This is a genomic window from Nocardioides sp. JCM 18999 (assembly GCF_055391175.1).
This window is the reverse complement of the sequence record NZ_AP043887.1, coordinates 2693914-2751245: the sequence shown is the minus strand read 5'-3', so window position 1 is coordinate 2751245 and position 57332 is coordinate 2693914. Positions and strand designations below refer to the sequence as shown.

53 protein-coding genes (2 of these 53 only partly in view) are annotated in these 57332 nt (G+C 70.1%); 44 read left to right on the top strand and 9 right to left on the bottom strand.

The genetic code is table 11. The annotated features are described in order from the left end of the window. The 3 genes in view from secY to map are tightly spaced (each overlapping or abutting the next) and all read left to right on the top strand, a layout consistent with a single transcriptional unit that may run on beyond the window. Positions 1-1146 carry the 3' portion of a preprotein translocase subunit SecY gene (secY, locus tag ACZ5J1_RS13530; RefSeq protein WP_464559630.1) on the top strand. The gene continues 162 nt to the left of window position 1, outside the view, so the window shows 1146 of its 1308 coding nt (coding positions 163-1308); its start codon lies beyond the left edge, outside the window; its stop codon occupies positions 1144-1146. Next, positions 1146-1718 carry an adenylate kinase gene (locus ACZ5J1_RS13525; RefSeq protein WP_464559629.1) on the top strand — a complete coding sequence of 191 codons (573 nt, stop codon included), beginning with the start codon at positions 1146-1148 and terminating at the stop codon, positions 1716-1718. Before secY ends, ACZ5J1_RS13525 begins: the two co-directional genes overlap by 1 nt. Beyond that, positions 1718-2551, top strand: a complete 834-nt coding sequence (gene map / locus ACZ5J1_RS13520) for a type I methionyl aminopeptidase (RefSeq protein ID WP_464559627.1) — start codon at positions 1718-1720, stop codon at positions 2549-2551. The genes ACZ5J1_RS13525 and map overlap by 1 nt, the downstream gene beginning before the upstream one ends. Positions 2552-2561: 10 nt before the next feature. Here the strand turns inward: map and ACZ5J1_RS13515 are convergent, their stop codons facing one another. Continuing rightward, positions 2562-3371, bottom strand: a complete 810-nt coding sequence (locus ACZ5J1_RS13515) for a siderophore-interacting protein (RefSeq protein ID WP_464559625.1) — start codon at positions 3369-3371, stop codon at positions 2562-2564. A gap of 93 nt (positions 3372-3464) precedes the next feature. Between ACZ5J1_RS13515 and ACZ5J1_RS13510 the strand changes: the two genes are divergently transcribed. The 13 genes from ACZ5J1_RS13510 (at position 3465) to ACZ5J1_RS13450 (ending at position 12113) form a co-directional block, all read left to right on the top strand. Further along, positions 3465-4034: a 4'-phosphopantetheinyl transferase family protein gene (locus ACZ5J1_RS13510; RefSeq protein ID WP_464559623.1), complete on the top strand. Its 570-nt coding sequence runs from the start codon at positions 3465-3467 to the stop codon at positions 4032-4034. Positions 4035-4079: 45 nt separating this feature from the next. After that, positions 4080-5111 (top strand): LLM class flavin-dependent oxidoreductase, encoded by a 1032-nt coding sequence (locus ACZ5J1_RS13505; protein ID WP_464559621.1) that lies wholly within the window; start codon positions 4080-4082, stop codon positions 5109-5111. A 189-nt stretch (positions 5112-5300) separates the two neighbouring features. Further along, positions 5301-5522 (top strand): translation initiation factor IF-1, encoded by a 222-nt coding sequence (gene infA, locus ACZ5J1_RS13500; protein WP_026145687.1) that lies wholly within the window; start codon positions 5301-5303, stop codon positions 5520-5522. Between the two features lie 27 nt (positions 5523-5549). Continuing rightward, the gene (gene rpmJ / locus ACZ5J1_RS13495) at positions 5550-5663 is read left to right on the top strand and encodes a 50S ribosomal protein L36 (RefSeq protein ID WP_004008316.1); all 114 of its coding nucleotides are present in this window, start codon (positions 5550-5552) and stop codon (positions 5661-5663) included. A 153-nt stretch (positions 5664-5816) separates the two neighbouring features. Next, positions 5817-6194 carry a 30S ribosomal protein S13 gene (gene rpsM, locus ACZ5J1_RS13490; RefSeq protein ID WP_464559619.1) on the top strand — a complete coding sequence of 126 codons (378 nt, stop codon included), beginning with the start codon at positions 5817-5819 and terminating at the stop codon, positions 6192-6194. A gap of 70 nt (positions 6195-6264) precedes the next feature. Continuing rightward, on the top strand, positions 6265-6672 hold the full coding sequence (rpsK, locus tag ACZ5J1_RS13485) for a 30S ribosomal protein S11 (protein WP_017932823.1): 408 nt from the start codon (positions 6265-6267) through the stop codon (positions 6670-6672). 32 nt (positions 6673-6704) lie between these two features. After that, on the top strand, positions 6705-7313 hold the full coding sequence (gene rpsD / locus ACZ5J1_RS13480; RefSeq protein WP_464559616.1) for a 30S ribosomal protein S4: 609 nt from the start codon (positions 6705-6707) through the stop codon (positions 7311-7313). Between the two features lie 143 nt (positions 7314-7456). Next, on the top strand, positions 7457-8473 hold the full coding sequence (locus ACZ5J1_RS13475; RefSeq protein WP_464559614.1) for a DNA-directed RNA polymerase subunit alpha: 1017 nt from the start codon (positions 7457-7459) through the stop codon (positions 8471-8473). A 108-nt stretch (positions 8474-8581) separates the two neighbouring features. Further along, entirely contained in the window at positions 8582-9106 is a 525-nt protein-coding gene (rplQ, locus tag ACZ5J1_RS13470; RefSeq protein WP_464559613.1) for a 50S ribosomal protein L17, read from the top strand. A 75-nt stretch (positions 9107-9181) separates the two neighbouring features. Continuing rightward, positions 9182-9550: a GntR family transcriptional regulator gene (locus tag ACZ5J1_RS13465; RefSeq protein ID WP_464559611.1), complete on the top strand. Its 369-nt coding sequence runs from the start codon at positions 9182-9184 to the stop codon at positions 9548-9550. Positions 9551-9557: 7 nt separating this feature from the next. Beyond that, a complete protein-coding gene (truA, locus tag ACZ5J1_RS13460) occupies positions 9558-10427 on the top strand; it encodes a tRNA pseudouridine(38-40) synthase TruA (protein ID WP_464559609.1) in 870 nt (289 codons plus the stop codon). Then, complete coding sequence (locus ACZ5J1_RS13455; RefSeq protein ID WP_464559607.1) at positions 10424-11023, top strand: class I SAM-dependent methyltransferase; 600 nt, start codon at positions 10424-10426, stop codon at positions 11021-11023. Before truA ends, ACZ5J1_RS13455 begins: the two co-directional genes overlap by 4 nt. Before the next feature lie 118 nt (positions 11024-11141). Beyond that, positions 11142-12113, top strand: coding sequence for a DUF6159 family protein (locus ACZ5J1_RS13450; protein ID WP_464559605.1), 972 nt, complete (start codon positions 11142-11144; stop codon positions 12111-12113). Between the two features lie 84 nt (positions 12114-12197). Here the strand turns inward: ACZ5J1_RS13450 and ACZ5J1_RS13445 are convergent, their stop codons facing one another. The 3 genes from ACZ5J1_RS13445 to ACZ5J1_RS13435 form a co-directional block, all read right to left on the bottom strand. Further along, on the bottom strand, positions 12198-13514 hold the full coding sequence (locus tag ACZ5J1_RS13445) for a cytochrome P450 (protein WP_464559603.1): 1317 nt from the start codon (positions 13512-13514) through the stop codon (positions 12198-12200). A 66-nt stretch (positions 13515-13580) separates the two neighbouring features. After that, positions 13581-15107 (bottom strand): hypothetical protein, encoded by a 1527-nt coding sequence (locus tag ACZ5J1_RS13440; protein ID WP_464559601.1) that lies wholly within the window; start codon positions 15105-15107, stop codon positions 13581-13583. A 137-nt stretch (positions 15108-15244) separates the two neighbouring features. Continuing rightward, the gene (locus tag ACZ5J1_RS13435; protein ID WP_464559599.1) at positions 15245-16567 is read right to left on the bottom strand and encodes a S1C family serine protease; all 1323 of its coding nucleotides are present in this window, start codon (positions 16565-16567) and stop codon (positions 15245-15247) included. Between the two features lie 77 nt (positions 16568-16644). Here ACZ5J1_RS13435 and ACZ5J1_RS13430 point away from each other — a divergent pair, with 77 nt between their 5' ends. The 6 genes from ACZ5J1_RS13430 (at position 16645) to glmM (ending at position 25670) form a co-directional block, all read left to right on the top strand. Further along, entirely contained in the window at positions 16645-20502 is a 3858-nt protein-coding gene (locus ACZ5J1_RS13430) for a Pls/PosA family non-ribosomal peptide synthetase (RefSeq protein ID WP_464559597.1), read from the top strand. Positions 20503-20512: 10 nt separating this feature from the next. Then, on the top strand, positions 20513-21826 hold the full coding sequence (locus tag ACZ5J1_RS13425; protein ID WP_464559595.1) for a M1 family metallopeptidase: 1314 nt from the start codon (positions 20513-20515) through the stop codon (positions 21824-21826). A 20-nt stretch (positions 21827-21846) separates the two neighbouring features. After that, positions 21847-23136: a citrate synthase gene (locus ACZ5J1_RS13420; protein ID WP_464559593.1), complete on the top strand. Its 1290-nt coding sequence runs from the start codon at positions 21847-21849 to the stop codon at positions 23134-23136. A gap of 201 nt (positions 23137-23337) precedes the next feature. After that, entirely contained in the window at positions 23338-23781 is a 444-nt protein-coding gene (rplM, locus tag ACZ5J1_RS13415) for a 50S ribosomal protein L13 (RefSeq protein ID WP_464559591.1), read from the top strand. Positions 23782-23795: 14 nt separating this feature from the next. After that, positions 23796-24305: a 30S ribosomal protein S9 gene (gene rpsI / locus ACZ5J1_RS13410; protein WP_464559589.1), complete on the top strand. Its 510-nt coding sequence runs from the start codon at positions 23796-23798 to the stop codon at positions 24303-24305. Positions 24306-24323: 18 nt separating this feature from the next. Continuing rightward, on the top strand, positions 24324-25670 hold the full coding sequence (gene glmM / locus ACZ5J1_RS13405) for a phosphoglucosamine mutase (protein WP_464559587.1): 1347 nt from the start codon (positions 24324-24326) through the stop codon (positions 25668-25670). Here glmM and coaA read toward each other — a convergent pair. Then, positions 25667-26641: a type I pantothenate kinase gene (coaA, locus tag ACZ5J1_RS13400; RefSeq protein ID WP_464559585.1), complete on the bottom strand. Its 975-nt coding sequence runs from the start codon at positions 26639-26641 to the stop codon at positions 25667-25669. The genes glmM and coaA overlap by 4 nt on opposite strands. 78 nt (positions 26642-26719) lie before the next feature. Here coaA and glmS point away from each other — a divergent pair, with 78 nt between their 5' ends. Then, a complete protein-coding gene (gene glmS, locus ACZ5J1_RS13395; RefSeq protein ID WP_464559583.1) occupies positions 26720-28567 on the top strand; it encodes a glutamine--fructose-6-phosphate transaminase (isomerizing) in 1848 nt (615 codons plus the stop codon). A 3-nt stretch (positions 28568-28570) separates the two neighbouring features. On the opposite strand, the gene ACZ5J1_RS13390 is transcribed toward glmS, so the two are convergent. Together ACZ5J1_RS13390 and ACZ5J1_RS13385 are read right to left on the bottom strand one after the other, a co-directional pair. Beyond that, positions 28571-29914: a flavin-containing monooxygenase gene (locus ACZ5J1_RS13390; RefSeq protein WP_464559581.1), complete on the bottom strand. Its 1344-nt coding sequence runs from the start codon at positions 29912-29914 to the stop codon at positions 28571-28573. Continuing rightward, positions 29911-31041: a serine hydrolase domain-containing protein gene (locus ACZ5J1_RS13385; protein WP_464559579.1), complete on the bottom strand. Its 1131-nt coding sequence runs from the start codon at positions 31039-31041 to the stop codon at positions 29911-29913. Before ACZ5J1_RS13385 ends, ACZ5J1_RS13390 begins: the two co-directional genes overlap by 4 nt. Positions 31042-31090: 49 nt before the next feature. Here ACZ5J1_RS13385 and ACZ5J1_RS13380 point away from each other — a divergent pair, with 49 nt between their 5' ends. The 13 genes from ACZ5J1_RS13380 to tsaD all read left to right on the top strand — a co-directional run bounded on the left by ACZ5J1_RS13380 (position 31091) and on the right by tsaD (position 45957). Then, entirely contained in the window at positions 31091-32692 is a 1602-nt protein-coding gene (locus ACZ5J1_RS13380; RefSeq protein ID WP_464559577.1) for a class I adenylate-forming enzyme family protein, read from the top strand. Between the two features lie 56 nt (positions 32693-32748). Further along, positions 32749-33609: a nitrilase-related carbon-nitrogen hydrolase gene (locus tag ACZ5J1_RS13375; protein WP_464559575.1), complete on the top strand. Its 861-nt coding sequence runs from the start codon at positions 32749-32751 to the stop codon at positions 33607-33609. Next, positions 33606-35039 carry a dihydropyrimidinase gene (hydA, locus tag ACZ5J1_RS13370; protein ID WP_464559573.1) on the top strand — a complete coding sequence of 478 codons (1434 nt, stop codon included), beginning with the start codon at positions 33606-33608 and terminating at the stop codon, positions 35037-35039. The genes ACZ5J1_RS13375 and hydA overlap by 4 nt, the downstream gene beginning before the upstream one ends. A gap of 9 nt (positions 35040-35048) precedes the next feature. Beyond that, a complete protein-coding gene (locus ACZ5J1_RS13365; protein WP_464559571.1) occupies positions 35049-36077 on the top strand; it encodes a TIGR03842 family LLM class F420-dependent oxidoreductase in 1029 nt (342 codons plus the stop codon). An 82-nt stretch (positions 36078-36159) separates the two neighbouring features. Next, on the top strand, positions 36160-37467 hold the full coding sequence (locus ACZ5J1_RS13360) for an aminotransferase class III-fold pyridoxal phosphate-dependent enzyme (protein ID WP_464559569.1): 1308 nt from the start codon (positions 36160-36162) through the stop codon (positions 37465-37467). A gap of 53 nt (positions 37468-37520) precedes the next feature. Further along, positions 37521-39017: a CoA-acylating methylmalonate-semialdehyde dehydrogenase gene (locus tag ACZ5J1_RS13355; protein ID WP_464559567.1), complete on the top strand. Its 1497-nt coding sequence runs from the start codon at positions 37521-37523 to the stop codon at positions 39015-39017. Positions 39018-39152: 135 nt separating this feature from the next. Next, positions 39153-40616, top strand: a complete 1464-nt coding sequence (locus ACZ5J1_RS13350; protein ID WP_464559565.1) for an NAD(P)H-hydrate dehydratase — start codon at positions 39153-39155, stop codon at positions 40614-40616. Further along, entirely contained in the window at positions 40613-41755 is a 1143-nt protein-coding gene (gene alr, locus ACZ5J1_RS13345) for an alanine racemase (RefSeq protein WP_464559563.1), read from the top strand. Before ACZ5J1_RS13350 ends, alr begins: the two co-directional genes overlap by 4 nt. Further along, a complete protein-coding gene (locus ACZ5J1_RS13340) occupies positions 41755-42810 on the top strand; it encodes an alpha/beta fold hydrolase (RefSeq protein ID WP_464559561.1) in 1056 nt (351 codons plus the stop codon). The genes alr and ACZ5J1_RS13340 overlap by 1 nt, the downstream gene beginning before the upstream one ends. Next, on the top strand, positions 42807-43784 hold the full coding sequence (tsaE, locus tag ACZ5J1_RS13335) for a tRNA (adenosine(37)-N6)-threonylcarbamoyltransferase complex ATPase subunit type 1 TsaE (protein WP_464559559.1): 978 nt from the start codon (positions 42807-42809) through the stop codon (positions 43782-43784). Before ACZ5J1_RS13340 ends, tsaE begins: the two co-directional genes overlap by 4 nt. Further along, entirely contained in the window at positions 43781-44416 is a 636-nt protein-coding gene (gene tsaB / locus ACZ5J1_RS13330; protein WP_464559557.1) for a tRNA (adenosine(37)-N6)-threonylcarbamoyltransferase complex dimerization subunit type 1 TsaB, read from the top strand. The genes tsaE and tsaB overlap by 4 nt, the downstream gene beginning before the upstream one ends. Beyond that, positions 44409-44921, top strand: coding sequence for a ribosomal protein S18-alanine N-acetyltransferase (rimI, locus tag ACZ5J1_RS13325; protein ID WP_464559555.1), 513 nt, complete (start codon positions 44409-44411; stop codon positions 44919-44921). The genes tsaB and rimI overlap by 8 nt, the downstream gene beginning before the upstream one ends. After that, on the top strand, positions 44914-45957 hold the full coding sequence (gene tsaD, locus ACZ5J1_RS13320; RefSeq protein WP_464559553.1) for a tRNA (adenosine(37)-N6)-threonylcarbamoyltransferase complex transferase subunit TsaD: 1044 nt from the start codon (positions 44914-44916) through the stop codon (positions 45955-45957). The genes rimI and tsaD overlap by 8 nt, the downstream gene beginning before the upstream one ends. Before the next feature lie 85 nt (positions 45958-46042). Here tsaD and ACZ5J1_RS13315 read toward each other — a convergent pair whose 3' ends face one another. Beyond that, a complete protein-coding gene (locus tag ACZ5J1_RS13315) occupies positions 46043-48367 on the bottom strand; it encodes an MMPL family transporter (protein WP_464559551.1) in 2325 nt (774 codons plus the stop codon). Between the two features lie 92 nt (positions 48368-48459). Beyond that, positions 48460-49632, bottom strand: a complete 1173-nt coding sequence (locus ACZ5J1_RS13310; RefSeq protein ID WP_464559549.1) for a class I SAM-dependent methyltransferase — start codon at positions 49630-49632, stop codon at positions 48460-48462. 134 nt (positions 49633-49766) lie between these two features. On the opposite strand from ACZ5J1_RS13310, the gene groES reads away from it, so the two are divergent. The 8 genes from groES to ACZ5J1_RS13270 form a co-directional block, all read left to right on the top strand. Beyond that, entirely contained in the window at positions 49767-50063 is a 297-nt protein-coding gene (gene groES / locus ACZ5J1_RS13305) for a co-chaperone GroES (protein ID WP_464564797.1), read from the top strand. Between the two features lie 8 nt (positions 50064-50071). Then, entirely contained in the window at positions 50072-51694 is a 1623-nt protein-coding gene (gene groL, locus ACZ5J1_RS13300; protein WP_464559547.1) for a chaperonin GroEL, read from the top strand. A 92-nt stretch (positions 51695-51786) separates the two neighbouring features. Then, positions 51787-52680, top strand: coding sequence for a GNAT family N-acetyltransferase (locus ACZ5J1_RS13295; RefSeq protein WP_464559545.1), 894 nt, complete (start codon positions 51787-51789; stop codon positions 52678-52680). A gap of 11 nt (positions 52681-52691) precedes the next feature. Next, entirely contained in the window at positions 52692-54080 is a 1389-nt protein-coding gene (locus ACZ5J1_RS13290; RefSeq protein ID WP_464559543.1) for a S8 family serine peptidase, read from the top strand. A 41-nt stretch (positions 54081-54121) separates the two neighbouring features. Beyond that, a complete protein-coding gene (gene guaB / locus ACZ5J1_RS13285) occupies positions 54122-55630 on the top strand; it encodes an IMP dehydrogenase (RefSeq protein ID WP_464559541.1) in 1509 nt (502 codons plus the stop codon). 18 nt (positions 55631-55648) lie between these two features. Continuing rightward, complete coding sequence (locus tag ACZ5J1_RS13280) at positions 55649-56044, top strand: RNA-binding S4 domain-containing protein (RefSeq protein WP_464559539.1); 396 nt, start codon at positions 55649-55651, stop codon at positions 56042-56044. 21 nt (positions 56045-56065) lie between these two features. Next, positions 56066-56890: a maleylpyruvate isomerase family mycothiol-dependent enzyme gene (locus tag ACZ5J1_RS13275; RefSeq protein ID WP_464559537.1), complete on the top strand. Its 825-nt coding sequence runs from the start codon at positions 56066-56068 to the stop codon at positions 56888-56890. A 171-nt stretch (positions 56891-57061) separates the two neighbouring features. Continuing rightward, positions 57062-57332, top strand: the 5' end (the start) of a protein-coding gene (locus ACZ5J1_RS13270) for a GuaB3 family IMP dehydrogenase-related protein (RefSeq protein ID WP_464559535.1). Its footprint extends 842 nt past the window's final position; the window shows 271 of its 1113 coding nt (coding positions 1-271); it begins with the start codon at positions 57062-57064; its stop codon lies beyond the right edge, outside the window.

Below are 57332 nucleotides of genomic sequence, written 5' to 3'. Positions count from 1 at the left end.
TCGGGTGCCGGGCTCTACAACCTGGTCAACCTGTTCTCCGGTGGAGCCCTGCTCCAGCTGACCGTGTTCGCGCTGGGCATCATGCCCTACATCACCGCGAGCATCATCCTGCAGCTGCTCGTCGTGGTGATCCCGCGGCTCGAGCGGCTGAAGGAGGAGGGCCAGTCCGGTCAGACCAAGATCACCCAGTACACCCGGTACCTGACGCTCGGCCTCGCGCTGCTGCAGGCCACCGGCATCGTGGCGCTGGCTCGGTCGGGCAACCTGCTGCAGTGTGACAAGAACCTGCTCTACAGCGACTCCACCGCCACGTTCCTGGTCATGGTGATCACCCTGACCGCCGGCACCGCCGTGATCATGTGGCTCGGTGAGCAGATCACGGAGCGCGGCGTCGGCAACGGCATGTCGATCCTCATCTTCACCCAGGTGATCGCGACCTTCCCGGCCACCATGTGGGCCGTGAAGCAGCAGCAGGGCTGGTGGGTCTTCGGCATGGTCCTCGTGATCGGCCTCGCGCTGATGGCGGCGGTCATCTTCATCGAGCAGGCCCAGCGTCGGATCCCGGTCCAGTACGCCCGCCGCATGGTCGGCCGGAAGATGTTCGGCGGCTCGTCGACGTACATCCCGCTCAAGGTCAACCAGGCCGGCGTCATCCCGGTCATCTTCGCCTCGTCGCTGCTCTACCTGCCGGCGATGGCGGCGCAGTTCCAGGCCAACCAGGCCAACCCGCCCGCCTGGGTCGACTGGGTCAACACCTACTTCGTCAAGGGTGACCACCCGCTCTACATGGCGTCGTTCTTCCTGCTCATCGTCTTCTTCACCTACTTCTACGTCTCCATCACCTTCAACCCGAAGGAAGTGGCGGACAACATGAAGAAGTACGGCGGCTTCATTCCCGGTATCCGTGCGGGCAAGCCGACCGAGGACTACCTGTCCTACGTCCTGTCCCGCATCACGCTGCCGGGCTCGCTCTACCTCGGTCTGATCGCACTGATCCCGTTGATCGCGCTCGCGCTGATCGACGCCAACAGCAACTTCCCGTTCGGCGGTACCTCGATCCTGATCATGGTCGGTGTCGCCCTGGACACGGTGAAGCAGATCGAGAGCCAGCTGCAGCAGCGCAACTACGAAGGGTTCCTCCGCTGATGAGGCTGATCATCATGGGCCCGCCGGGCGCCGGCAAGGGCACGCAGGCGCGGTTCATCGCCGAGCACTACGGGATCCCCGCGATCTCGACCGGCGACATATTCCGCGCGAACGTCTCCGAGGGGACACCGCTGGGTCTCGAGGCCAAGTCCTACATGGACCGTGGCGCCTACGTGCCCGACGAGGTCACCAACAAGATGGTGGCCGACCGGCTGAGCCAGGCTGACGCGCTCGACGGCTTCCTGCTCGACGGCTACCCGCGCACCCTGGCGCAGGTCGACACGCTCGACGGGATCCTTTCCGACCTGGACGAGAGCCTCGACGGGGTGCTGGTCCTGACCGCCGATCGCGATGCTGTCGTGGCTCGACTGCTCAAGCGGGCCGAGATCGAGGGTCGTGCCGACGACACCGAGGACGTGATCCGTCACCGCCAGGAGGTGTACTCCCTGGAGACCTCACCGCTGATCGCGCTCTACACCGAGCGCGGTCTGGTCGCGAACGTCGACGGGCTCGGCGAGATCAACGAGGTCACCGAGCGGATCTTCACCGCTCTGAAGGCGTTCTCGGCCTGATGGGCCTCCTGGACAGGATCCAGCTCAAGACTCCGGACCAGCTCGCCGTCATGCGGCGAGCTGGTCTCGTTGTGGGGCAGACGCTGGAGACGCTGCGTGCCGCGGTCGCACCCGGTGTGACTCCGCGCGAGCTCGACGCCATCGCCGAGGACTCCATCCGGACGGCGGGTGCCACTCCGTCGTTCCTGGGCTACCACGGCTTTCCGGCCACGATCTGTGCCTCGGTCAACGACGCGGTGGTGCACGGCATCCCGAACGACGTGCCGCTGGCCGAGGGCGACCTGATCTCGATCGACTGCGGCGCGATCATCGCCGACGCGGCCGGCAAGGGCTGGCACGGCGACGCGGCCATCTCCGTGGCCGTCGGCACGGTGAGCGACGAGGTCGCCGAGCTCAACCGGGTGACCGAGGAGTCCATGTGGGCCGGCATCTCGGCGGCGCGGATCGGCGGTCGGGTGAGCGACATCGGGCACGCGGTGGAGAGCTTCATCCGCGCCCAGCCCGGCGGGGAGCGCTACGGCATCCTCGAGGAGTACTTCGGCCACGGCATCGGCACCGAGATGCACATGGACCCGGACGTGCCGAACTACGGGCGGGCCGGCCGCGGCGCGAAGCTGCAGCGCGGGATCGCGCTGTGCTGCGAGCCGATGGTGACGCTCGGCTCCCGGCACAACCACGAGCTCGACGACGACTGGACGGTCAAGACCGACGACGGCTCCTGGGCGGCGCACTGGGAGAACACCTTCGCCTTGACCGACCGTGGCATCTGGGTGCTCACGGCGCTCGATGGCGGTCGTGAGCGGCTCGGCGACCTCTATGGCGGTCTCGACTGAGCCTGTCGGCTCAGTCGATCTGCCCGATCGGCTCGCGCTTCTCCGCCTGGAAGGCGTCCTCGGTGCGTCCGCGGGCCCAGTAGGCGGAGATCGACAGGTTCTCCCGCGGGACCTCGCGTTCGCGCAGCACCCGCCGCAGCGCCTTCATCGCGCCCCGCTCGCCGTGCGCGAACACCTGGGCCGTGCTCGGCCAGGCCGCGTCCGCGAGCTCGGAGGCGAGGAACTCCTCGCTCGGGTCGGTGTTGAGCAGCCAGCGCACCTCGACCGCTGCCGGCGCGTCCAGGGCGACGATGTCGCCCTCCGCCTCGACCTCCAGCAGCACGAGGCCGGTGGCGTCCTGGGGGAGTGCGTCGACGGCTGCGGCGATCGCGGGCAGTGCCGACAGGTCACCGACCAGCAGGTGGAACGCCGCCGCCGGGTCAGGGACGTAGGCGCCGCCCGGTCCCTGGGCCACCGCCACGTCGCCCACGGTGGCCCGCTGCGCCCACGGACCGGCCACGCCGACGTCCCCGTGGGTGACGAAGTCGACCGCCAGCCGTGAGCTCGCCCGGTCGATCCAGCGGATGGTGTAGGTCCGCACCACCGGTTGCTGCTCCACCGGCAGGTTCGCGCGCAGGTCGCGGACGTCGTACGGCGGCGTGAGACCGAGGGCCGGATCGACGAAGACGAACTTCAGGTAGGCGTCGGTGTGCCCGGTCTCGGGGAAGGCGGCCACGCTCGGACCGCTGAAGGTGATCCGGACCAGGTGCGGGGAGATCCGGGCGGTCTCCTCGACGGTGAGGACGTGCTGGGTGGGGGCGGGGCGATCAGGACGTGCCACGGGTCTCCTCGGGCGCTGGGGGAGAGGGAACTCAGCCAGCATGGCAGGCCCCTGGCTGCTGGGACGGATGGGGAGGACTGGCACGATGGATCCGTGCCCCTCCCGGTCGTCCGATTCGAGCGTGTCGGACACGAGCCTGACCTCAGCCGCCTCACCGAGTGGGAGCTGGCGCGACACGACCGTATCCGCGTCCCGTCGGCCCGTCGGGCCTACGTCGCTGCGCATCTGCTGGTGCGTGACGTGCTGCACGCAGCGGCCGGGCCCGGGCTCGAGATCGGGCAGAGATGTACGGGGTGCGGTGAGACCGGTCACGGGGCGCCGTACGTCGTCGGTCATCCCGAGCTCTTCGTGAGCCTGAGTCATAGCCACCGCGGAGGCGAGGCCTGGGTCGCGGCGGTCGCCGCCGAGGCGCCGTGCGGGATCGACGTCCAGGTGGTCGGCCGAGTGCCCGACCGGGCTCTGACGGCGCGCGAACGCGAGGCGGTGGGCGGCAGCGACCACTTGCGCAGTCAGTTGTGGGCACGCAAGGAGGCGTGGATCAAAGCCGGGGCGGCCACCCTCGACGACCTCGGCCAGCTGGAGGTCGGGGAACTGTTGCCGGGGATGGAGGACTGGAAGTCCTCAGCCCCCACCGTGGTCGGCGCCTGGGTCGTGTCGACCTGAACGGAGAGCGGGAATCGACAGGTACGTCGAGCGCGTTGTGCCGAGGTGCGACTCTCCGTCCTTGATCTCGTCCCGGTCCGATCCGACCAGTCCAGCGCCGACGCGATCGCCGCGACCCTGGGCCTGGCCCGCCTCGCCGACGAGCTCGGCTACCACCGCTACTGGGTGGCGGAGCACCACAACATGGCGGCGGTGGCCGCGACCAACCCCGCCGTCCTGATCGCCCTCGTCGCCGGCGCGACCGAGCGGCTCCGGGTCGGCTCGGGCGGGGTGATGCTGCCCAACCACGCGCCACTCGTCGTCGCCGAGCAGTTCGCCCTGCTCGAGGCCGCCTTCCCCGGTCGGATCGACCTGGGGGTCGGTCGGGCACCCGGCACCGACCCGGTCACCGCCTGGGCGCTGCGCCACGCCGGGCCGGCCGACGCCGACGACACGGTCAGCCGGTTCCCCGAGATCCTCGACGACCTGGCCGCGATGATGGACCCGGCCGGCGTCTCGGTCTCGGTCGCGGGCCGGACCCACCCGCTGCGCGCGACCCCGGCCGCGGCCAGCGCCCCGGAGCTGTGGCTGCTCGGCTCGAGCCAGTACGCCGCCGCCCTGGCCGCCCAGAAGGGACTGCCCTACGTCTTCGCGCACCACTTCGCCGGCACCGGCACCGCCGAGGCCCTCCATCTCTACCGCCGCACGTACGTGCCGAGCGAGGCACACCCGGAGCCGCGGACGTTCCTCACCGTGAACGTGGTGGCCGCCGAGACGGCCGCCGAGGCCGAGCGGATGGCCCTGCCCCAGCTGCTCGCCATGCTGCGGCTGCGCACCGGGGCGCCGCTGGGTCCCCAGCAGGTGATCGAGGACGCCGAGGACACCCCGATCGCGGAGGGGCAGGCGGGGATGCTGGACACGATGCGTCGATCGTGGATCATTGACGACGCCGCCGGCGCTCGACGTCGGCTGGCCGAGACCGCGGCCGAGTTCGGGGTCGACGAGGTGATGGTGAACCCGATCGGTGGGGCCCTGCGGGGGACCGACCCGCGGACGGCGCCCGGCCGTGAGCAGACGCTCCGGCTGCTCGTGAATTAGCGAATCGTTCGACGCCGGTCCTAGACTGGTGCGTCGGCCCAACGTGGGGTCTGTCTGGCATGCCTAGCGGCGATCCGTGCGAAGCGCGGGGATCCGGCGGGTCGGACGGCTTCACGAGGTCCACCTCCTCAACCGAGGAGGAGGTTCCCGGGTCGAACGGTAGATGACCGACGAACAGTTAGTGAGGACATGCCGAAGAAAGAAGGCGTGATCGAGCTCGAGGGCACGATCACTGAAGCCCTGCCCAATGCGATGTTCCGCGTGGAGCTGAGCAACGGTCACAAGGTGCTCGCCCACATCAGCGGCAAGATGCGCCAGCACTACATCCGCATCCTCCCTGAGGACCGCGTGGTGGTGGAGCTGTCGCCGTACGACCTGACTCGTGGTCGCATCGTCTACCGGTACAAGTAGCCGCTACGACATAGAAAGGGGCCGGCCATGAAGGTCAACCCCAGCGTCAAGCCGATCTGTGACAAGTGCAAGGTGATCCGTCGCCACGGCCGCGTCATGGTGATCTGCGAGAACCCGCGCCACAAGCAGCGCCAGGGCTGATCGCACACCGGTTCGCCGGTGGCTACAACTGAATACACATATCGATGTTGCTAGGTCTCACGACCGAAGCACCCCCGGAGCAGAGGCCGGGGCTCAGGCGCCACCTGGGACGCACATCGACAGACACCCCTGCTGAAACACGAAGGAATCAACATGGCACGCCTCGTTGGTGTTGACCTCCCGCGCGACAAGCGCGTCGAGATCGCTCTCACCTACATCTACGGCATTGGCCGTACCACCTCGCAGCAGCTGCTGGCCGCCACCGGTGTTGACCCCAACACCCGCGTCCACGCTCTCTCCGAGGACGAGCTGGTCGCCCTGGCGAAGGAGATCGAAGCCCGGAACCTGACGATCGAGGGTGACCTCCGTCGTGAAGTTCAGGCCGACATCCGTCGCAAGATCGAGATCGGCAGCTACCAGGGTCGCCGTCACCGCATGGGCCTTCCGGTCCGCGGACAGCGCACCAAGACGAACGCTCGTACCCGCAAGGGCCCGAAGCGCACCGTTGCCGGCAAGAAGAAGGCCAAGTGATCTGACGCGCTCGCGCGTTTGATCCCGGCTTTCACTCGATACATACACCAGCCACTCACAGGAGAACTGCATGCCTCCCAAGAGCCGTCAGGCTGCGGCGAAGACCAAGGTCCGCCGCAAGGAGAAGAAGAACATCGCTCAGGGCGAAGCCCACATCAAGAGCACGTTCAACAACACGATCGTCACGATCACCGACCCCACCGGGGCTGTGATCTCGTGGGCCAGCGCCGGCACCGTCGGCTTCAAGGGCTCGCGCAAGTCCACCCCGTTCGCCGCTCAGATGGCCGCCGAGGCCGCTGGTCGTCGTGCCATGGACCACGGCATGAAGAAGATCGACGTCTTCGTCAAGGGTCCGGGTTCGGGCCGCGAGACCGCGATCCGTTCGCTCGGTGCCATCGGCCTTGAGGTCGGCACCATCCAGGACGTCACGCCGACCCCGCACAACGGCTGCCGCCCGCCCAAGCGCCGTCGCGTTTGATCCCTTCTGAGACGTAGAAAGAGAGACTTGAAATGGCCCGTTACACCGGCCCCATGACCCGCAAGTCCCGCCGTCTCGGCGTGGACCTCGTCGGTGGCGACTCGTCGTTCGAGCGCCGTCCCTACCCGCCCGGCCAGCACGGTCGCGCGCGGATCAAGGAGAGCGAGTACCGCTCGCAGCTGCAGGAGAAGCAGAAGGCTCGCTTCGCCTACGGCGTCCTTGAGAAGCAGTTCGCCAACTACTACGCCGAGGCGCACCGTCGCTCCGGCAAGACCGGCGAGAACCTGCTCCAGCTCCTCGAGACCCGTCTCGACAACGTGGTGTACCGCGCGGGCTTCGCCCGCACCCGCCGTCACGCTCGCCAGCTCGTGGTCCACGGCCACTTCCTGGTCAACGGCAAGAAGGTCAACATCCCGTCGTACCAGGTCTCCGCTCACGACGTCATCGACGTCCGTGAGAAGAGCTGGGGGATGACCCCGTTCATCGTGGCTCGCGAGACCCACGGCGAGCGCGTCGTTCCGGCGTGGCTCGAGGCGTTCCCGAACCGCATGCGCGTTCTGGTCCACCAGCTCCCGACCCGGGCTCAGATCGACACCCAGGTCACCGAGCAGCTCATCGTCGAGTACTACTCGAAGCTCTGATCTTCACCCGTCATCGGCGCCCCACTCCGCGTGGGGCGCCGTTGGCACCACTTCCTCGCGGAAGCGTGGAAGAGTCGGTTCTGTCGCCAATCAGTTAGTTCGGGCCTGTCATATAGAGGGTAGGTCCGGGAAGGAAACCCACAGTGCTGATCGCACAGCGTCCCACCCTGTCGGAAGAGACCGTCGACGAGTTCCGCTCGCGGTTCATCATCGAGCCCCTCGAGCCGGGCTTCGGTTACACCCTGGGCAACAGCCTTCGTCGCACGCTGCTCTCCTCGATCCCGGGTGCCTCGGTCACGAGCATCAAGATCGACGGCGTTCTCCACGAGTTCTCGACCATCGAGGGCGTCAAGGAGGATGTCACCGAGATCATCCTGAACCTCAAGGGCCTCGTCGTCTCCTCCGAGCACGACGAGCCGGTCACCATGTACCTGCGCAAGTCGGGTGCTGGTGACGTCACCGCCGCTGACATCGCGCCCCCGGCCGGTGTCGAGGTGCACAACACCGACCTGAAGATCGCGACCCTCTCGGACAAGGGCAAGCTCGAGCTCGAGCTCGTCGTCGAGCGTGGCCGTGGCTACGTCTCCGCCGTCCAGAACAAGGGCGCGGACAACGAGATCGGCCGCATCCCGGTCGACTCGATCTACTCGCCGGTGCTCAAGGTCAGCTACAAGGTCGAGGCGACTCGTGTCGAGCAGCGCACCGACTTCGACAAGCTGATCATCGACGTCGAGTCGAAGCCGTCCATCGCGCCGCGTGACGCGCTCGCGTCGGCCGGCAAGACCCTGGTCGAGCTCTTCGGGCTCGCCCGGGAGCTCAACGTCGAGGCCGAGGGCATCGACATCGGTCCGAGCCCGGTCGACGAGCAGCTCGCTGCCGACCTGGCCCTGCCGGTCGAGGACCTCAACCTCACCGTCCGCTCCTACAACTGCCTCAAGCGCGAGGGCATCCACACCGTGGGTGAGCTCATCGGTCGCTCGGAGCAGGACCTGCTCGACATCCGCAACTTCGGTGCCAAGTCGATCGACGAGGTCAAGCTGAAGCTGCACGAGATGGGCCTCTCGCTCAAGGACAGCGCCCCGGGCTTCGACCCGACCGCTGCCCTCGCCGCCTACGGCGACGACGACGACGACGCGTTCGTCGAGGACGAGCAGTACTGATGAACCCCGCCGGGGCGGCGACCGTCGCCCCGGCTCATCAAATCCCCACTCACACCTGAGCGGGGTCGACCCGGTACCTCACACGGCCGGATTTGAAAGGAACAGGCCATGCCTACTCCCAAGAAGGGTGCCCGCCTCGGCGGTTCGCCCGCGCACCAGCGGCTCATCCTCTCGAACCTCGCCACGGCGCTGTTCGAGCACGGCCGGATCACCACCACCGAGGCCAAGGCGCGCACCCTGCGTCCGGTCGCGGAGAAGCTGATCACCAAGGCCAAGAAGGGCGACCTGCACAACCGCCGCGAGGTCCTCAAGACCATCCGCGACAAGTCGGTCGTGCACGTTCTCTTCACCGAGATCGCTCCGACGTTCGCCGAGCGTCCCGGTGGCTACACCCGCATCACCAAGGTCGGTCCGCGCAAGGGCGACAACGCCCCCATGGCGGTCATCGAGCTGGTGACCGAGGCGTACGCCCCGAAGCCGGCCAAGGCCAAGGCCGCCAAGGCCGAGGCCCCCGCGGCCGCTCCGGTCGAGGAGACCCCGGTCGAGGAGACCGAGGTCGTCGAGGCTGCTGCCGAGGAGACCACCGAGACTGTTGCAGTCGAGGAAGCCACCGAGGAGACCACGGAGGCCTGAGCCTCTGACGTCTCGTCACCGAACGCCCGCCATCCCTCGTGGATGGCGGGCGTTCGTGCTTCTACGATGCCGTCCATGGACGCCAGCCCGGTCGAACCGCTCGATCCCTTCTCCTCGGTCCCCCCGTTCGAGCAGCTGCGCACCCAGATCGCGACGCGTGCGACCTCCGGTGACCTGCCGGCCGGCACCCGGCTCCCCACGGTGCGGGCCCTGGCCGAGCAGCTCGGCCTGGCGACCAACACGGTGGCCAAGGCGTACCGAGCGCTCGAGTCCGACGGGGTGATCGCGACCGAGGGTCGCCGCGGCACCTTCATCGCCCGCACCGCCGCGGCCGGCGACTCCGACGTGACCCGCGGCGCGCAGGCGTACGTCGCCCAAGCGCGTGCTGCCGGTCTGACCCTGGCCGAGGCGCAGCTCCTCGTCGCCGAGGCCTGGTCACGATGACCGGACGATGAGCGATCTCTGGGAGAATCGCGCGGTGCGGATCCGGATCGACTTCGCCTACGACGGCACTGACTTCCACGGCTGGGCGCTCCAGCCGGACCTGCGCACCGTGCAGGGCGAGCTCCAGGCCGCCCTCGCCCGCGCGTTCCGTCTCCCCGACGTCTGGGTGACCGTCGCCGGCCGCACCGACACCGGTGTCCACGCGCGCGGTCAGGTCTGCCACGTCGACGTCGATGAGTCGGTGCTCGTGGAGTCCGCGGGACGGTCGCCGCAGGCCCCCGTGGACGCCCTGGTGCGGCGGCTCAACGGGATCCTCCCGCCCGACATCCGGATCCACGGTGCCGTCGTCGCGCCGCCCCACTTCGACGCCCGGTTCTCAGCCACGTGGAGGCGCTACGCCTACCGGGTCGCGGACGCCACGACGTCGTACGACCCGCTGCGGCGCAGCCACGTGCTGCACTGGCCGCGGCCGCTGGACCTCGACGCGATGAACCGCGCCGCCGCCGACCTGGTCGGGCTGCGCGACTTCACCACGTTCTGCAAGGCGCGCGAGGGCTCCACCGCGATCCGTGAGCTGCGCGAGCTGCGCTGGGAACGGGAGCCCGACGGGACGGCGTGCGCCACCGTGCTCGCCGACGCCTTCTGCCACTCGATGGTGCGCTCGCTGGTGGGCTGCCTGCTCGCGATCGGGGAGGGTCGCAAGGACGTCGCCTGGGCGCGCGAGCAGCTCGAGGCGCAGACCCGCTCCAGCTCCATCCACATCGCCTCCCCGCGCGGCCTCACGCTCGAGGAGGTCGGCTACCCGCTCGACACCGAGCTCGAGGGGCGGCTGCTGATCACCAAGAACCGCCGCACCGTGGAGGAGGTCGCGCAGTGAGCGAGGAGCACTACTTCACCGCCGACCCGTCGGTGCCGTTCGAGCGGATCCCGCTGACCGCCGAGGTCTGGGACCGCTCCTACGACCTGGTCTCGGGCTCAGGCGTGTTCGCCCGCGGCCGGCTCGACATCGGCACCTCGGTGCTCTTCAAGGAGACCGAGCCGCCCGTGCTGCCCGCCGGGGCGCGGATCCTGGACCTCGGCTGCGGGTACGGCGTCATCGGGCTCGTCCTCGCCACCCTGCTGCCCGAGGTCGAGGTCGTCGGGGTCGACGTCAACGAGCGGGCTCTCCTGCTGGCCAACGAGAACGCTTCTCGGCTGGGCCTCAAGAACTACCGCGCCGTCGTGCCCGATCAGGCCACGGGGGAGTGGGACGAGATCTGGTCGAACCCGCCGATACGGATCGGCAAGGACGCCCTGCACGAGCTGCTCCTGACCTGGCTCCCGCACCTCACCCCGGACGGCCGCGCGGTGATGGTGGTCGGCAAGAACCTCGGCGCCGACTCCCTCCAGACCTGGATCACGAACCAGGGCTTCCCGACCTCCCGCACCGGCAGCGCCAAGGGCTTCCGGGTCCTGGAGACCACCCGCCCTTAGCCCCCTTCGCCCTCCGCCCTTCGCCGACTTGAGGGTTCCTGCAGCCGACTTGAGGGTTGTGGTCGCCGAGTTGAGGGTTCGTCGCTAGCATCAGGCGACCGATCTCGAAGGAGCTGTGATGCCCGTCCACGCACCCGGTTGGTATCCCGACTACCAGGACCGTTCGCAGCTCCGGTACTGGGACGGGGACGAATGGACCCAGTACGTGCACGCTCCTGACGGTCCGGACAAGCGCTGGCGTTTTCGGAAGATGAAGCGGACGACCTTCAAGCCGTCGGCCCAGCTGGCTGAGGCCACCTACCGGATGGTCTTCGCCGACCGCTGGATGATCGTGTTCCTCTTCCTCGGCGGGGTCGTCTCGGCGCTCGCGAGTGCAGCGATTCTGATCCCTGCCGCCACCATCGGACACACCTTGCCTGCCTGGCAGGGTGACGGGCTGCGCGGCGTGCTCGTCGCGGCGGCGGCGTTCGGCGCCTCGACCTTCATCATGCAGTTCGTGATGGGAGCGGTGATCGGCGCGGCGATGCAGCGCGCCGAGGGTCAGCCCGTGACAGTGCGGGAAGCCTGCCGGATCGCGTGGGGACGCCGCCGCCAGCTGCTCGCCTGGGCGCTGGTCTCGACGTTCGTGGGCGCTGGGGTCCGAATGCTCGAAAGGACGGGGATGGGTGGTCTCGTCGCTGCCCTCACCCTCAACCTCGGGTGGGCGGTGGCCACGGTCTTCGCCACGCCGGTGATCATGGTCGAGGGCACCATGCCGCTCGAGACCCTGAAGCGTTCGGCCGGGGTGCTTCGACGCCACTTCGGAGTGACCGTGATCGGCAACGTCACGCTCGCCCTGCCCTGGGCTGTGTTGTCGTTCAGCTCGATCGGTGTCGCCGTTGTCGGCGGCATCGTGCTGATCAGCACGTCCGGCGTGAGCGCTGTGATCGGCGCACTCGTGCTGGTTGCCGGCCTGATCGGGGTCTGCTTCTGCTACGCGATCTCATCGGCGCTGTCGGCGTACCTCCAGGCGAACATTTACCGCTACGCGGCCGGGCTCCAGACTCCGGGCGTGGACCAGCGCTGGTTCCCGCCCCAGCTTCCTGCCTGAAACCTCAAGTCGGCGGTCACAACCCTCAAGTCGGCGGTCACAACCCTCAACTCGGCGGCCGGAACCCTCAAGTCGGCGAAGGGCTCAGGCGGGGACCGAGGCTCCGTGGGGGTGGACGGGGAGGCGGTCGAGGCCGTAGACGATCGAGAGGTCGCGGAAGCCGAGGCTGGCGATGTCGTCGGTCGCCATCGCGAGGTTGGGGAAGCGCTTGGACAGGCCGGTGAGGGCGGCGCGCAGCTCCATCCGGGCGAGCTCGGCACCGACGCAGCGGTGCATGCCGTGGCCGAAGGCGAAGTTCATCGTCTCGGCGTTGCGCAGGTCGAACTGCTCCGGGTTGGGCATCACGCGGGGGTCGCGGTTGGCTCCGGAGAGGGAGACGATGACGACGTCGCCCTTGCGCACCTGGTGGCCGAACAGGTCGAGGTCCTCGCGGGCGAACCGGGGGAACGCGATCTGCACCGGGCAGAGGTAGCGCAACAGCTCGTCGACGATCGTGTTGACCTCCTCGGGCGTGCCCTCGCGCAGGAGCCGGTAGGCCTCGGGGTTCTGGGTCAGCACGTAGGCGCCCATCGACAGCATCGCGGCCGACGTCTCGTAGCCGCCGAGGAAGAGTCCGTCGGCCAGGCCGCCGAGCTCGATGTCGTCGAACTCGTCGCCGCGGGTCCGGATGATCTCACCGATCAGGCCCTCGCCCGGGTTCTCCCGCTGCGCCTTGACGGTGTTGATCAGGAAGGTGCGGGTCTCGGTCGCGGCACCGAACGCGCCGGCACCGGCGCCGGCCTCGTCGCTGATGTCGAACCGGGCGATGCCGAGGGTGTGGAACTCGTCGCGGACGTCCTCCGGCATGCCGAGCAGGTCGCAGATCACCCGGAACGGGATCTCGAACCCGAAGGCGTCGACCAGGTCGACCACGCCGTCGGCGGCCGCCGCGGTGGCCTCCATCCGGTCGAGGGTGGAGCTCACGATCTCGTCGATGCCCTCCTCGAGCCGGCGCAGCCGGCGCATGGTGAACTCGGGCGTCAGCACGCCGCGCAGCCGGGTGTGGTCGGGGGCGTCGGTGAACCCGAGCCCGCCCACGCCCTCGGCGCTGTCCTGCTTGCGGTTGCCGAGCAGGTGCCGGATGTCGTTGGAGTACGACGTCATGTCGGCCAGGACGACCTTGGACTCCTCGTGCCCGGAGACCAGCCAGATCTTGATCCCGAGGATGTCGCCGAGCGCGTGGATCGGGGCGACGGCCCGCTGGGCGGCGAGCTCGGGCACCGGGTCGACGGCGTCGCGACGCAAGGGGTACGTCAGGTGCTCCGGCACCCGCTTCAGCGTGGTGATGTCGGGGAACCCCGAGGAGTTCTTTCGCATCGCCCAGCGCAGCGCGAACTGGCGGGCAGCCGTGATCAGACCCATGTCCTCATTGTGACTGACGGTGCTGCCCGATGTGCATCAGGGCAGAACCTGAGTCGCCCCCGAGATTCACCCTGCCGTCGCCGGCCGTACGGCGACCAGGCCGGTGATGGTGCCCTGGAGCAGCGTCCGGTCGGGAAGGATCGTGCCCACCATCTGCAGCGTGTCGGAGGTCGGCCCGAGTCCGATCAGCGTCTTCGACAGCACCTCGCCGGTCGCCGGTGAGATCCGGTCGAGGTACCAGGTGAGTCCGCTGGCGCCTCGCTCGGTCGTGTAGACCACCCCTTCTGTGCGCGACAGTCGCGGCACCGCGGCCGAGGGGATCCGGTTCTTCCAGGTGGGCCGGCAGCTGGCGTCGATGCTGGTGACCACCCGGGCGCCGGTGCGGCGCCGCAGCTCGGCCACGTCCCGCTTGAGCGCGCGGATCCGGGCCCTCGGCCGGTGCGCCGCCCGCGCGGCGGCCAGACGCCGGGACGCGTGCAGGTACCGCTGGCGCAGCCGCTGGCTGCCGCGACTGAACGTGGTCCGGCGTACCGTCCGCTCGCTCAGGTCGAAGCGCTGCATCCCGCCCGCGAACTCGGCCGAGGTCGGCTCGGCCGCCGGAGCCGAGGCCGTCGCCTGCGCCGGGTACGGGTAGCCGTAGGTGCTGCCGAGGTAGATCGCGCTGCCCCAGGCCAACGGCGAGTTCTCGGTGCCGCTGTTGTCGAGGTCGAACGTCGGTGTCGCGCAGACCTGCTCCCCGGTGCTGGTCCGGTAGACCAGCAGGCGCTCGCGGGGGCGGGCGTTGTCGGTGATGACGACGTAGTCGTGGTTCGTGCGCGGCCCGAAGAAGGTCGGCGTCGACCCGCTGCCGTGGCTGAGCTGTCCGGGCTTGCGCGCCGGCCCTCGGTCATAAGGTCGTCGCCACACCACCTGGACCCCGGTCCGGCTCCCACGGACCAGGTACGTCGCGTGGTCGGTGGTGATCGCCACGCCGGCCGCCGAGGTCGCGATCGAGTTGGCGACCACCTCGTTGCCGCCGCCGAGGGTCCGGAACCGGACGGCGCCGGCCGGGGTGATGTAGCCCGCCCGGCCCTGGGCGGTGGCGAACCAGACGGCGCGGTCGAACCCGGGGGCCACCGTGGTGATCGCGTCTCCGCCGGGGAGCCGGACCGGGACGGCGCGGTCCTGGGTGATCTCCCACCCGATCGCGGTCCGACGGTGCCCCAGCCACAGCACCGAGCCACTCCCGTCCACGGTCACCAGACGGTCGTGGTCGTCGACGTAGGCGTAGACGCCGCCGAGCAGGGCCCCGGCGCTCAGGTGCCGCCGTGCCACCGGAAGCAACGTGGTCGGGTCGAGCAGGTAGAGGCTCGGCGCCCGGTCGACGTACTCCGTGCAGAGCGCCTGCACCACGCCGTCGGCGCCGGCCAGGATCGTCGGGCACACCGCGGGCAGCGGGATCTGCTGGGCCGGCTGCGGGTCCGCCCCCGGTCCGGCGTACGGCGTCGTGTCGGAGGCGCCGGCGTCGCCGTGCATCGACGACGTGCCGTCCGGGCCCGCGCCGGGGGAGGAGGCGAGGGCGACGGTGAGCAGTGCGGCGGCGAGCTTGATCACAAACGATGTCAACTAACAAAATGGACAAATGTCATGACCGGTCCGGCGTGATCGCGCTCACAAAGAACGAGACCCGGTCACCGAGCGAGTCGGTGGCCGGGTCTCGTCCTCCAAGGAGATGGAACCGTGGGGCGAGGTCAGCTCGTGGTGACCTCGGCGTCGGAGTCGAGGACCAGCTTCACCGAGTCCTCCTTGCCGTTGCGCGTGTAGGTGATCGTGACCTCGTCGCCGGGGCGGTAGGCCCGGATCGTGGCGACCAGCGAGTCGGCGCCGAAGATCAGGGTGTCGTCGACCTTCAGGATGACGTCGCCCTTCTTCAGGCCGGCCTTCTCCGCGGTCGAGCCCTTGTTCACGCCCGTGATGAGCGCGCCGGGGCTGCTGAACGGAGAGACCTCCTGGCCGTCCGGGCTGGGCGTGCTGCCCTCGCCCCCACTGCCGGAGGCGGAACCGCCGACGTCGGAGACCGTGATCCCGAGCCGGGCGTGGGTGGGCGTCTCGCCCTTGACCATCTGGTCGATGATCGGCTTGATCTCGTCGACCGGGATCGCGAAGCCCAGACCGATCGAGCCCGACTCGCCGACCCCGTCGGTGCGGATCGAGGCGTTGATCCCGACGACCTGGCCGGCCAGGTTGACCAGCGCGCCGCCCGAGTTGCCCGGGTTGATCGCGGCGTCGGTCTGGATGGCCGGGTAGACGGTGGAGTTGCCCTCCTTGTCCGAGCCGACGTTGACCGGTCGGTCCAGCGCGCTGACGATGCCCGAGGTGACGGTGGAGTCCAGCCCGAACGGCGAACCGATCGCCACCACGCCCTGACCGACCGAGAGTGCGTCGGAGGAGCCGATCGCGGCGGGCTTGAGGCCGGCCTTGTCGACCTTGATCACCGCGGTGTCGGTGAGCGGGTCGGTGCCGAGCACCTTGGCCGGCGCCGAGGAGCCGTCGTTGAAGTCGACCCGGATCTGACCGTTGTCGCCGACGATCTCGACCACGTGGTTGTTGGTCACGATCTCGCCGTTGGCCGAGAGGATGATGCCCGAGCCCGAACCGGAGGAGTCCGAGCCGGCGACCTCGATCTTGACCACGCTCGGCAGCACCTCCTCGGCCACGGCCTGGACGCTGCCCGCCGGCGCGGGCGTCTTGGAGGGCGAGGCCGACGGGCCGGAGAAGAGTCCGGTCGTCGGGTTGCCGTCGTTGCGGTTCTCGTACACCGCGGATCCGGCGTACCCCGCCGCGCCGCCGACCACCAGCGCACCGACCAGGAGACCGGTCGCGCCGAGACCCTTGCGGGAACGCTTCTTCTCGTGCGCCGGTGTCGGAGCAGACAGGTGCGGCGGCGGGGGAGGCGGAGCGAGCGGCTGCGTCGGGGGAGCGCTCGGCGGTGCGCTGAGCGGCAGGGTGTGCTCGTGGGTGGACTCTGGAGCCGGTTCCGCGGGGGAGCCGCCCATGGACTCGTGGTCACTCATGGGCACAACAATGCACTGAAATGCTGTGATCCGGCTGAAAGCATCTGCTGTTTACCTGGGTCGGCCATGCTGCACCCGTGCCCCCACGCGATCCGCTCCGCCGCAGCGATGCAGCCCCGGCGCCCCGGACCCTGGTCGACATCTTCCGCACCACCGCCGCCCTCGCCCCCGACGACCCGGCACTCGAGGCGGGCAACGCCGTCCTGACCTACGCGGAGCTGGAGGAGGCCGCCGACGACCTCGCCGCCGAGCTCGGCGCGGCCGGCATCGGGGCCGGGGACAAGGTCGGCATCCGGATCAACTCGGGCACGCTCGACCTGTACGTCGCCATCCTCGGCGTCCTGATGGCCGGCGCCGCCTACGTCCCCGTCGACGCCGACGACCCGGAGGAGCGGGCCCGGCTGGTCTTCGGTGAGGCTGGGGTGGCGGCCGTGATCGAGAACGACCTGGCGATCGACGTACGTCGCCCGGGCGATCCGCTCGAGGCCACCGACCCGGCCCCGGAGGACGACTGCTGGGTGATCTTCACCTCCGGCTCGACCGGCAAGCCGAAGGGCGTGGCCGTCACCCACCGCAGCGGCGCGGCGTTCGTCGACGCCGAGGCCCGGATGTTCCTCACCGACGCCCCCATCGGGGTCGGCGACCGGGTGATGGCCGGACTGTCGGTCGCCTTCGACGCCAGCTGCGAGGAGATCTGGCTCGCCTGGCGGTACGGCGCCTGCCTGGTGCCGGCGCCGCGCGCCCTGGTCCGCTCCGGGGTCGACGTGGGGCCGTGGCTGGTGGCCAACCGGATCACGATCGTCTCGACGGTGCCCACCCTGGTGGCCCTGTGGCCGGCGGAGGCGCTGGCGAAGGTCCGACTGCTGATCACCGGCGGCGAGGCGATGCCGCTCGAGCTCGCCGCGCGGCTGCAGGCGCCGGGTCGGGAGGTGTGGAACACGTACGGACCGACCGAGGCCACCGTGGTCGCCTGCGGCGCGATCGTGGACGGAGAGGCGCCGATCCGGATCGGGCTGCCGCTCGACGGGTGGGACCTCGCGGTCGTCGACCCGACCACGGGGGTTCCGGTGGCCGAGGGTGAGCAGGGCGAGCTGATCATCGGAGGCGTCGGTCTGGCCCGCTACCTCGACCCGGTCAAGGACGCGGAGAAGTACGCACCGATGCCGACCCTCGGCTGGGACCGCGCCTACCGCTCGGGCGACATCGTGGTCAACGACCCCGCGGGGCTGCTCTTCGGGGGACGCGCCGACGACCAGATCAAGCTCGGCGGCCGCCGGATCGAGCTGGGCGAGATCGACAACGCCCTGCTCAACCTGGGCGGAGTGGTCAGTGCCGCCGCTGCCGTCCGCACCACCGCCGCCGGCAACAAGGTGCTGGTCGGCTACCTCACCGTCGACGACGACTTCGACCGGGCCGCGTCGATGGCGCGGCTGCGCCAGGAGATGCCCGCTGCCCTGGTGCCACGTCTGGCCGTCGTGGCCGAGCTGCCCACCCGCACCTCCGGCAAGGTCGATCGTGACGCCCTGCCCTGGCCGCTGCCGCGGCAGCGCGACGACGGCGAGGCGGGCCTGGAAGGCACCGCCGCCTGGATCGCGGCGTTGTGGTCGGAGATCCTCGGCGCCGATCCGGGCAGCCTCACCGACGACTTCTTCGACCTGGGTGGTGGCTCGTTGACCGCAGCGCAGGTCGTCGGCCGGTTGCGGGAGCGGTTCCCCGAGGTCGCGATGGGCGACATCTACGAACGGACCACGGTGGGGGGTCTCGCCGAGTTCCTCGACCACCTCGGGGGCCTGGAGGCTTCCGGCACCACCCTCGACCGGGAGGTGCCTGCGGTCCCGACCAAGACCCAGGCCGGCCAGGTCCTCGCCACCGTCGCCCTCCGCGCGCTCGCGGCGCCGCGGTGGCTGACCTGGGTGGCGCTCGCCTCCACGGTCGCCCACCACGCCTGGTCGCCCACCTTCCCGGCGGTGCCGGCCTGGCTGCTGGTCGAGGCCACCCTGCTCTTCCTCACGCCGCCCGGACGGATGCTGCTGGCCGCCGCGTTGGCCCGGACCGTGCTCGCCGGGATCGAGCCGGGCACCTACCCCCGCGGCGGCAAGGTGCACCTGCGGCTCTGGTTCGTCCAGCACGCCGTCGACGAGCTCGGCGCCACCGGTCTCGCCGGTGCTCCGTTCGTCACCTGGTACGCCCGGATGCTCGGCTGCCGGATCGGCTCCGACGTCGACCTGCACTCGATGCCCCCGGTGACCGGCCTGCTCACCGTCTCCCGCGGTGCCTCGATCGAACCCGAGGTGGACCTCTCGGGCTCCTGGATCGACGGCGACACCCTGCACATCGGGCGGATCCGGGTCGGGTCAGGGGCACGGGTGGGGGCCCGGTCGATGCTCGTGCCCGGCGCCCGGGTCGGCGCCGGTGCCGAGATCCAGTCAGGCTCGGCCGTCTTCGGTGACGTCCCGGACGAGGAGTACTGGGGCGGCTCGCCCGCCACCCGGCTCGGCGGCCAGGCCCGCGGTCCGTGGCGCGAGCGGGTCCCACGCAGCCGGCTCTGGCTGGCGGCGTACGCCGGCACGGCGATCCTCCTCGCCGGGCTGCCCGTCCTCGCCGTCGTCGCCGCCGCCAGCGGGGTGCTCGCCCTGGCCGGGACGCCGCAGGACCTGGGAGAGGCCTGGGGCCTGCTGCTCTGGTCGCTGCCCGGCGTCCTCCTCGGGTACGTCGTCCTCGCCCTGTCCATCCTCGTGGTGGTGCGTCTGCTCGGCCTCGTCATCGCCACCGGGGTCCATCCGGTCCGGTCCCTGTCCGGCCTCGCGGTCTGGGCGACGATGCGGGTGCTCGACGACGCCCGGACCTGGCTCTTCGTGCTCTACGCCTCGAGCCTCACCCCGACCTGGCTGCGCCTGCTGGGCGCCAAGGTGGGCAAGGACGTCGAGGCCTCCACCGTGGTGATGATCCCGAGCCTCACCCAGGTCAACGACCAGGCGTTCCTCGCCGACGACACCCTGCTCGGCGGCTACGAGCTCGGCGGTGGCTGGGTCCGGGTCGAGCGGGTCAAGATCGGGAAGCGCGCCTTCGTCGGCAACTCGGGGATGGCGGCACCGGGGCGCAAGGTGCCGAAGGCCTCCTTGGTGGCCGTCCTCTCGGCCGCCCCGAACCGCAAGCGGGTCGCCAAGGGCGGCAGCTACCTCGGCTCTCCGCCGGTGCAGCTGCGGCGCACCACCGAGGAGCAGGACGCGGGCCGCACCTACGCGCCGCCGTTCGGCCTGCGGTTCGCCCGCAGCCTGATCGAGCTGTGCCGGCTCGTCCCGGCGGCGATCGCGATCGGCCTGTTCGGCGTCGTCGTGCTCACCCTGCTGGAGCTGTGGGTCAGGCTCGGACCGGTCGCCGTGGTCGTGCTCTGCGGCCCCCTGCTCTGGGTCGCCGGCCTGGTCGCTGCCGTGATCACCGTCGCCGCCAAGTGGACCCTGGTCGGTCGGTTGGTCCCGGGCGGGCATCCGCTGTGGAGCTCGTTCGTCTGGCGCAACGAGCTGGCCGACACCTTCGTCGAGGTGATCGCCGCGCCGTGGTTCGCCAACCACGTCACCGGCTCCCCGCTCCTGACGACCTGGTTCAAGCTGCTCGGTGCCGACATCGGCCGAGGCGTGTGGATCGAGACCTACTGGTTGCCCGAGACCGACCTGGTCACCCTCGGGGACGGGGCCACGGTCAACGCGGGCAGCGTGGTGCAGACCCACCTCTTCCACGACCGGCTGCTCGCCCTGGACACGGTCACCCTCAAGCGCGGCGCCACCCTGGGGCCGAATAGTGTGATCCTCCCGGCCGCGACCGTGGGCAGACATGCCACCGTCGGACCGGTGTCACTGGTGATGAGAGGGGAGAGCGTGCCGGACAAGACCGCCTGGATCGGCAACCCGATCGGCCCCTGGAACCTGCAGGACTGATGACCGCCGCATGACCAGCGCAGCGCACGGCCTGCCGACGGCCGACCCCTACCTGCCCGGACACGGTGACCCGGGCTGGGGGGCCCAGCACTACGACCTCGACCTGGAGTACTCCCTGGTCGAGAACCGGCTGCGCGGCGAGGCCCGGATCACGGGCGTGGCACGGGAGCGGCTGAGCCGGATCGTGCTCGACCTCGCCGGGCTCGAGGTCCGCAAGCTGACCCTCGACGGCAAGGCCGCCAAGTACGCGGTCCGCGGCGAGCGGATCGTGGTCGCACCCCGCGCGGCGCTCGCGCCGGGCGAGGAGTTCACCCTGGTGCTCAAGTACGCCGGCGTGCCCCGCCCCACGGTGCTCGAGCCGCACGGAGACGCGGGCTGGGAGGAGCTGACCGACGGCGTGATCGTGGCCGGCCAGCCGCACGGCGCCCCCACCTGGTTCCCGTGCAACGACCGGCAGGACGACAAGGCGTCGTACCGGATCGCGATCACCGTCCCGACCGGGTACGTCGCGATCAGCAACGGGGTCGTGGAGCAGCGGATCCGTCGGGGGAGCGGAGAGACCTGGGTCTACCGGGCCGACCAACCGATGTCGACCTACCTGGCGACGATGCAGATCGGCCGCTACGAGCTGACCGAGCTCGACCCGGGAGCGGCGGGCGTGCCGATCCTGGTCGCGGCTCCGCCGCGCTCGGACTGGCGTCCGGCGTTCGCGCACCAGCCGCAGATGATGGCCGCGTTCGTCGAGATGTTCGGCCCCTACCCGTTCCCGACCTACACCAGCGTGATCACCGACGACGAGCTCGAGATCCCGCTGGAGTCGCAGACGCTGTCCACGTTCGGCCGGGCATTTCTCGATCCGGAGTGGCGACACAACCGTTTGGTCGCACACGAAATGGCTCATCAGTGGTTCGGTAACACCGTGACGGCCACGACGATGTCGGACATCTGGTTGCACGAGGGTTTCGCCTGCTACGCCGAGTGGCTCTGGTCGGAGGCCTCCGGCCGGGAGACGGCCGACACCTGGGCACGGGAGTACCACCGCAAGCTCTCCGAGCTGCCGGCCGACCTGGTGCTGGTCGACCCGGGGCCCGAGGACATGTTCGACGACCGGGTCTACAAGCGCGGAGCGCTGACCCTGCACGCCCTGCGGACCCGGATCGGGGACGACTCCTTCTTCGTGCTGCTGCGCAGCTGGGTCGACCGCTACCGCGGTGCGTCGGCCACGACGAAGGATTTCATCGCCCTCGCGGAGGAAATCTCCGGCGCCGCCCTGGGAAGCCTCTTCGATGCCTGGTTGAGGGGTCGCTCGCTCCCGAAAATATAGGCCGGGCTACCCTGAGCGTCGTGACTGAATCTCTTACCGTCCGCGACAACCGCACCGGACACGAGTACGAGGTCCCGATCGTCGACGGCACCATCCGCGCCGCCGACATCGGTCAGATCAAGGCCGGCGAGGATCAGCCCGGCTTGGCGGTCTACGACCCCGGCTTCGTCAACACGGCGTCCTGCCGTTCGTCCATCACGTACATCGATGGTGACCAAGGCATCCTCGAGTACCGCGGCTACCCGATCGAAGAGCTGGCCGCCAAGTCCAACTTCCTCGAGGTCTCGTACCTCCTCGTGCACGGCGAGCTGCCGACGCGGGAGCAGTACGACGAGTGGGTGCACAACATCACCTACCACACGTTCGTGCACGAGAACGTCAAGGACTTCATGCAGGGCTTCCGGTACGACGCCCACCCGATGGGGATGCTGATGGCCTCCGTCGGCGCGCTGTCGACCTTCTACCCGGAGTCGCGCAACATCTCCGACGCCGACAACCGCGACATCCAGATCATCCGGATGATCGCGAAGATGCCGACGCTCGGTGCCTGGTCGTTCCGGCACGCGCAGGGCAAGCCCTACGTCTACCCGGACAACGACCTCTCCTACACCGCCAACTTCCTCTCGATGCTCTTCAAGATGAGCGAGACGAAGTACGAGCCCGACGAGCGCCTGGTCAAGGCCCTCGACACCCTGCTCATCCTGCACGCCGACCACGAGCAGAACGCGTCCACCAACGCGGTTCGCAGCGTCGGCTCGACCCAGGTCGACCCGTACTCCGCGGTCGCCGCCGGTGTCGGTGCGCTCTTCGGTCCGCTGCACGGCGGCGCCAACGAGGCCGTGCTCCGGATGCTCAAGCGGATCGGCAACGTCTCCGAGATCCCCGCGTTCATCGAGGGCGTCAAGGCCGGCAACGAGCGCCTGATGGGCTTCGGTCACCGGGTCTACAAGAACTACGACCCGCGCGCGAAGCTGATCAAGAAGGCCGCCGAGGACGTCTTCGAGGTCACGGGCACCAACCCGCTCCTCGACGTCGCCGTCGAGCTGGAGAAGATCGCGCTCAACGACGAGTACTTCGTCAAGCGCAAGCTGTACCCGAACGTCGACTTCTACTCGGGTCTGATCTACGAGGCGCTGCAGTTCCCGCCGGAGTTCTTCACGGTGCTGTTCGCGATCGGCCGGACCCCCGGCTGGCTCGCGCAGTGGCTCGAGCTGACCACGGACAAGGAGCAGAAGATCGCTCGTCCGAAGCAGATCTACACCGGTGCTCGGGGGCTGGAGTTCACCCCCCGCGAGGAGCGCTGGGCCTGAGGTTCGATCGGGGCCGTCGTACGCCGTTTTGACCGGTGTACGGCGGCCCCGTAGCCTATTTCAGTCGTGACCCCTGCCGCCTGGTTCGCCAGGTAGCTCCGGGGAGGATTCGACTCGCCAGCGTGCTGGAGGAGTGGGACGCCCCGGACTGTGTTCGTCAGAGGTCACGAGTCTTATTACTACGAACAAGTGAGGCACATCGTGGGCACCTACGCTCCGAAGCCCGGCGACATTGAGCGCGCCTGGCACGTGATCGACGCGACCGACGTCCGTCTGGGCCGCCTGTCCGTGCAGGTTGCGAACCTGCTCCGTGGCAAGCACAAGGCGATCTTCGCCCCCAACGCTGACACCGGCGACTTCGTCATCGTCATCAACGCCGAGAAGGTCTCCCTCTCCGGCAAGAAGCGCACCGACAAGCTGATCTACCGTCACTCGGGCTTCCCGGGCGGTCTGACGGCCACCCCGATCGGTGAGATCGTCGACAAGGACGCCCGCAAGGCCGTCGAGCACGCCGTGTGGGGCATGCTGCCGAAGAACAAGCTCGGCCGCCAGATGATCACCAAGCTGAAGGTCTACTCGGGCCCGACGCACCCGCACACCGCTCAGAAGGCTCAGCCCTTCGAGATCACCCAGATCGCCCAGTGACTGAGGACTTTGACGTGACTGAGAACATTGACACGGCCGTCGAGGCCGACGAGACCTTCGAGGTCGACGCTGACGGCGTGGCCTACACCAGCGAGTCCGCTGCGTCGGTCGACACCCCGGCCCGTCCGGCCACCATCGCCCCCGGCGCGGCCACTGGCCGTCGCAAGGAGGCCGTCGCTCGCGTTCGCCTCGTTCCGGGCACCGGCGTCTGGACCCTCAACGGTCGCACCATCGACGACTACTTCCCGAACAAGCTGCACCAGCAGATCGTGAACGAGCCCTTCACGGCTCTCGGTCTCGAGGGTCGCTTCGACGTCATCGCCCGTATCCACGGTGGTGGCATGGCTGGCCAGGCCGGCGCTCTGCGTCTCGGCGTGGCTCGCTCGCTCAACGCGATCGACCTGGACCTGTACCGGGCGACGCTGAAGAAGGCCGGTCTGCTCACGCGTGACGCCCGCGCCGTCGAGCGCAAGAAGGCCGGTCTCAAGAAGGCCCGCAAGGCTTCGCAGTTCTCGAAGCGCTGATCGCGGCCCAACCGCAGCATGCGCCTTTTTGGCACGGACGGGGTCCGGGGCCTGGCGAACGGTGACACGCTCACCGCTTCGCTGGCCCTGGACCTCGCTGTTTCTGCCGCCCAGGTCCTGGCCGACGCCGGCCAGTTCGAGGGCCACCGCCCCGTCGCGGTCGTCGGCCGGGACCCGCGGGTCTCGGGCCAGTTCCTCGAGGCCGCCGTCTGTGCGGGCCTGGCCTCGGCCGGCGTCGACGTCTTCGAGCTCGGAGTCGTCCCGACGCCCGGGATCGCCTACCTGACCGGCTCCCTCTCGGCCGACCTCGGTGTCGTCATCACCGCCTCGCACAACCCCATGCCGGACAACGGCATCAAGTTCCTCGCCCGCGGTGGGGTCAAGCTCGACGACGCCCTCGAAGAGGCGATCGAGGAGCGTCTGGGTCAGCCCTGGACCCACCCGACCGGTGCCGGTGTGGGCCGGATCGGCTACTACCACGGCGCGATCGACGACTACGTCGACCACCTGCTCGCCTCCCTGCCGCACCGCTTGGACGGCCTGACCGTCGTGCTCGACTGCGCCAACGGCGCGGCCCACGAGTCGGCGCCGATCGCCTTCGAGCGCGCCGGTGCCCGGGTGATCCCGCTGCACCACCAGCCCAACGGGCTCAACATCAACGACGGCGTCGGCTCGACCCACATGGACAGCCTGCGCAAGGCGGTGCTCGAGCACGGTGCCGACGTCGGCTTCGCCTTCGACGGCGACGCCGACCGCTGCCTGGCCGTGGACGCCGCCGGCGAGCTCGTCGACGGCGACCAGATCATGGGTGTCCTCGCCCTGGCGATGGACGCCTCCGGCCACCTGCACGAGCGCACCCTGGTCACCACCGTGATGAGCAACATCGGCCTGCACCAGGCGATGAAGGCCGCCGGGATCACCGTGCGCAGCACCGGCGTCGGTGACCGCTACGTACTCGAGGACATGAACGCCGGCGGCTACTCCCTCGGCGGAGAGCAGTCCGGCCACATCATCATGAGCGAGTACGCCACCACCGGCGACGGCACCCTGACCGCGCTGCACCTGGCCGCCCGGATGGCCGCGACCGGATCGACGATGGCGACGCTCGCAGCCTGCGTGACCCGCTCGCCCCAGGTGCTGGTCAACGTCGGCGGCGTCGACCGCTCACGCTGCGCCACCGATGCCGCGGTCGCCGACGCCGTACGGACGGCCGAGGCGGAGCTGGGCGAGGCCGGACGGGTGCTGCTGCGCCCGAGCGGCACCGAACCGCTGGTCCGGGTGATGGTCGAGGCCCCCACCGAGGACGACGCCCGCGAGGTCGCGGACCGGCTCGCCGCGGTCGTGGCCCAGCACCTGGCTCTCTAGAGCTTCTTCACCCGCACGTAGGCGACGGAGTGGTCGCTGGCCTTGCGCAGCACCAGGTTCGCCCGGGAGCGGGTGAGCAGCACGTTCTGCTCCAGGTTCGGGCCGTTGATGCTGTCCCAGATCCGGCCGGCCTCGGCGACGGCCTCGTCGAGGGTGAGCGAGGCGTACTTGCGGAAGTAGGAGTCGGGGTTGCGGAACGCGGTCTCGCGCAACCGCAGGAAGCGGTCGACGTACCACTCCTTGATGTCCTTGGTGGCGGCGTCGACGTAGATCGAGAAGTCGAAGAAGTCCGAGATCGCCAGCCCGATCCGACCGTCCTCGCGGACCCGGCCGGGCTGGAGGACGTTGAGCCCCTCGACGATCACGATGTCGGGACGCTTGACCACGACCGGCTCCTCGGGCAGCACGTCGTAGACGAGGTGGGAGTACGTCGGCGCCAGCACCTCGTCGCGTCCCGACTTGATGTCGACCACGAAGCGGAGCAGCGCGCGCCGGTCGTAGGACTCGGGGAACCCCTTGCGCTGCATCAGGCCGCGGCGCTCGAGCTCCGCGTTGGGGTAGAGGAACCCGTCGGTCGTCACCAGTGCGACGTTGGGGTGCTCGGGCCAGTGCGCCAGCATCTGCTGCAGCACGCGGGCCACGGTCGACTTCCCGACGGCCACCGACCCGGCCACCCCGATCACGAACGGGGTGCGCGGCGGGATCTTGCCGTGCAGGAACTCCTCCTGGTCGCGGTGCAGCTTCGCGTTGGCCGAGACGTACAGGGAGAGCAGCCGCGAGAGCGGCAGGTAGACCTGGGCGACCTCGTCGATGTCGATCTTGTCCGAGACGCCGCGCAGCCGCTCGATCTCCTCGGCCGACAGCGGGATCGGGGTCTCGGGGGCCAGCTCGGCCCACGCTTCCCGGCTCAGCTCGACCCAGGGGGAGGACTCACCCGGGTCGATGATGCCGCCCGCGGTCTCGCTGCCCATGGCACGGATTCTTCCCTACCGCCTCCGCGGGGGTGACGATGACCTGGGTTTCGGCGACGGCCCGATAGACTCGGGCCCATGTGCGGCATCGTTGGGTACGTCGGAACGAAGCCCGCTCAGGGGGCGATCATCGAAGGTCTGCGGCGGATGGAGTACCGCGGATACGACTCCGCGGGGATCGCGGTGGTCCGACCCGACGAGACCCTCGAGGTCCGCAAGAAGGCGGGCAAGCTGGCCAACCTGGACGCGCTGCTCGAAGCCGATCCGCTGCCCGAGTCCTTCACCGGCGTCGGCCACACCCGCTGGGCCACCCACGGTGGCCCGACCGACGCGAACGCTCACCCCCACCTCGGCCGGACCGGCCGGGTCGCGGTCGTGCACAACGGCATCATCGAGAACTTCGCCGAGCTGCGCGCCGAGCTCGAGGCGGCGGGACACCACCTGCTCTCGGAGACCGACACCGAGATCGCCGCCCACCTGCTCGAGTGCGAGGTGGTGGCGGGGGCCAGCCTGACCGTCGCGATGGAGCGGGTCTGCAGCCGGCTCGAGGGCGCCTTCACCTTCGTCGCGGTCGACGCCGCCGACCCGGACCGGATCGTCGGTGCGCGGCGCAACTCCCCGCTCGTGGTCGGGTTGGGCGAGGGGGAGAACTTCCTCGGCTCCGACGTGGCCGCGTTCATCGAGCACACCCGCTCCGCCCTCGAGATCGACCAGGACAAGGTCGTCACGATCACCGCCGACGGCGTGCAGGTCTCCAACTTCGACGGGACGCCGGCCGAGGGCCGCCCGTTCCACGTCGACTGGGACCTCTCCGCGGCGCAGAAGGACGGCTACGACTGGTTCATGCGCAAGGAGATCTTCGAGCAGCCGCGCGCCGTCGCCGACGCCCTGCTGGGCCGCCGCGGCCTGGACGCGAAGCTGCAGCTCGACGAGATGCGGCTCTCCGACGACGAGCTGCGCCAGATCGACAAGATCATCATCATCGCCGCCGGGACCTCGTTCTACGCCGGCATGGTGGCGAAGTACGCGATCGAGCACTGGTGCCGGATCCCGGTCGAGGTCGAGCTCTCCAGCGAGTTCCGCTACCGCGACCCGATCGTCGACCACGGAACCCTGGTGGTGGCGATCAGCCAGTCCGGCGAGACCGCCGACACCCTGCAGGCGATCCGGCACGCTCGGGTGCAGCGGGCCAGGGTGCTGGCGATCTGCAACACCAACGGATCCACCATCCCGCGCGAGTCCGACGCAGTGATCTACACCCATGCGGGTCCCGAGATCGGGGTCGCCTCGACCAAGGGTTACGTCACCCAGCTGGTCGCCTGCTACCTGCTCGCGCTCTACCTCGCCCAGGTCAAGGGCACCCGCTTCGGTGACGAGATCAACCGCACCCTCGCCGAGCTGGACGCCATCCCCGAGGCGATCGAGACGGTCCTGGCGGGGGCCGAGGAGATCTACACCCTGGCCCGCGAGCACGTGGACTCGCGCACCTTCCTCTTCCTCGGCCGTCACGCCGGCTACCCGGTCGCGCTCGAGGGCGCGCTGAAGCTCAAGGAGCTGGCCTACCGGCACGCCGAGGGCTTCGCCGCCGGCGAGCTCAAGCACGGCCCGATCGCGCTGGTCGAGGACGGGCTTCCGGTGCTGTGCATCGTCCCGCCGCAGGGGCGCGACCAGCTGCACGACAAGATGCTCTCCGGCATCCAGGAGGTGCGCGCCCGCGGCGCCCGCACCATCGTGCTGGCCGAGGAGGGCGACGACCGCGTCGCGCCGTACGCCGACACCCTGATCCGGTTGCCCCGCGTCCCCGTCCTGCTGCAGCCGCTGGTGGCGGTCGTGCCGCTGCAGCTGTTCGCCTGCGAGCTCGCGACGGCGATGGGCCACGACGTGGATCAGCCGCGGAACCTGGCGAAGTCGGTCACGGTCGAATAAGCGTCAACCGGCGCGTTCGGCCAGCGACCTGGCGCGCTCGCGACCCTCGGTGAGCTCGGCGTTGAGGTCCAGGCAGTAGCGACCGAAGTCGATCTGGATCGTGTGCCGTGGTGCGTCGTAGTACTGCTCCAGGTGGGCCGCCTCGTCGGCGCGCATGATCCGCTCCTGCTCGCCCGGCTCCGGCAGGGCGTAGCTGCCCTCGATCACCCCGGCGATCAGCTTCGACTGCTGCTCGGCGAGGTTGACGATCGTCGGTGAGGACTGGGCCAGACCGGCGAAGAACAGGTGGTCCAGGCCCGGCTTCACGATCCGCTTGAACAGCGGGAAGCGGTGCTCGGCGTCGGGGTGCAGCTCGGTGTCGTCGGCGTCGAAGAACGGGAACGAGATCTCGTAGCCGGTCGCGCACACGATCACGTCGGCCTCCACGCTGGTGCCGTCGACCAGGTGGACCGTGGAGCCGTCGAGGCGAGCGATCTCGGGCAGCATGTGGATGTCGCCCGACCCGGCCTTGGTCAGGAAGTCCGCGCTGACCGTGGGGTGGGCCGAGAGCGGCTCGTGGTCGGGCTCGGGCAGCCCGTAGCTGCTCATCGAGCCGACCAGCTCACGGATCAGGGTCCGGGAGGCGGCCAACGCCTGCGCCTTGGGGATGTCCGGTGGGGCCATCACCTTGTCGGCCGGCTGGCCGTTGCGGTACTTCGGGAGCACCCAGACGCCGCGCCGGGCCGAGACGGAGAGTCGGTCGGCCATCCACGGGAAGGCCAGCTCGCTGGCGATGTCGACGGCGGAGTTGCCCAGGCCGACCACGATCACGCGCTGGCCGCGCATCTCGACCGGATCGAAGGGGGAGCGGTAGGCGTGGCTGTGCAGGATCGTGCCGTCGAAGCGGCTGTCCGGGTCGGTCGCCCAGTTCGGGAGCCGCGGCTTCCAGTGGTGCCCGTTGGCCACCACCAGGTCGGTGTAGCTCCGGGTCTCGCCGGTGGTCAGGGTGACCTCCCAGCTGCCGTCGGCCTGCCGGGTCGCCCGGGTGACGCCGGTGTTGAACGTGATCGCCTCGCGCAGGCCGAAGTGGTCGACGTAGTCGCGGAAGTAGGAGTGGATCAGGGTGTGGTGCGGGAAGTGCGGGAAGTCGGCCGGCGCCGGGAACTCCTCGAACTCCAGCCGGGTGGTGGAGGTGTCGATGTGCAGCGACTCGTAGACCGAGGAGCGGCCGTTGGGGTTGTCGAAGTACCAGTTGCCGCCGACGTCGTCGGAGAGCTCGAACTGGTCGTAGGCGATGCCGTGGTCGGCCAGCCGCTTGGCGGTGGTGAAGCCGGAGCAGCCGGCCCCGATGATGCAGACCTTCGTCATGACGCCTCCAGGCAGCGGTAGGTGGTGCGGACGTAGTCGTCGGTGCGGGGCGACGAGACCAGGTGGGGGACCAGCCGGTTCATCGCGTAGGCGAGAGTGAGTCGGCGGTCGAGGTCGTGGACCACGATCGCGCCGCCGTACCCCGTCCACCAGACGCGCCGGTCGGCGGCGGGCAGGTCGGTCACCGGCGGGGAGAGGGCGAAGCCGAGACCCCACGTGAGCGACACCGGGAGCACCAGGTCGGGCCCGTCGGCCTGGACCTCGACGAGGCGGTCGAGGGTCTCGGGCGACAGCAGCCGCTGCCCGTTCCAGACCCCGCCGTGGGAGATCGCGGCCTGGGCGAGCGCGATCCCGCGGGCGTTGGCGTGACCGTTGGCGCCGGCCACCGAGACCCGGCGCCAGTCGTCGCTGTTGCACAGGTCGATGTCGAGGATCGGGTTGGTCAGGGTGCGGATCAGCTGACTGCCCTCGGGCAGCGCGCTCAGGTCGAGCCGTTCGGTCGGGCCGATCAGGTCCGCACAGCGCGCCAGCACGGCCTCGGGCACGCCGAGGTGGACGTCGGCCCCCAGCGGTTCGGCGATCTCGGTCGCGAAGACGTCCGCCAACGGGCGGCCCACGGCGGCGCGGACCAGCCCGTCGAGCAGGTGCCCGTAGCTGACCATGTGGTAGCCCGACGCCGTGCCCGGGGTCCACCACGGCTCCTGGTCGGCGAGCATCGCCTCCGAGCGCTTCAGGTCGAGCAGGGTCTCGGCGTCGCACGGCTCGGACCAGCCGGCGAACCCCGAGGTGTGGCTGAGCAGGTGCCGGACCAGCACGTCGGGGTGGTCGAACTCGGGCCAGTACGTCGCCACCGACTCGTCCAGGTCGAGCACGCCGCGGTCGACGAGGACCAGCACGGTCAACGCCGCCATCGTCTTGGTGATCGACCAGACCTGGGTCACGGTGTCGGCGGTCCAGGGCTGCCCCGGCCGTGCCTCCCCGCCCCACAGGTCGACCACCAGCTCGCCGTCGTGGACGACCGCGAGCGAGGCTCCGGCCTCCGATCCGTCGGAGATCCGGGCCGCGAGGAGCTCCCGCAGCGGTGCGAAGTCGGGATGGACGAAGCCGTCGACGGCTGCTGCGGTCACGGGCCCGAGAATAGGAACACGTTCTAGTCTTGGCAACTAGTCTGACCCGGTGACCGTGAGTCGAGACGAGATCATCGCCCGCCTGACCGCCCCCGGCGAACCCTTCGAGATCACCCGGGAGACGGTCCGCGGCCAGCAGCTCGACGTGTTCGCCGGCCGCCATCGCAGCCTGGGTGAGCTGCTCGAGGCGTCGCTCGCCTTCGGCGACGGGGAGTACCTGGTCAGCGCGACCGAGCGGATCACCTTCGCCGAGCACCAGGCGATGGTCGCCGCCCTGGCCGAGGCACTCCGCTCGGAGCACGGCGTCGGGCCCGGCGACCGGGTCGCGATCTGCGCGGCGAACTGTCCGCGCTGGGTGGTCGCGTTCTGGGCGGCCGTCTCGCTCGGTGCCGTCGCGGTCGGGATGAACTCGCAGTGGGCGGCCGGCGAGATGGCCCACGGACTCGCGCTCACCGAGCCCACCGTGGTCCTGACCGACGCCCCGCGGCGTGCCCTGCTGGAGGCCGACGGGCCGCTCCGGGTGCCGGTGATCGACCTCGACGCCGACCTGCCGGACCTGGTCGCCCGGCATGCCGGCGCCCCGCTGCGCCTGGCCGAGGTGGGCGAGGACGACCCCGCGGTGGTGCTCTTCACCAGCGGCACCTCGGGACGGGCCAAGGGGGCGACCCACTCGCACCGCAACGTGATCGCGGCGCTCTGGTTCCACCTGCTCAACGACGCCGTCGCCGCGGCGATGGGATTCCCGCAGGCGGATCGGCGGTTCCTGCTCGCCACCCCGCTGTTCCACATCGCCGCGCTGCACAACCTCGCCGTGGTCCGGCTGGCGGTCGGTGACACCGCCGTCGTGCACCTGGGCCGCTTCGAGATCGCCGACGTCCTGCGCCTGATCGAAGCCGAACGGGTGACTAACTGGGGGGCCGTTCCTACCATGCTCAACCGACTTGTTGACCACGCCGAGGAGCATGGCCTGGACGACGTCGACCTGAGCTCGTTGCGCACCGTCTCGGTCAACAGCGCCCCGTCCTCGGTCGACCTCGCCCGCCGGCTCCGGGACGCGATCCCGGCCGCCGCGCGCAGTCTCGGGACGTCGTACGGACTGACGGAGTCCTCGACCGCGGCCACGCTCGCCTCCGCCGCCGACCTTGAAGCCGACCCGGCCACCGTCGGTCGGGCGGTCCCGACGATGCAGGTCGAGGTCCGCGACGGGGAGATCTGGCTGCGCGGCGCGCAGATGATGCTGGGCTACTGGGGCGACCCGGTCGCGACCGTCGAGGCCTTCGACGCCGGCGGATGGTTCGCGACCGGCGACCTCGGATCATTGGTCGACGGCGGTCACCTGCACATCGACACCCGGCGCTCCGACCTCATCCTGCGCGGCGGCGAGAACGTCTACCCCGCCGAGGTCGAGGCCCAGCTCGCCAGCCACCCGGACGTGCGCGAGTGCGCCGTGATCGGGGTCGACGACGCCGACCTCGGGCAGGCGGTGGCCGCGATCGTGGTGCTGCGCCCCGGACGCACGATCGGAGAGCACGACCTGGTCGAGCACCTGCGTCCCCGGCTGGCGCGCTACAAGATCCCGACGGCTTGGACGCTGACCGAATCGGCGCTGCCGCGCAACGCCACCGGGAAGGTGAGCCGACGCGACCTTTGACGTTCATGTCACGCAGACCCTGGACATTCGAAACACCAGGCTCGAAGAATCAGTTCATGACGATCGTTCGGGCGGCTATCTCGCAGACCACGTGGACCGGTGACAAGGAGTCGATGCTCGATCGCCACGAGCGGTTCGCTCGCGACGCCGCGGCGGACGGGGCCCAGGTGATGTGCTTCCAGGAGCTCTTCTACGGGCCGTACTTCGGCATCACGCAGGACAAGAAGTACTACTGCTACGCCGAGCCGGCCGACGGTCCGATCGTGCAGCGCTTCGCCGCCCTGGCGAAGGAGCTCGGCCAGGTGATGGTGCTCCCGATCTACGAGGAGGCCGAGACCGGGATCTACTTCAACACCTCCGTGCTCGTGGACGCCGACGGCACGATCCTCGGCAAGTACCGCAAGGTGCACATCCCGCACGTGGAGAAGTTCTGGGAGAAGTTCTACTTCAAGCCCGGCAACCTCGGCTTCCCCGTCTTCGAGACCGCGGTCGGCAAGATCGGGATGTACATCTGCTACGACCGGCATTTCCCCGAGGGCTGGCGCGAGCTCGGCCTCAACGGGGCCCACATCGTGTTCAACCCCAACGCCACCAAGCCCGGACTGTCGAACCGGCTCTGGGAGGTCGAGGGGCCGGCCGCAGCGGTGGCCAACGGCTACTTCGTGCTCCAGCCCAACCGGGTCGGCCTCGAGGACAACGAGTACGGCGACGAGGCGGTCAACTTCTACGGCACCTCCAACGTGATCGACCCCCGAGGCAACTTCGTCGGGGAGCGTGGCTCGGGGACGACCGAGGAGCTGCTGGTCCGTGACCTCGATCTCGCCATGGTGCAGGAGATGCGCGACGACTGGCAGTTCTACCGCGACCGCCGACCCGAGACCTACACCCACATCGCGACGCCCGGAGCGACGTCATGAGCACGCTGCTGATCCGGGGCGGGACGGTGGTCAACGCCACCGGCACGGTCCTCGCCGACGTACTCGTCGACGGGGAGCAGATCGTCGCCGTCCTCGCACCCGACTCGAACGCACTCGGGACGATCGACGCCGACACCGTGATCGACGCGACCGGGAAGTACGTCATCCCCGGCGGCATCGACGCGCACACGCACTTCTCGCTGCCCTTCGGTGGCACTGAGGCGGCCGACAACTTCGACACCGGCACCCGGGCCGCGGCCTGGGGCGGCACCACCACGGTGATTGACTTCGCCGTCCAGCGCTACGGCGAGCGGGTCGAGGACGGCCTGGCGACCTGGCACGCGATGGCGCTCGGCGAGGCCCACATCGACTACGGCTTCCACCAGATCGTCGGCGGCGTCGACGAGGAGTCGCTCAAGGCGATGCACCGCCTGGTCGACGAGGGCATCACCTCGTACAAGCTCTTCATGGCCTACCCGGGTGTCTTTTACTCCGACGACGCCCAGATCCTGCGCGCCATGCAGGTCGCCCGGGAGTCCGGGCTGCTGACGATGATGCACGCCGAGAACGGGCCCGCGATCGACGTGCTCGCCGCCCAGCTGGTGGAGTCGGGCGAGACGTCGCCGTACTTCCACGGGATCGCCCGGGCCTGGCAGATGGAGGAGGAGGCCACTCACCGCGCGATCATGCTGGCCGACGTCACCGACGCGCCGCTCTACGTCGTGCACGTCTCGGCCAAGCAGGCCGTCGCCCAACTCGCGGCGGCGCGTGACCGGGGCAAGAACGTCTTCGCCGAGACCTGTCCGCAGTACCTCTACCTCTCCCTGGAGCAGCAGCTCGGCGCGACGAGCGAGGAGTGGGGCGACTTCGAGGGTGCCAAGTGGGTCTGCTCGACCCCGCTGCGCAGCGAGACCGAGGGGCACCTCGAGGCGATGTGGCGCGGCCTGCGGACCAACGACCTGCAGATGGTCTCGACCGACCACTGCCCGTTCTGCATGAAGGACCAGAAGACGCTGGGGCGCGACGACTTCAGGGCGATCCCCAACGGGATCGGCACGATCGAGCACCGGGTCGACCTGATGTACCAGGGCGTCGTCACCGGCCGGATCTCCCTGCCGCGGTGGGTCGAGATCATCGCGACCACGCCGGCGCGGATGTTCGGGCTCTACGGTCGCAAGGGGGTGATCCAGCCCGGCGCGGACGCCGACATCGTCGTCTACGACCCGAACGGGCACACCTCGATCGGGATCGGGGAGGGTCGCAAGCACCACATGAACATGGACCACTCCGCCTGGGAGGGGTTCGAGATCGACGGGCACGTCGACGTCACGATCTCCCGCGGGAGCGTGCTCCTGGCCGACGGCACCTACCGCGGCACCAAGGGACACGGCCGGTTCCTGAAGCGCGACCTGACGCAGTACCTGACCTGAGGGGGAGCGATGGACTTCGGTGTCGTGCTGCAGACCAATCCGCCCGTGTGGCGCACCGTCTCGCTGTCCAAGCAGGCCGAGGAGCTCGGCTTCGACATGGTGTGGACCTTCGACTCGCACCTGCTGTGGATGGAGCCCTACGTCATCCACAGCGCGATCCTGGCCGAGACCCACACGATCAAGGTCGGCCCGTTCGTGACCAACCCGGCGACCCGGGACTGGACCGTGACGGCGTCGGTGTTCGCGACGTTGAACGAGATGTACGGCAACCGGACGGTCTGCGGGATCGGCCGCGGCGACTCGGCGGTGCGGGTGCTCAACGGACGCCCCTCGACGATCACGGAGATGCGCGAGGCCACCCACGTCATCCGGGAGCTCGCCAACTGCCGCTCGGTCGAGGTCAACGGGTCGACGCTGCAGTTCCCGTGGGCGACCCGCTCCGAGCTCGAGGTCTGGATCGCGGCCTACGGTCCGTTGGCGCTCAAGGCCGCCGGCGAGGTGGGCGACGGCTTCATCCTGCAGCTGGCCGACCTCGACATCGCGCGCTGGATGATCGGGGCGGTCCGTGCTGCCGCGTCCGCGGCCGGGCGTGATCCTGACGCGATCACGTTCTGCGTCGCCGCGCCGGCGTACGTCACCGACGGGTCACCCGGGGCACGTGCCCACGCGATCGAGCAGTGCCGCTGGTTCGGCGGGATGGTCGGCAACCACGTCGCCGACATCGTCGCGAAGTACGGCACCGGGTCCGGTGTCCCGCAGGCGCTGACCGACTACATCGCGGGCCGGGAGGGCTACGACTACAACCAGCACGGCCGCGCCGGGAACACCCACGCCGCGTTCGTGCCCGACGAGATCGTCGAGCGGTTCTGCCTGATCGGCCCGGTCGAGGAGCAGGTCGCCAAGCTCGAGGCGCTCCGCGAGCTCGGGGTCGACCAGTTCGCGGTCTACCTCCAGCACGACGACCAGGACGCCACGCTCAGTGCCTACGGCACCCAGGTCATTCCCCGGGTGCGCTCGGGGGGAGTAGCGAGGTTATGATCGCTGAAGGGCGGGATTGGCGACGAAATCCGAAGCGAATACGCTCATCGACTATCGAATTCGAACGGTGAGGGCTAGATCGATGTCACACGAGGTATCCAACGACGAGGCGCTCGCGCTCGACCCGGCCTTCGTCTTCCACTCCTGGTCCGCCCAGGGCTCGCTCGCGCCTCTGCCCATCGCCGGCGGATCCGGCTGCCAGGTCTGGGACCACGACGGCCGCACCTACCTGGACTTCTCCTCGCAGCTGGTCAACGTCAACATCGGGTTCGGCCACCCGACGGTGGTGGCGGCGATCCAGGAGCAGGCCGCCCGGCTGGCCACCGTCGCCCCCGCCGCGGCGAACTACGAGCGTGGTCGGGCCGCACGGATGATCCTCGACCGCGCCCCCGCCGGTTTCGCCAAGGTCTTCTTCACCAACGGTGGTGCCGACGCCAACGAGAACGCGATCCGGATGGCGCGCCAGGTCACCGGCCGCGCCAAGGTGCTCTCCACCTACCGCAGCTACCACGGCAACACCGGCTCGGCGATCGTCGCCACCGGTGACTGGCGCCGTCCCGCGGGCAACGAGTTCGCCCGCGACCACGTGCACTTCTTCGGCCCGTACCTCTACCGCTCCGAGTTCTGGGCGACCACACCGGAGGAGGAGTCCGCGCGGGCGCTGCAGCACCTGCGTCGCGTGATCGAGTCCGAGGGCCCGGCCACCATCGCCGCGCTGCTGATCGAGTCCGTCCCCGGCACGGCCGGCATCCTGATGCCGCCGCCGGGCTACCTCGCCGGAGTCCGCGCCCTGGCCGACGAGTTCGGCATCGTCCTGATCACCGACGAGGTGATGGCCGGCTTCGGTCGGACCGGTGAGTGGCTGGCGCTCGACGCCTTCGACTACACCCCCGACCTGATCACCTTCGCCAAGGGCGTGAACTCCGGGTACGTCCCGGTCGGCGGCGTGATCATCTCCGAGGAGATCTCCGCGGCCTTCGACGCGAAGGTGTTCCCCGGTGGTCTGACCTACTCGGGGCACCCGCTCGCGATGGCCTCGATCATCGCGGCCCTGGACGCCATGGAGACCGAGGGGATCGTGGCGAACGCCAAGCGGATCGGCCTCGAGGTCATCACTCCCGCGCTGGAGAAGTTCAAGGCGTCGTACGACGTCGTCGGGGAGGTCCGCGGAGCCGGTGTGTTCCACGCGATCGAGCTGGTCTCGGACCGCGACAAGCGCACCCCGCTCGCGGCGGCCGACATGGCCGCGATCAAGGCCAAGCTCCTCGGGCACAACCTGCTCCCGTTCATCCAGGAGAACCGCATCCACGTCGTCCCGCCGTGCATCGTCACCGACGCCGAGGCCCACCAGGGCCTCGCGATCATCGACGACGTGCTCGGCTCGCTCTGACCCTGTCTGACCCTGTCTCACCCACCGCACCCCACCTCGAAAGCCTGATACCCATGTCCCTGCCCACCGTCGATCACTTCATCGGAGGGGCTTTCACCCCTGGCTCCGGCACCCGTCTGGGTGACGTCTACGACCCCGCCCTGGGCGTCGTGACCAAGCAGGTCCGGCTCGGCTCCACTGCTGATGTCAACGCGGCCGTCGAGGCCGCCAGCAAGGCGTTCGAGGACTGGTCGCAGGCCTCCATCGCCCGCCGGACCCAGGTGCTGTTCGCGTTCCGCGAGCTGCTCAACGCCCGCAAGGGAGAGCTCGCCGAGATCATCACCGCCGAGCACGGCAAGGTGCTCTCCGACGCCGGCGGTGAGATCGCCCGCGGCCTCGAGGTCGTCGAGTTCGCCTGCGGCATCGCGCACCTGCAGAAGGGTGCGTTCTCCGAGCAGGCCTCGACCGGCGTCGACGTGTACTCGCTGCGCCAGCCGATCGGTGTGGTCGGCGTGATCAGCCCGTTCAACTTCCCGGCGATGGTCCCGATGTGGTTCTTCCCGATCGCGATCGCGACCGGCAACACCGTCGTGGTCAAGCCCTCGGAGAAGGACCCGTCGGCGCTGAACTGGGTCGCCTCGCTGTGGGAGGAAGCCGGCCTGCCCGCCGGCGTCTTCAACGTCGTGCACGGTGACAAGGAGGCCGTCGACGCGCTGCTGGAGCACCCCGACGTCGCCTCGATCTCGTTCGTCGGCTCGACCCCCATCGCGCAGTACGTCTACGAGACCGGCACGAAGAACGGCAAGCGCGTCCAGGCCCTCGGTGGCGCCAAGAACCACATGCTGGTGCTGCCCGACGCCGACCTCGACCTGGTCGCCGACTCCGCGATCAACGCCGGCTTCGGCTCGGCGGGGGAGCGCTGCATGGCGATCTCCGTCGTCGTGGCCGTCGACTCGATCGCCGACGAGCTGGTCTCCAAGGTGACGTCGCGGATGGCGGAGCTCCGCACCGGTGACGGTCGCCGTGGCTGCGACATGGGCCCGCTCATCACCGGCGTCCACCGGGACAAGGTGGAGTCCTACATCGACGTCGCCATCGCCGACGGAGCGACCGTCGTCGTGGACGGCCGCGGCGGCGAGATCGACGGAGACCCCGCCGGCTTCTGGCTCAACCCGACCCTGATCGACCACGTGCCGACGACCTCGAAGGTGTACACCGAGGAGATCTTCGGCCCGGTGCTCTCGATCGTCCGCGTGCCGGGCTACGAGGAAGGGCTGGCGCTGATCAACTCCGGCGCCTTCGGCAACGGCACCGCGATCTTCACCAACGACGGTGGCGCCGCCCGCCGCTTCCAGCGCGAGGTCGAGGTCGGCATGGTCGGCATCAACGTCCCGATCCCCGTCCCCGTCGCCTACCACTCCTTCGGCGGCTGGAAGGCGTCCCTCTTCGGTGACACCAAGGCCTACGGCACCCACGGCGTCGACTTCTTCACCCGCGAGAAGGCCGTCACCTCCCGCTGGCTCGACCCGTCCCACGGCGGCATCAACCTCGGGTTCCCGCAGAACTCGTGAAGCCGAGGAAAGCCGCGCTTGCGCGTGCTTGACGAGGCAAGCGTGTTTGCGTCGCGCAGCGACGCCGAACCACTGAGGTTTGTTGGTTCGCCGAGGTGGCCGGTCTGGTCCGTCGAGGTGGCCTAAGTTGGCGTCGTGAAGTTCGCGCACACGGTCGAGCAGATCCGGGCTGCCGAACACGCACACCCTGATCTGGCGTCGGGCGCGCTCATGCAACGGGCGGCGGCCGGTCTCGCGACGTCCGTGATCCGGTTCCTCGGCGGGATCTACGGCCGTCGGGTCGTGCTCCTGGTCGGCTCCGGCGACAACGGCGGCGACGCCTTGTACGCCGGCGCGCGACTGGCTCGCCGCGGAGCACGGGTCGAGGCATGGCTGCTGGGCTCCACGGCACACGACCGTGGCCTCGCGGCGCTGCGCGCCGCCGGCGGACTGGTCTCGGTGCCGCGTCCGCTGCGGGCCGGTGAGGTCGACGTCGTGATCGACGGGATCGTCGGGATCGGCGGTCGGCCTGGGCTGACGCCGGCCGCGGCTGAGGCGGTCATCCCGATCCATCCGTCGATCCCGATCGTGGCGGTCGACGTCCCCAGCGGTGTCGACGTCGACACCGGTGAGCTCGGGCGCGGGGTGATGGCGGTCTGCGCGGACCTGACTGTCACCTTCGGCACGCACCGGATCGCCCACCTGGTCGACCCGGCCGCGGCCAACGTCGGTCGGGTCGAGCTGGTCGACCTCGGGCTCGCGCTCCCGAAGGCCCCCGTGGAGGCGCTCGAAGCCGCCGACGTGGCACGCCTCCTGCCGCGTCCTCAGCCCGACGGACACAAGTACACCCGCGGCGTCGTCGGCGTCCGGGCCGGATCATCGACCTATCCCGGGGCGGCGCTGCTGGCGGTCGCGGGAGCCAACACCGGCCTCGCGGGCATGGTCCGCTACGTCGGATCGGCAGCGGCCGAGATCAAGGTCGCGCACCCCGAGGTGGTCGGGGACGGTCGCGTGCAGGCCTGGGTGGTGGGGCCCGGTGGCGGAGACGAGGCCGCAGCCCAGGTGGAGGCCGCGGTCGCGGACGACGTACCGCTGGTGGTGGACGCTGACGCTCTGAAGGCGTGGAAGGAGCGACCAGACCGGCCATCTCGGCCGACCACACGGGCCATCTCGGCGGACCAGACGGGCCATCTCGGCGACGAACCACCGACCACCGTCCTCACTCCGCATGCGGGGGAGCTGGCGGCACTGCTCGGGGTGGAGCGGGCCGAGGTCGAGGCGCGGCCGCTGCACTTCGTCACCACGGCAGCGGACACGTTCCATGCCGTGGTGCTGCTCAAGGGGCGGCGGACGCTGGTCGCGCAGCCGGGCGGGGCGACCCGGGTGAACCTCACCGGCACGCCGTGGCTCGGCACCGCGGGGGCCGGTGACGTGCTGGCCGGGCTGATCGGCAGCCTGCTCGCTGCGGGACTGAGCCCGTTCGACGCGGCCAGCGTCGGGGCGTGGCTGCACGGTGAGGCCGGGACTCGCGCCGGGAGTGGCGGACCTCTCACCGCCTCGCGGGTGGCGCAGGTGCTGCCAGCGGTGATCGCGGGCGTGATGCGAGAATCGAGCCCATGAGCGCCGAGATCGTCATCGACCTGGCTGCCCTGAAACACAACCTCCGCACCCTCACCGCCGTCGTCGGCGTGCCGGTGATGACCGTGGTCAAGGCCGACGGCTACGGCCACGGGATGGTCGAGGTCGCCCGCGCGGCCCGCGAGGCCGGGTCGACCTGGCTCGGCGTGGCCACCCTCGACGAGGCCGTGGCCCTGCGCGAGGCCGGCGACACCGGCCGGCTGCTGTGCTGGCTCTCCACCCTCGCCGACGACTTCGCCCCCGCGGTGGCGCGTGACGTCGACGTCAGCGCCTACGACATCGCCACCCTGGAGCGGATCGCCGCCGCCGGCGCCGCCACCGGCACCGTGCCGCGCGTCCACCTCAAGGTCGACACCGGTCTCTCCCGCGGTGGCTCGATGCCCGCCCAGTGGCGCGAGCTGTTCCAGCACACCCGAGCCGGGCACGAGGAGGGCCGGTGGGCGTTCACCGGAATCTTCAGCCACTTCGCCACCAGCGAGGAACCCGACAACCCGAGCAACGCCGCGCAGGAGGCCATCTTCCGCGAGGCGCTCGCGGTCCTCGACGAGGTCGGGCTCGTCCCCGAGGTGCGGCACCTGGCCAACTCCGCCGGCGCGGTGCTGCGCCCCAGCGCCCGGTTCGACCTGGTCCGCATCGGGATCGCCGCCTACGGCCTCGACCCGAGCGCCGGCCTGATGGCCGACCTCGTCCTGCGTCCCGTGATGAGCGTGTGCACCCAGCTCGCGCTGGTGAAGCAGATCCCCGCCGGTGCGGCGGTCTCGTACGGCGGCCACTGGCGTGCTCCCGAGGCGACCTGGGTCGGTCTCGTGCCGGTCGGCTACGCGGAAGGCATCTCGCGGTCGGCGGCCAACGTCGGTGAGGTCTGGATCGCCGGGAAGCGCCGCCCGATCCGCGGCTCGATCTGCATGGACCAGTTCGTCGTCGACCTCGGTCCCGACGGCGCCGAGCTGGCGCCGGGGGAGCCGGTCATCGTGCTCGGAGCGGGCGACGACGGCGAGCCCACCGCCGCCGACTGGGCCGACTACACCGGCACGATCCACTACGAGGTCGTCACCCGTCTGGGTGGCAGACTGGTCCGGCGTTACGTCGACACGACCGACGACACCACCGAGGAGATCTGATGGGCCTGAGCGGACGGATCGCTGGCGCGGCGGCGGGAGCCGTCGGCGTCCTGGCCGCCGGCGGCGCCGTCCGGGTGGCCCAGCGCCGGCGGGGCATCTCGCGGCGGGCCGGAGACGCGGCCCCGTTCGGATCCCTGCACGCCCCGCCGCACACCGTGATCACCGACGACGGGGTCCCGCTGCACGTCGAGGTCGACGAGCTCCCCGACGCCGTACCGGGACAGGCACCGGCGCTGACCGTCGTCTTCGTGCACGGCTACGCGCTCAACCTGAACTGCTGGCACTTCCAGCGCGCCGCCTACCGCGGCCTGGTCCGCACCGTCTTCTACGACCAGCGCTCGCACGGACGCAGCGGCCGCGGTGACATCAAGGGCGGCACGATCGACCAGCTCGGCCGCGACCTCAAGTCGGTCCTCGATGCCGTCGTGCCCGAAGGGCCCGTCGTCCTGGTCGGGCACTCGATGGGCGGCATGACGCTGGTCGCGTTCGCCGAGCAGTTCCCTGAGCTGATCGGCACCCGCGTGGTCGGTACCGCGCTCATCTCCACCACCGCCGGCGGCCTCAACCCGGCGCGGATCTTCTTCCCGGTCGTGCCGTCGCGGCTGAGCTCCCCGATCACCGGTGGCACCGTCCGCACCCTGGCCCGCGGCCACCGCGCCGTCGACGGGGTGCGCCGGATCGGGCGCGGCATCGCGATGGTCGCCACCGACTCGTTCGCCTTCGGGGACGAGGTCCCGCCGTCGTACGTCGAGTTCGTCGACGACATGCTCTCCGCGACCCCGTTCCAGGTCGTGGCCGAGTTCTTCCCGGGGTTCGGGGACTTCGACAAGTTCGACCACGCCGGCAACCTCGGCGCCGCCGCCTGCACCGTCATCGGCGGTACGTCGGACAAGCTGACGTCGATCGGCCACAGCCGCAAGCTGCACGCGCACATCCCCGGGTCGTCCCTGGTCGAGTGCCACGGCGCCGGCCACATGGTCATCCTCGAACGGCACGGGCAGGTCAACGCCGCCCTGGACCAGCTGCTCTCGGCCGCCCGGATGGCGCGTCCGTGACCCAGCAGACCCAGCAGGCGCAGATCGACGAGCTCGCTGAGCTCACCACCGAACGCGTCGGTCCCGAGGCTGCGGCCGAGGTCCTCGCGATCATCCACGCCGCCTTCGGCGCGCGGCCCGTGCTCGACCCGCCGGCCGACGCCGATGCGGAGGACGAGGCGTCGATCGCCGCGAAGCTGGCCGCCTTCGGGGGGCTGATCGCACGCCGCGACGGCCGCGGCGTCGGCACCCTGATCCTCGACCCGGTGGGACGGACCCTCTTCATCCGCCGCTTCTCGGTCATGCCCAGCGAGCAGGGACACGGGATCGCCCGCGTCATGGTCGACCGGGTCGCGGCGGCCGTCAGCGACGAGTTCACCGACCTGGCCGTGATCGCCCGCGAGGAGCTGCCCCGCAACCTGCGGTTCTGGGATCGGGAGGGCTTCCGCGAGGTCAGTCGGCGCTCGCCGTACGTCGAGATGCGCCGTCCGCTCCAGACCCACGTCTGCACGGTCGCGACGAGCGACCAGATGCAGCACCTGGGCGCCCGGCTCGCCCATGTCCTGGCGGCCGGTGACCTGCTCGTCCTCAGCGGCGAGCTCGGTGCGGGCAAGACCACCTTCACCCAGGGCCTGGCCGAAGGGCTCGGCGTGCGCGGCCCGATCACCTCGCCGACGTTCGTGATCGCGCGGGTGCACCCGTCCCTGGTGGGCGGGCCCGAGCTGATCCACGCCGACGCCTACCGGCTCGGCGGCATCGCCGAGCTCGACGACCTCGACCTCGACACCGAGATCGACCAGGCCGTCACGGTGGTCGAGTGGGGCACCGGCCTGGCGGAGGGGCTCAGCGAGTCCCGGCTCGAGGTGTCGGTGACCCGCGCCCTGACCGCCGAGGAGCTCGACGGCGACGACGACCCCCGGCGGGTCGAGATCACCCCCGTCGGTGCTCGCTGGCACGACGTTGACTGGGCCCTGATCACGGCGGTGACCGAATGACGCTCCTGCTCGCGTTCGACACCGCCACCCCACAGGTCGCGGTCGCGCTGCACGACGGCACCGACGTGGTCGCCGACCTCGTCTCCGACGCTCCGATGAAGCACGCCGAGCAGCTGGCACCGCTGATCGAGCAGGCGTTGACGGCCGTCGGCGCGACTCCCGCTGATCTGACCAGGATCGCGGTCGGCGTCGGACCGGGGCCGTTCACCGGCCTGCGGGTCGGCCTCGTGACCGCGAGGACGATGGCGTTCGCGCTCGACCTCGAGGTCGCCGGCGTGTGCAGCCTCGACGTGCTCGCCCTCGAAGCGGTCGAGACCGGCCTGCTGGACGGGGCAGCGAGCGGACCGTTCCAGGTCGCGACCGACGCCCGCCGCAAGGAGGTCTACTTCGCGACCTACGGCCCCGATGCCGCCCGGATCACCGGGCCGGTCGTGGACAAGCCGGCGACGCTGCACAACCACCTCCTGACCGTCGGCGAGGGCACCGCGCTGTATCCCGACGCGTTCCCCACCTCGGCCGGGCCGACCCGACCCAGCGCGGCCTGGCTGGCCCGCGGGGTGGTCGGGGACCGGTTCGAGCTCCTGCCGCCCGAGCCGCTCTACCTGCGGCGTCCGGATGCTTTCGGTGCCTGAGCTCCCGGAGAGCGAGAGCTGGCTGGAGATCCGGTCGGCCGTTGCTGCGGACCTCGAGGCGGTCGCCGACTCCGAGGTGGAGTCTTTCCCCGACGACGCCTGGACCCTGGAGTACCTCGCCGCGGTGGTCGCGGGCCAGCTGCCCACGATCCGGCTGCTCGTGGTCGCGGACTCCGGTCGGGTCGTCGGCCACGCCATCGTCTCGATCCTCTTCGAGGACGCCGAGCTGCAGCGGATCGCCGTGCTGCCGTCGGACCGTCGTCGTGGTCTCGCTCGTGTCCTCCTTCGGTCTGCGGAGACGCTCAGTCAGTCGGAGGGTGCCGAGCGGATGCTGCTCGAGGTCCGCGAGACGAACGCCGGGGCACTGGCGCTCTACCGTTCGACCGGCTTCGCCGAGATCGATCGACGCGTTGGCTACTACCGTGATGGGACGAATGGCATCGTGCTGGAGAAGAGGCTGGACGCCCCGACCGGCGCAGTGAACCTGGAGGTCAGCGATGAATGAACCGCTCGTGCTCGGTATCGAGACCTCGTGCGACGAGACGGGGATCGGCATCGTCCGGGGGCACACGCTGCTCGCCGACGCCGTGGCCAGCTCGGTCGAGGAGCACGCCCGCTTCGGCGGCGTCGTCCCCGAGGTCGCCAGCCGTGCCCACCTCGAGGCGATGGTGCCGACCATCCAGCGGGCCTGCGAGACCGCCGGCATCTCGCTGCGCGACGTCGACGGGATCGCGGTGACGGCCGGTCCGGGCCTCGCCGGAGCGCTGCTCGTGGGAGTGGCGGCGGCCAAGTCGCTCGCGCTGGCGCTGGACAAGCCGATCTACGGGGTCAACCACCTCGCCGCCCACGTCGCCGTCGACCAGCTCGAGCACGGCCCGCTGCCGGAGCCGTCCATCGCCATGCTGGTGAGCGGCGGCCACTCGAGCCTGCTCAAGGTCACCGACCTGACCCTCGGCGTCACGCCGATGGGTGCCACCATCGACGACGCCGCGGGGGAGGCCTTCGACAAGGTCGCTCGCCTGCTCGGCCTCGGCTTCCCCGGTGGCCCGATCATCGACCGCGAGGCGCGCAGCGGCTCCAGCATCGCGATCGACTTCCCGCGCGGACTCTCGAGCCGGAAGGACCTGGAGCGGCACCGGTTCGACTTCTCCTTCAGCGGCCTCAAGACCGCCGTCGCTCGGTGGGTCGAGACCCAGCAGCGGCTCGGTGAGCAGATCCCGGTCGCCGACGTGGCCGCCTCGTTCCAGGAGGCCGTCTGCGACATCCTCGTGCGCAAGGCGCTCGACGCGTGTGCCAGCGAGGGCGTGGAGGACCTGGTGATCGGTGGCGGCGTCGCGGCCAACTCCCGGCTGCGTGCCCTGGCCGAGGAGCGCGCCGCCAAGATCGGGGTCCGCGTCCGCGTCCCGCGACCGGGCCTGTGCACCGACAACGGTGCCATGGTCGCCGCGCTGGGCGCCGAGATGGTCGCACGCGGTCGCACCCCCAGCGACCTCGGTCTGCCCGCCGACTCGAGCCAGCCGATCGAGACCGTCCTCGTCTGACAGGGTCCGACCTGGTCTGAAATGCCGAATCGGCGCACCCCGTGAGGGATGCGCCGATTCGTGGCAGACCGGGGCTGGTCGAGGATCAGACCTCGACGAGCTCCCGCTCCTTGAGGTCGTCGCCCTCGCGCGGCTCGTCACCGTGGCCGGGCCACCAGGCGGCGTGCCCGATGATCGCGGTCAGTGCCGGGGTGAAGACCAGCGCCATCACGAACGCGGCGATCACGATGCCGAACGACACGGCGAAGCCCATCGTCGTCATGAACGCGTTGCCCGCCAGCATCAGCGAGGCGAACGTGCCGGCCAGGATCAGGCCCGCGGCACCGACCGTCGGACCGGCGTGCCGGATCGCCTGGGCAGCTGCCTCGCGCGGGTCGCGGCCCTCACGAGCCTCTTCACGCAGACGGGTGATCATCAGGATGTTGTAGTCCGTGCCCAGTGCCACCACGAACAGGTAGATCAGGATCGGCAGCATGAACAGCAGGCCGTCGTCGCCCTTGATGTTCTGGAACAGCAGGGTGGTGGCGCCCAGCGTCGCGGTGAAGCCGAGGCCGACCGAGATCATCAGGTACCACGGGGCGACCAGCGAACGGAGCACGAGCATCAGGATCAGCAGCGTGATCCCGGCGGCGACCGGGAAGACCACCTTGTAGTCGCGCGACATCGCAGCCTTGAAGTCGACGAACACCGACGTGAGACCACCGACGTAGGCCTCCGTCCCCTCCGGGGCGGCGGCGTGGATCGCCGGGCGGACGACGTTCTTGACCTCGTCGATCGCGGCGTCCGACGACGGGTCGCTGTCGAGCAGCAGCGAGGCGATGGCGATCGTCGGCTCGTCCGGCGACGGGATCACCGTCGGCAGGCCGTTCTCGCCCTTGACCAGGGTCGTGCCGGGGATGGTCTCCAGGGCGGTGCCGAACTCGGCCAGCTCCTCCTGGGTCAGCGGGGTGCCGTCGGTCGAGTGCAGCACCACGATCGTGGGCTGGGTCGCGCCGGCGCTGAAGCCCTTGTCCTCCATCCGCTGCTGCGTGACCACGGACTCGACCGCCTGCGAGGAGGAGGACTCGTCGATGTTGAACAGCGGCGTGAAGTTGATCGCGAAGATCGAGAACAGCACGAGCACGGCGCCCGAGGCGATCGCCCACGGGACCGGACGCTTGCCGACCGAGTTGCCCAGACGGGCGTACGCCGTCTTGTCCTCGTCCTTCGGAGCGCGCTCGCCACGGATCTTGGAGATCGGCCAGCCGATCAGCCAGATCAGGGCGCCGATGATCGCGGAGAGGATCACGTAGGGCAGGAACAGGATGCAGAAGGCGACCTTGGAGACGATCCGCGCGCCGCGGGAGGTGGTGGTCGGCGCGACGCCGATGGACTTCCACTCCTTGGCGGGCCACAGGATGGCCGGACCGACGACCGAGACGACGGCCGGGACGAGGGTGATCGCGCCGACCAGGGTGACGCCGACGCCGATGGCCAGGGTCGGGCCGATCGAGCGGAACATGCCGAGCGAGGACAGGATCAGCGTCATGAAGGCGACGAACACGGCGCCACCGGCGGAGAAGATCGCCTCACCGGCACGCTCGACGGCGTACTCGACCGAGTGCTGGTGGTCGTAGCCTTCACGGATCCGCTCGCGGTAGCGGAACAGGTAGAAGAGCACGTAGTCGGTGCCGACACCGAAGAGCACCACGATCATCATCACGCTGGTGGAGTCGTCGGCCTGCAGACCGAACCAGTCGGTGGCGAAGGCGACCAGGCCGGTGGCGACCTGGGACAGGAACACAGCGATCAGGTAGATCGGCAGGGCGGTGACCGGACCGCTGCGGAAGATCAGCGACAGCAGCAGGATGATCAGCACGATCGTGGCGATACCGACGATCGCCTCAGCCTGGGAGCCCGACTGCGACTGGTCGTAGGACTGGGCCAGGTTGCCGGTCACACCGGTGCGCAGGTCCGTCCCCTCGATCGCCTGCTTGAGGTCGTCGCGCAGCGTCTTGATCTGGTCGAGGTCGTCCTGGTCCTGGCCGGTGACACCCTCGGCGAGGTCGAGGTTGACGATCACGGCCAGCTTCTCGGGCGCGGTGATCGGCTCCTCGATGGCGCTGAAAGCGTCACCGAGCTCGAGGTTGTCGCTGATCGCGGCGATCTTGGCGAGGTCCTCGTCCGTGAGCGGCTGGTCGTCGGGCCGGTCGAAGACGATCGTCGCGCCCACGTCCTGCTTGGACGGGAACGCGTCCGCCATCAGGTTCGTGGCCTTGATCGACTCGTAGTGCTTCGGCAGGAAGTCGGCCTGGTCGGTGACGCTCTCCGTCTTGGGATGGAAGGCGACCACGACGGCGGTCAGCACGATCCACCCGGCGATGATGAACCACGGGCGACGGGCCGCAAGACGGCCGAGGGCAGCGAACATAGGCAAAAATCTACCGGGAATCTGAGAATGCTCAGCACCACCGGTCGCCGAATCCACGTGATTCAGGACGCAATCAGGGAGAACCCTGAGAGCTACAGGGGTTCCACCGAGAAGCAGCGTCCCTCGCCGGCCACCCGGGTCAGCACGATCGTGGCCTCATTGGACCCCTGCAGGGAGAGGGCCTTGCGCAGCTTCTCCGGTACGACGGCCACGGCACGCTTCTTGATCGTCAGCCGCCCCACACCTCGCTCACGCAGTGCCGCGCGCAGCTGCTTCTCCCGGTACGGCAGCTCCTCGAGCACCCGGTAGGACGAGGCGAACGGGGTCCGGAACGCGGAGTCGGAGGTGACGTAGGCGATGTGTTCGTCGACCAGGCCGCCGTCGACCCCGGCGGCCACCGCGGTGACCAGGCCGGCCCGGATGACGGCGCCGTCGGGCTCGTAGAGGAACGACCCCATGTCACGCACACCCTGCTCGCCCGGGTCGTCCTCGTCGGTCAGGGTGGCCAGGCCGCCGGAACCGATCACGGTCGCCCGGCGCCGTACGGTGGCGAGACGGCCCGACCACAGCGCCGCCTCCTTGACCTCGCCTCGGTCGCTGACCCACTCGCCCTCGACGCCGTCGGGGATGAGCGCGTGGTCGATCCCGGGCGCGACCTTCACGCAGGCGTCCCGGTCGAAGAGGGTGGAGACCCAGTCCCACGGCGGCGTCCAGCCGTCGGTCGCCAGCTCGCGCCCCTTCGCCGCGTTGTTGCGGCGCCGGGCCGGGTCGGCGAACGCGACGGTGAAACCGGAGTGGTCGACCCGGGTGGCGTCGGCCTCGGAGACCGCTCCGGGCAGTCCGAGGGCGTCGAGGTTGGCGCGTGCGACGGCGACCCGCTCCGGGTCCAGGTCGATCCCCGCCGCGGTGATGCCGGCCCGCGAGACGGCGATCAGGTCCCCGCCGATCCCGCAGCCGAGATCGATCAGGGACGCCGCCTCGAACGCCACCAGCCGCGAGGCCCGGTGCTCGGCGACGCTCAGCCGGGTGGCCTGCTCCAGGCCGTCGGGGGTGAAGTACATCCGCTCGGCGAGATCGCCGAACTTCGCCACCGCACGGCGACGCAGGTCGACCTGGGTGCAGGCCACGGCGACGCGTTCGGCGGAGGCCTCGGCGCGCAGCCGGGTCTGGGCCGCGAGCGGGTCGAGGTCGGCCAGCTCGGTGGCCGCGGTGAGGAGACGCTGGCCCTCGGCCGTGAGCAGCCAGGTGAAGGCGTCGAGGTCCACAGGAGGAACCTATCGGTGAAGCTATCGGGACTCGCCTAGCACTCCATTGCATCGAGTGCTAACGTCGCTATTGGCACTCTCGTGGTGAGTGTGCCAATTCAGACGTGAACGAAACGCGCGAAGGAGTCGGCATCGTGTCGATCAACATCAAGCCTCTCGAGGACCGCATCATCATCAAGCAGGTCGAGGCTGAGCAGACCACCGCGTCGGGCCTCGTCATTCCCGACACCGCCAAGGAGAAGCCGCAGGAGGGCGAGGTCCTCGCTGTCGGCCCCGGTCGGTTCAACGAGGACGGCGACGAGCGCATCCCGCTCGACGTCAAGGTCGGCGACAAGGTCATCTACAGCAAGTACGGCGGCACCGAGATCAAGTACGGCGGCGAGGACTACCTGATCCTCTCCGCCCGTGACGTCCTCGCCATCGTCGGCTGAGGTCTCTGATGCCGAAGATTCTTGAGTTCGACGAGCAGGCTCGCCGCTCGCTCGAGCGTGGCGTCGACGCCCTGGCCAACGCGGTCAAGGTGACGCTCGGTCCGAAGGGTCGCTACGTCGTCCTGGACAAGAAGTGGGGCGCTCCGACCATCACCAACGACGGTGTCACCGTCGCGCGTGAGATCGAGCTCGACGACCCGTTCGAGAACCTGGGTGCCCAGCTGACCAAGGAGGTCGCCACCAAGACCAACGACGTCGCTGGTGACGGCACCACGACGGCGACGGTCCTGGCGCAGGCGCTGGTCCACGAGGGCCTCCGTGCCGTCGCGGCCGGCACCAACCCGATGGGCCTCAAGCGCGGCATGGACCTGGCGGCGCAGGCCGTCTCGGCCAAGCTGCTCGAGACCGCCAAGCCGGTCGCCGAGAAGTCGGAGATGGCGTCCGTCGCCACGATCTCCAGCCGTGACGAGCACATCGGCGAGCTGCTCGCCGAGGCGTTCGACAAGGTCGGCAAGGACGGCGTCATCACGGTCGAGGAGTCCTCGACCCCGACGACCGACCTCGAGTTCACCGAGGGCATGCAGTTCGACAAGGGCTACATCTCGGCGTACTTCGTCTCCGACCCGGAGCGGATGGAGGCCGTCCTCGACGACCCGTACATCCTCCTCGTCCAGGGCAAGGTCTCCTCGATCCAGGAGCTCCTGCCGCTGCTGGAGAAGGTCATCGCCGCCGGCAAGTCGCTCTTCATCATCGCCGAGGACGTCGAGGGCGAAGCCCTCTCGACCCTGGTCGTGAACAAGATCAAGGGCACCTTCAACGCGGTCGCCGTCAAGGCTCCCGCGTTCGGTGACCGCCGCAAGGCGATCCTCGAGGACATCGCGATCCTCACCGGCGCCCAGGTCGTGGCTCCCGAGGTCGGGCTCAAGCTCGACCAGGTCGGCCTCGAGGTGCTCGGCACGGCCCGCCGGATCGTCGTCTCCAAGGACAACACCACGATCGTCGACGGTGGCGGCGACGCCAACGCCGTCAACGCTCGCGTCGGCCAGATCCAGGGCGAGATCGCCAACAGCGACTCCGACTGGGACCGGGAGAAGCTCCAGGAGCGTCTCGCGAAGCTCGCCGGTGGCGTCTGCGTGATCAAGGTCGGGGCTCACACCGAGGTGGAGCTCAAGGAGAAGAAGCACCGGATCGAGGACGCCGTCTCCGCGACGCGCGCCGCGATCGAGGAGGGCATCGTCGCCGGCGGTGGCTCCGCGCTCATCCACGCCGTCTCCGTGCTCGAGGGTGACCTCGGCCTGAGCGGCGAGGAGGCGATCGGCGTGCGCATCGTGCGCAAGGCCGCCGAGGAGCCGCTCCGCTGGATCGCCGAGAACGGTGGCGTCAACGGCTACGTCGTGACCACCAAGGTCCGCGAGCTCGGTGCCGGCCAGGGGTACAACGCTGCCACTGGTGAGTACACCGACCTCGTCGCCCAGGGCGTCATCGACCCGGTCAAGGTCACGCGCTCCGCGCTGATCAACGCCGTCTCGATCGCCGGCCTGCTGCTCACGACCGAGACCCTGGTCGTGGACAAGCCGGAAGAGGAAGAGCCCGCTGCTGCGGGTGGCCACGGCCACGGCCACGGTCACTGAGAAGTACCACTCGAACGGCGTCGGACCTCGGTCCGGCGCCGTTCGCCATTTCATGAAATATTGAGGCAATCTCCGTCCGGCAGACTGTGGGCATGCTGTGGAGAATCCGCGCCACGATGTCCGACCAGCCCGGCGCTCTGGCCACCCTCGCGCTCGCGTTCGGCGAAGCGGGGGTCAACATCCTCGCCCTGCAGGTGTTCCCGGGGATCGAGGACGTGACCGACGAGATCGTGGTCCGTGCGCCCGAGGGTGCCGACCTCGCCGGGATCCTGCGCGGTGCCGGCGCCAGCCACGTCGTGGTGCAGCCGTGCACCGAGTCCGCGCTCTCGGACCAGCCCACGCTCTACGTGCGCGCCGCCCGCGCCGTCCTCGAACGACCATCCTCCTTCCCGGAGGTGGTGGCCCGCCTCTTCGACGCCGAGCCCGACCCGGTCGACGGCCAGCCCGGCGAGATGGCCGAGTTCACGGTCGGTGACGTGCGCGTCGCCGTGCACCGGACGGCGCCCTTCACCTCGACCGAGCAGGCCCGCGGCGAGGCGATCGCCGGCCTGGTCAGCGACGTCCTGGCACGCGAGCACGAGACGGCGGTGCTCGCCTCCAACGCCGGCGGTCGACGTCTCGGGGCGGGCGCGACCCCGGAGTTCAGCGCCGACGGGGCCAGCGTGTCGGCCTCCATCGACGGCGAGGTGGTCGGCACCGCCGTCGTCCAGGACGCGCTCGCGAACGAGGACGGCGACATCGTGCGGTCGATCGACCTCAAGGTCGATGCCGCCTGGCAGCGGCGCGGGATCGGCACCCGGCTGCTCACCGACGCTGCACGGCTGGCGAGCGGGCTCGGCGCCGACGAGATCCTGCTGACCACCCGGGCCGACAACCAGGCCGTGCTGCCGATGGTGCTGGCCGCGGGGCTGCGCGGACGGATCCGGATGGCGGGGGAGGACCTCACCGTGCGCGTTCCGATCCGTGACCTTCGACCCCTGTCCTGAGTTAGGCAGGCATGCGCCTGCTCCGCACCGCCGCCGCTGCCCTCGCCCTGACGCTCCCGGTGGCGGCCCTCGCCGCTCCCGCGCAGGCCGCGGCGAGTGACCCGCTCCGTCCCCAGCAGTGGGGGCTGACCCGGATCAGTGCGGACCAGGCCCAGACCCGGAGCACGGGGGTCGGTGTGGTCGTCGCCGTCATCGACACCGGCGTCGACCTGCAGCACCCCGACCTGCGCGGCCGTCTGGTGCCGGGAGCGACCTTCGTCGGCTGCCCGTCGACCACGTCCTGCGGCAACGGGGACTGGGGCGGCAGCGCCGGCACCAGCAGCGCGCAGAAGAAGCTCGACGTCACCAACGGTCACGGCACCCACGTCGCCGGCATCATCGCCGCGGCGGGCCACAACGGGGTCGGGATCCGCGGAGTCGCGCCGAACGCGAGGATCATGCCGATCAAGGTGTTGAAGGACGGCGAGGGCCTCACCGACGACATCTCCCGCGGGATCCGCTGGGCCGTCGACCACGGGGCTGACGTGATCAACATGAGCCTGGGCGGGGACGGGATCCAGGACCAGCTGGAGCCCCTGACGCAGACCATGACGCCGGCCGTCGAGTACGCCCTCGGACAGGGCGTCGTGGTGGTCGCAGCCGCGGGCAACAGCGGTCCCGTCCCGTTCTGCTCCACCCCGGCCAACATCGCCGGCGTGCTCTGCGTCAGCGCGGTCGGCCCCGACGGCCACATCGCCTCCTACAGCCAGGGCGGGATGTTCTCGGCCGACACGGTGGCCGCTCCGGGCGGGGCGGGCACGGATGGCACCTGCGCGACCGGTGTCGTCTCGACCTTCCCGTCGGACTCCGCGGTCGGTGGCGGCTGCGGCGGTGACCACTACTACGTGATGGACGGCACCTCGATGGCCGCGCCGCACGTCGCGGGGATCGCCGCCCTCCTGCTCGCCCAGTGCCGGACCGCGACGCAGACCGTGGCCGCCATCGAGGACACCGCCCAGGTGCCCGGCGACGCCGGCCCGCTGGAGCAGTCCGCCTACGGCCACGGACTGGTCGACGCGAACCGCGCCGTCACCGCCGCCGGGGCGGCCTGCACCCGGACTCCGCCGCGGGCCACGGCAGCGCTCGCCGCCGGGCGCTTCAGCGTCGCCCGGCACGGCAAGCGGCTCACCGTGCGCGTCCCGGTCACCAACCGGGGCGATGCCTCGTCGAAGCGGGTCACACTCGTCGTCCGGGTCGCGGGCCGCACCGTCGCCGAGAAGACCCTCGCGCCGATCGCGCCCGGAAAGACCCGATCGGTCACCGTCAGGGTGCCGATGCGGAAGTCCTGGAAGGGCAGGACGAAGACCTGGTCGGTGGTCGTCGGCAGCCACGCCGTGCGGCAGCGGGTGACGGTGGGCTGAGCCGGTTCGCGACTCCCGGGAGGCTCCCGTAGGATTTCGTCATGGAGTCCCCCGAGGTGCCCGGTAAGTTCGCCACTCTTGGCCTGACGTACGACGACGTACTTCTGCTGCCGGGGTATTCCGACCTCGCCCCGGACGAGATCGACACCACCAGCCGGCTGACCCGCGAGATCTCGCTGCGCGTCCCGCTGATCAGTGCCGCGATGGACACCGTCACCGAGTCCCGGATGGCCATCGCGATGGCCCGGCAGGGCGGCATCGGCGTGCTCCACCGCAACCTCTCGATCGAGGACCAGGCGTACCAGGTCGACCTGGTCAAGCGCACCCAGACCGGGATCATCTCCAACCCGGTCACGATCACCGCCGACGCGACGCTGGAGCAGCTCGACCAGCTCGCCGGGGAGTACCGCATCTCCGGCTTCCCCGTCGTCGACGCCGAGCACCGCCTGATCGGCATCGTCACCAACCGCGACCTGCGCTTCACCCCCGTCGCCGAGTGGGCCACCACCAAGGTCGACGAAGTCATGACGCACATGCCGCTGATCACCGGCCCCGTCGGGATCGACCGCGACGAGGCCACCGCTCTGCTCCGCCAGCACAAGCTCGAGCGGCTCCCGCTGCTCGACGCCGACGGCAAGCTCGCCGGCCTGATCACGGTCAAGGACTTCGTGAAGTCCGAGCAGTTCCCGCTGGCCTCCAAGGATGCCGACGGCCGCCTCATGGTCGGTGCGGCGATCGGCTACTTCGGCGACGCCTGGGAGCGCGCCACCACCCTGATCGACGCCGGTGTCGACGTCCTCGTCGCCGACACCGCGCACGGCAACGTCCGGATGCTGATCGACATGGTCAAGCGGCTCAAGACCGACCCGGCCACCCAGCACGTCCAGGTGATCGGCGGCAACGTCGCCACTCGTGCCGGCGCGCAGAGCTTCGTCGACGCGGGCGTCGACGGGATCAAGGTCGGCGTCGGCCCGGGCTCGATCTGCACCACCCGCATCGTGACCGGTGTCGGCGTCCCGCAGATCAGCGCCGTCTACGAGGCCAGCCTGGCCGCCAAGCCGGCCGGGATCCCGGTCATCGCCGACGGCGGTCTGCGCTACTCCGGCGAGATCGGCAAGGCCATCGTCGCCGGCGCCGACACGGTGATGCTCGGCTCGATGCTCGCCGGCACCGAGGAGACCCCCGGCGACCTGATCCTGGTCAACGGCAAGCAGTTCAAGGCCTACCGCGGGATGGGCTCGATGGGTGCCATGTCGAGCCGCGGCAAGAAGTCCTACTCCAAGGACCGCTACTTCCAGGCCGAGGTCACCAGCGACGACATGATCGTGCCCGAGGGTGTCGAGGGCCAGGTCGCCTACAAGGGCTCGGTCGGCACCGTCGCGCACCAGCTCGTCGGCGGTCTGCACCAGACGATGTTCTACGTCGGAGCCCGCACGATCGGGGAGCTGCAGGAGAACGGCCGCTTCATGCGGATCACCTCGGCCTCCCTCAAGGAATCGCACCCGCACGATGTCCAGGTCACCGTCGAGGCCCCGAACTACCACAGCTGACACCGGGCTGATCAGCGCATGACCCGCGTCGACGCCTGGGTCTGGGCGGTGCGGCTCGCGCCGTCCCGGTCCCAGGCCACCGCGGGGGCCAAGGCCGGCCACATCCGGATCAACGGGGACCGGGCCAAGCCGGCCTCGACGGTCAAGATCGGTGACGAGGTCCGGGTCTACAACACCCACGACAAGCGCGAGCACGTCGTGGTGGTGCGCCAGCTGCTGGTCAAGCGGGTCTCGGCCACGGTCGCCGCGACGGCGTACGACGACATGACGCCCGCCCTGCCGCCCAAGCCCGAGCGGGTGGCCACGCCGTTCGAGCGCGAACGGGGGACCGGACGCCCGACGAAGCGGGACCGGCGGCTCCTCGACCGGCTGCGCTCCGGCGAGTTCGACGAGGAGCCACCCCGGCCGGACTGAGGCCCGACTAGGGTGCGGCGCATGGGTGATGACGTCGACGTCCTGTGGAACCACATCGAGGTCTGGAAGGCGAGCGCCGACGACGTCAAGGGGCTCCTCCGCGAGCTCGACGCCGCCGAGTGGGACCTCCCGACCGAGCTGCCGGGATGGGACGTCCGTGCCGTCGCCGCCCACCTGGCCCACCTCGAGTCCGAGCTGGCGGGCAACAAGCAGGACGAGGTCGAGGTCCCCGAGGCCGAGCACATCGTCGGCCTGATGGGCCAGTTCACCGAACGCGGCCCGATCGCCCGCCGGGAGTGGGAGACCGACGCGATCATCGACGAGTTCGGGCAGTCGGTCGCCGCCCGCTACGAGAAGCTCGCCGGGGATCCGCCCGAGGACGGCTCGGCGCTCGCGCCGGGCTTCGCCGGGCTGATCGGCTGGAGCTGGGCGACCCTGCTCTCCAACCGGCCGTTCGACATCTGGATGCACGAGCAGGACATCCGCCGCGCGACCGGACGTCCGGGTGGGCTGACCACCGTCGGGGCCGCGCACGCGGCGGACGTCATCGCCCGGTCGCTGCCGTTCGTCTTCGGCAAGCGGGCCGGTGCGCCGATCGGGTCCACCCTCGTCCTCGAGATCACCGGAGCCTCGCCGCAGACCCACGCCGTGCGGATCGGGGAGAACGGCCGCGGGGTCGCGATCTCCGAGGTCCCGGCCGAGCCCACGGTGCGGCTCGTGCTCGACTTCGCCGACTGGATCGCCTTGGCCGGCGGCCGGATCCAGCGCGACGCGGTGGACGCCGTGACCGAGGGCGATCTCGAGCTGGGGGAGCGCGTGCTCAGCAGCATGGCCGTGACCCCCTAGGGCGCGTCGTCCCAGTCGACCGGCGCCCCCACGGCGCCGCATCCCGACCGGCTGCGTTGTCGGCACTCGGCGCAGCCCGCTGCGCTCTCGCACCTCCGCCTTGCCGGATCGGGCGCGGCCACCGCGGGATGCGCTTCGGCCGACCGGGACGACACGCCCTAGACTCAGCGGGTGACTGAGATCGAGATCGGCCGGGCCAAGCGGGCGCGTCGCGCCTACGGTTTCGACGACGTGGCCATCGTGCCGAGTCGTCGTACCCGTGACCCCGAGGAGGTCAGCGTCGACTGGCAGATCGACGCCTACCGCTTCGAGCTGCCGATCCTCGCCGCCCCCATGGACTCGGTGATGTCCCCGGCCACCGCGATCGCGCTCGGCAAGTTCGGCGGTCTCGGTGTGCTCAACCTCGAAGGCATCTGGACCCGCTACGAGTCACCCGAGTCGG

What these genes read in the sequence shown, in the direction of transcription:
- map (WP_464559627.1), top strand. Translation starts at nt 1,718, where the DNA reads ATGGGCCTCCTGGACAGGATCCAGCTCAAGACTCCGGACCAGCTCGCC.
- ACZ5J1_RS13465 (WP_464559611.1), top strand. Translation starts at nt 9,182, where the DNA reads ATGGACGCCAGCCCGGTCGAACCGCTCGATCCCTTCTCCTCGGTCCCC.
- ACZ5J1_RS13390 (WP_464559581.1), bottom strand. Translation starts at nt 29,914, where the DNA reads ATGACGAAGGTCTGCATCATCGGGGCCGGCTGCTCCGGCTTCACCACC.
- ACZ5J1_RS13290 (WP_464559543.1), top strand. Translation starts at nt 52,692, where the DNA reads ATGCGCCTGCTCCGCACCGCCGCCGCTGCCCTCGCCCTGACGCTCCCG.
- groL (WP_464559547.1), top strand. Translation starts at nt 50,072, where the DNA reads ATGCCGAAGATTCTTGAGTTCGACGAGCAGGCTCGCCGCTCGCTCGAG.
- ACZ5J1_RS13340 (WP_464559561.1), top strand. Translation starts at nt 41,755, where the DNA reads ATGGGCCTGAGCGGACGGATCGCTGGCGCGGCGGCGGGAGCCGTCGGC.
- ACZ5J1_RS13275 (WP_464559537.1), top strand. Translation starts at nt 56,066, where the DNA reads ATGGGTGATGACGTCGACGTCCTGTGGAACCACATCGAGGTCTGGAAG.
- guaB (WP_464559541.1), top strand. Translation starts at nt 54,122, where the DNA reads ATGGAGTCCCCCGAGGTGCCCGGTAAGTTCGCCACTCTTGGCCTGACG.
- ACZ5J1_RS13315 (WP_464559551.1), bottom strand. Translation starts at nt 48,367, where the DNA reads ATGTTCGCTGCCCTCGGCCGTCTTGCGGCCCGTCGCCCGTGGTTCATC.
- rpsD (WP_464559616.1), top strand. Translation starts at nt 6,705, where the DNA reads ATGGCCCGTTACACCGGCCCCATGACCCGCAAGTCCCGCCGTCTCGGC.
- ACZ5J1_RS13295 (WP_464559545.1), top strand. Translation starts at nt 51,787, where the DNA reads ATGCTGTGGAGAATCCGCGCCACGATGTCCGACCAGCCCGGCGCTCTG.
- ACZ5J1_RS13365 (WP_464559571.1), top strand. Translation starts at nt 35,049, where the DNA reads ATGGACTTCGGTGTCGTGCTGCAGACCAATCCGCCCGTGTGGCGCACC.
- ACZ5J1_RS13525 (WP_464559629.1), top strand. Translation starts at nt 1,146, where the DNA reads ATGAGGCTGATCATCATGGGCCCGCCGGGCGCCGGCAAGGGCACGCAG.
- ACZ5J1_RS13375 (WP_464559575.1), top strand. Translation starts at nt 32,749, where the DNA reads ATGACGATCGTTCGGGCGGCTATCTCGCAGACCACGTGGACCGGTGAC.
- ACZ5J1_RS13360 (WP_464559569.1), top strand. Translation starts at nt 36,160, where the DNA reads ATGTCACACGAGGTATCCAACGACGAGGCGCTCGCGCTCGACCCGGCC.
- ACZ5J1_RS13450 (WP_464559605.1), top strand. Translation starts at nt 11,142, where the DNA reads ATGCCCGTCCACGCACCCGGTTGGTATCCCGACTACCAGGACCGTTCG.
- coaA (WP_464559585.1), bottom strand. Translation starts at nt 26,641, where the DNA reads ATGGGCAGCGAGACCGCGGGCGGCATCATCGACCCGGGTGAGTCCTCC.
- rplQ (WP_464559613.1), top strand. Translation starts at nt 8,582, where the DNA reads ATGCCTACTCCCAAGAAGGGTGCCCGCCTCGGCGGTTCGCCCGCGCAC.
- ACZ5J1_RS13280 (WP_464559539.1), top strand. Translation starts at nt 55,649, where the DNA reads ATGACCCGCGTCGACGCCTGGGTCTGGGCGGTGCGGCTCGCGCCGTCC.
- rpsM (WP_464559619.1), top strand. Translation starts at nt 5,817, where the DNA reads ATGGCACGCCTCGTTGGTGTTGACCTCCCGCGCGACAAGCGCGTCGAG.
- alr (WP_464559563.1), top strand. Translation starts at nt 40,613, where the DNA reads ATGAGCGCCGAGATCGTCATCGACCTGGCTGCCCTGAAACACAACCTC.
- glmM (WP_464559587.1), top strand. Translation starts at nt 24,324, where the DNA reads ATGCGCCTTTTTGGCACGGACGGGGTCCGGGGCCTGGCGAACGGTGAC.
- ACZ5J1_RS13435 (WP_464559599.1), bottom strand. Translation starts at nt 16,567, where the DNA reads ATGAGTGACCACGAGTCCATGGGCGGCTCCCCCGCGGAACCGGCTCCA.
- hydA (WP_464559573.1), top strand. Translation starts at nt 33,606, where the DNA reads ATGAGCACGCTGCTGATCCGGGGCGGGACGGTGGTCAACGCCACCGGC.
- infA (WP_026145687.1), top strand. Translation starts at nt 5,301, where the DNA reads ATGCCGAAGAAAGAAGGCGTGATCGAGCTCGAGGGCACGATCACTGAA.
- truA (WP_464559609.1), top strand. Translation starts at nt 9,558, where the DNA reads ATGAGCGATCTCTGGGAGAATCGCGCGGTGCGGATCCGGATCGACTTC.
- glmS (WP_464559583.1), top strand. Translation starts at nt 26,720, where the DNA reads ATGTGCGGCATCGTTGGGTACGTCGGAACGAAGCCCGCTCAGGGGGCG.
- rpmJ (WP_004008316.1), top strand. Translation starts at nt 5,550, where the DNA reads ATGAAGGTCAACCCCAGCGTCAAGCCGATCTGTGACAAGTGCAAGGTG.
- ACZ5J1_RS13445 (WP_464559603.1), bottom strand. Translation starts at nt 13,514, where the DNA reads ATGGGTCTGATCACGGCTGCCCGCCAGTTCGCGCTGCGCTGGGCGATG.
- tsaB (WP_464559557.1), top strand. Translation starts at nt 43,781, where the DNA reads ATGACGCTCCTGCTCGCGTTCGACACCGCCACCCCACAGGTCGCGGTC.
- tsaD (WP_464559553.1), top strand. Translation starts at nt 44,914, where the DNA reads ATGAATGAACCGCTCGTGCTCGGTATCGAGACCTCGTGCGACGAGACG.
- ACZ5J1_RS13425 (WP_464559595.1), top strand. Translation starts at nt 20,513, where the DNA reads ATGACCAGCGCAGCGCACGGCCTGCCGACGGCCGACCCCTACCTGCCC.
- ACZ5J1_RS13355 (WP_464559567.1), top strand. Translation starts at nt 37,521, where the DNA reads ATGTCCCTGCCCACCGTCGATCACTTCATCGGAGGGGCTTTCACCCCT.
- rpsK (WP_017932823.1), top strand. Translation starts at nt 6,265, where the DNA reads ATGCCTCCCAAGAGCCGTCAGGCTGCGGCGAAGACCAAGGTCCGCCGC.